This is a genomic window from Streptococcus sp. A69 (assembly GCF_058556195.1).
Genome location: NZ_JBZUJU010000007.1, coordinates 1 through 45,894, shown reverse-complemented (window position 1 = coordinate 45,894; position 45,894 = coordinate 1). Strand labels below are relative to the sequence as shown.

At 42.6% G+C, this 45,894-nt stretch carries 41 protein-coding genes, 20 tRNA genes, 3 rRNA genes and 1 pseudogene; 62 read left to right on the top strand and 3 right to left on the bottom strand.

What is annotated here, in order from left to right; genetic code table 11:
* The first annotated feature begins 66 nt into the window (after positions 1-66).
* The 18 genes from AC4ME5_RS09405 (at position 67) to AC4ME5_RS09320 (ending at position 1,647) form a co-directional block, all read left to right on the top strand.
* A tRNA-Asp gene (locus AC4ME5_RS09405) sits at positions 67-139 on the top strand.
* 24 nt (positions 140-163) lie between these two features.
* Positions 164-236: transfer RNA gene (locus AC4ME5_RS09400), tRNA-Lys, on the top strand.
* 5 nt (positions 237-241) lie between these two features.
* Positions 242-323: transfer RNA gene (locus tag AC4ME5_RS09395), tRNA-Leu, on the top strand.
* 12 nt (positions 324-335) lie between these two features.
* Positions 336-408: transfer RNA gene (locus AC4ME5_RS09390), tRNA-Thr, on the top strand.
* Between the two features lie 27 nt (positions 409-435).
* A tRNA-Gly gene (locus tag AC4ME5_RS09385) sits at positions 436-507 on the top strand.
* Between the two features lie 7 nt (positions 508-514).
* Positions 515-600: transfer RNA gene (locus AC4ME5_RS09380), tRNA-Leu, on the top strand.
* An 11-nt stretch (positions 601-611) separates the two neighbouring features.
* Positions 612-685 (top strand) — tRNA-Arg (locus AC4ME5_RS09375).
* Between the two features lie 15 nt (positions 686-700).
* Positions 701-774, top strand: a tRNA-Pro gene (locus AC4ME5_RS09370).
* Between the two features lie 5 nt (positions 775-779).
* A tRNA-Met gene (locus AC4ME5_RS09365) sits at positions 780-853 on the top strand.
* 13 nt (positions 854-866) lie between these two features.
* Positions 867-940: transfer RNA gene (locus tag AC4ME5_RS09360), tRNA-Ile, on the top strand.
* 11 nt (positions 941-951) lie between these two features.
* A tRNA-Ser gene (locus tag AC4ME5_RS09355) sits at positions 952-1,041 on the top strand.
* A 10-nt stretch (positions 1,042-1,051) separates the two neighbouring features.
* Positions 1,052-1,125 (top strand) — tRNA-Met (locus AC4ME5_RS09350).
* Positions 1,126-1,128: 3 nt separating this feature from the next.
* A tRNA-Phe gene (locus AC4ME5_RS09345) sits at positions 1,129-1,201 on the top strand.
* A gap of 17 nt (positions 1,202-1,218) precedes the next feature.
* A tRNA-Tyr gene (locus AC4ME5_RS09340) sits at positions 1,219-1,299 on the top strand.
* Between the two features lie 12 nt (positions 1,300-1,311).
* Positions 1,312-1,382: transfer RNA gene (locus tag AC4ME5_RS09335), tRNA-Trp, on the top strand.
* A gap of 14 nt (positions 1,383-1,396) precedes the next feature.
* Positions 1,397-1,469 (top strand) — tRNA-His (locus AC4ME5_RS09330).
* A 13-nt stretch (positions 1,470-1,482) separates the two neighbouring features.
* Positions 1,483-1,554: transfer RNA gene (locus AC4ME5_RS09325), tRNA-Gln, on the top strand.
* A gap of 9 nt (positions 1,555-1,563) precedes the next feature.
* Positions 1,564-1,647, top strand: a tRNA-Leu gene (locus AC4ME5_RS09320).
* Positions 1,648-1,756: 109 nt separating this feature from the next.
* Here the strand turns inward: AC4ME5_RS09320 and AC4ME5_RS09315 are convergent.
* Positions 1,757-2,153 (bottom strand): annotated as a pseudogene (locus AC4ME5_RS09315) (transposase); the annotation flags it as partial.
* A gap of 225 nt (positions 2,154-2,378) precedes the next feature.
* Between AC4ME5_RS09315 and AC4ME5_RS09310 the strand changes: the two are divergent.
* From AC4ME5_RS09310 to AC4ME5_RS09280, 7 genes are all read left to right on the top strand, one after another.
* Positions 2,379-3,656: a glutamate-cysteine ligase family protein gene (locus AC4ME5_RS09310; protein WP_491800575.1), complete on the top strand. Its 1,278-nt coding sequence runs from the start codon at positions 2,379-2,381 to the stop codon at positions 3,654-3,656.
* A gap of 74 nt (positions 3,657-3,730) precedes the next feature.
* Positions 3,731-5,215, top strand: coding sequence for a threonine synthase (gene thrC, locus AC4ME5_RS09305; RefSeq protein ID WP_491800574.1), 1,485 nt, complete (start codon positions 3,731-3,733; stop codon positions 5,213-5,215).
* 60 nt (positions 5,216-5,275) lie between these two features.
* Positions 5,276-6,556, top strand: coding sequence for an MATE family efflux transporter (locus tag AC4ME5_RS09300; RefSeq protein WP_491800573.1), 1,281 nt, complete (start codon positions 5,276-5,278; stop codon positions 6,554-6,556).
* A 3-nt stretch (positions 6,557-6,559) separates the two neighbouring features.
* Positions 6,560-7,216, top strand: a complete 657-nt coding sequence (locus tag AC4ME5_RS09295) for an HAD family hydrolase (protein WP_491800572.1) — start codon at positions 6,560-6,562, stop codon at positions 7,214-7,216.
* A gap of 129 nt (positions 7,217-7,345) precedes the next feature.
* Positions 7,346-8,554 carry a LysM peptidoglycan-binding domain-containing protein gene (locus AC4ME5_RS09290; RefSeq protein ID WP_491800571.1) on the top strand — a complete coding sequence of 403 codons (1,209 nt, stop codon included), beginning with the start codon at positions 7,346-7,348 and terminating at the stop codon, positions 8,552-8,554.
* A 196-nt stretch (positions 8,555-8,750) separates the two neighbouring features.
* Positions 8,751-9,176: a MarR family winged helix-turn-helix transcriptional regulator gene (locus tag AC4ME5_RS09285; RefSeq protein ID WP_491800570.1), complete on the top strand. Its 426-nt coding sequence runs from the start codon at positions 8,751-8,753 to the stop codon at positions 9,174-9,176.
* Between the two features lie 10 nt (positions 9,177-9,186).
* Positions 9,187-9,549, top strand: a complete 363-nt coding sequence (locus AC4ME5_RS09280; protein WP_491800569.1) for a DUF1304 domain-containing protein — start codon at positions 9,187-9,189, stop codon at positions 9,547-9,549.
* Between the two features lie 40 nt (positions 9,550-9,589).
* On the opposite strand, the gene AC4ME5_RS09275 is transcribed toward AC4ME5_RS09280, so the two are convergent.
* Positions 9,590-10,447 carry a DUF975 family protein gene (locus AC4ME5_RS09275; RefSeq protein WP_491800568.1) on the bottom strand — a complete coding sequence of 286 codons (858 nt, stop codon included), beginning with the start codon at positions 10,445-10,447 and terminating at the stop codon, positions 9,590-9,592.
* 116 nt (positions 10,448-10,563) lie between these two features.
* On the opposite strand from AC4ME5_RS09275, the gene tgt reads away from it, so the two are divergent.
* The 27 genes from tgt (at position 10,564) to gap (ending at position 35,829) form a co-directional block, all read left to right on the top strand.
* Entirely contained in the window at positions 10,564-11,706 is a 1,143-nt protein-coding gene (gene tgt / locus AC4ME5_RS09270; RefSeq protein WP_001285244.1) for a tRNA guanosine(34) transglycosylase Tgt, read from the top strand.
* Positions 11,707-11,837: 131 nt separating this feature from the next.
* Positions 11,838-13,655: an acyltransferase family protein gene (locus tag AC4ME5_RS09265; protein WP_491800567.1), complete on the top strand. Its 1,818-nt coding sequence runs from the start codon at positions 11,838-11,840 to the stop codon at positions 13,653-13,655.
* A gap of 140 nt (positions 13,656-13,795) precedes the next feature.
* Positions 13,796-14,947 carry an N-acetylglucosamine-6-phosphate deacetylase gene (gene nagA, locus AC4ME5_RS09260; protein WP_001134445.1) on the top strand — a complete coding sequence of 384 codons (1,152 nt, stop codon included), beginning with the start codon at positions 13,796-13,798 and terminating at the stop codon, positions 14,945-14,947.
* A 154-nt stretch (positions 14,948-15,101) separates the two neighbouring features.
* Positions 15,102-15,467 (top strand): DUF1033 family protein, encoded by a 366-nt coding sequence (locus AC4ME5_RS09255; protein ID WP_000286397.1) that lies wholly within the window; start codon positions 15,102-15,104, stop codon positions 15,465-15,467.
* A 62-nt stretch (positions 15,468-15,529) separates the two neighbouring features.
* Positions 15,530-16,471 (top strand): competence type IV pilus ATPase ComGA, encoded by a 942-nt coding sequence (gene comGA / locus AC4ME5_RS09250; protein ID WP_491800566.1) that lies wholly within the window; start codon positions 15,530-15,532, stop codon positions 16,469-16,471.
* Positions 16,419-17,435 carry a competence type IV pilus assembly protein ComGB gene (comGB, locus tag AC4ME5_RS09245; protein ID WP_491800576.1) on the top strand — a complete coding sequence of 339 codons (1,017 nt, stop codon included), beginning with the start codon at positions 16,419-16,421 and terminating at the stop codon, positions 17,433-17,435. Before comGA ends, comGB begins: the two co-directional genes overlap by 53 nt.
* Position 17,436: 1 nt before the next feature.
* The gene (gene comGC, locus AC4ME5_RS09240) at positions 17,437-17,760 is read left to right on the top strand and encodes a competence type IV pilus major pilin ComGC (RefSeq protein ID WP_009730778.1); all 324 of its coding nucleotides are present in this window, start codon (positions 17,437-17,439) and stop codon (positions 17,758-17,760) included.
* A complete protein-coding gene (comGD, locus tag AC4ME5_RS09235; protein ID WP_250315697.1) occupies positions 17,723-18,157 on the top strand; it encodes a competence type IV pilus minor pilin ComGD in 435 nt (144 codons plus the stop codon). Before comGC ends, comGD begins: the two co-directional genes overlap by 38 nt.
* On the top strand, positions 18,120-18,422 hold the full coding sequence (comGE, locus tag AC4ME5_RS09230) for a competence type IV pilus minor pilin ComGE (RefSeq protein WP_167266658.1): 303 nt from the start codon (positions 18,120-18,122) through the stop codon (positions 18,420-18,422). Before comGD ends, comGE begins: the two co-directional genes overlap by 38 nt.
* Positions 18,385-18,846 carry a competence type IV pilus minor pilin ComGF gene (comGF, locus tag AC4ME5_RS09225; RefSeq protein WP_084912015.1) on the top strand — a complete coding sequence of 154 codons (462 nt, stop codon included), beginning with the start codon at positions 18,385-18,387 and terminating at the stop codon, positions 18,844-18,846. The genes comGE and comGF overlap by 38 nt, the downstream gene beginning before the upstream one ends.
* The gene (gene comGG, locus AC4ME5_RS09220) at positions 18,824-19,237 is read left to right on the top strand and encodes a competence type IV pilus minor pilin ComGG (RefSeq protein WP_491800565.1); all 414 of its coding nucleotides are present in this window, start codon (positions 18,824-18,826) and stop codon (positions 19,235-19,237) included. Before comGF ends, comGG begins: the two co-directional genes overlap by 23 nt.
* A 32-nt stretch (positions 19,238-19,269) precedes the next feature.
* Positions 19,270-19,857: a class I SAM-dependent methyltransferase gene (locus AC4ME5_RS09215; RefSeq protein WP_491800564.1), complete on the top strand. Its 588-nt coding sequence runs from the start codon at positions 19,270-19,272 to the stop codon at positions 19,855-19,857.
* 60 nt (positions 19,858-19,917) lie between these two features.
* Positions 19,918-20,871 carry a class I SAM-dependent methyltransferase gene (locus AC4ME5_RS09210; RefSeq protein ID WP_491800563.1) on the top strand — a complete coding sequence of 318 codons (954 nt, stop codon included), beginning with the start codon at positions 19,918-19,920 and terminating at the stop codon, positions 20,869-20,871.
* A 50-nt stretch (positions 20,872-20,921) separates the two neighbouring features.
* Positions 20,922-22,112 carry an acetate kinase gene (locus tag AC4ME5_RS09205; protein WP_491800562.1) on the top strand — a complete coding sequence of 397 codons (1,191 nt, stop codon included), beginning with the start codon at positions 20,922-20,924 and terminating at the stop codon, positions 22,110-22,112.
* A 149-nt stretch (positions 22,113-22,261) separates the two neighbouring features.
* Positions 22,262-22,633 (top strand): ribonuclease P protein component, encoded by a 372-nt coding sequence (gene rnpA / locus AC4ME5_RS09200; RefSeq protein WP_000748120.1) that lies wholly within the window; start codon positions 22,262-22,264, stop codon positions 22,631-22,633.
* Positions 22,608-23,435 carry a membrane protein insertase YidC gene (locus AC4ME5_RS09195; protein ID WP_491800561.1) on the top strand — a complete coding sequence of 276 codons (828 nt, stop codon included), beginning with the start codon at positions 22,608-22,610 and terminating at the stop codon, positions 23,433-23,435. Before rnpA ends, AC4ME5_RS09195 begins: the two co-directional genes overlap by 26 nt.
* A 14-nt stretch (positions 23,436-23,449) precedes the next feature.
* Complete coding sequence (gene jag, locus AC4ME5_RS09190; protein ID WP_125841202.1) at positions 23,450-24,436, top strand: RNA-binding cell elongation regulator Jag/EloR; 987 nt, start codon at positions 23,450-23,452, stop codon at positions 24,434-24,436.
* 50 nt (positions 24,437-24,486) lie between these two features.
* A complete protein-coding gene (locus AC4ME5_RS09185; protein ID WP_491800560.1) occupies positions 24,487-25,110 on the top strand; it encodes an HI_0552 family protein in 624 nt (207 codons plus the stop codon).
* A gap of 118 nt (positions 25,111-25,228) precedes the next feature.
* Entirely contained in the window at positions 25,229-27,205 is a 1,977-nt protein-coding gene (tkt, locus tag AC4ME5_RS09180) for a transketolase (RefSeq protein ID WP_491800559.1), read from the top strand.
* A gap of 117 nt (positions 27,206-27,322) precedes the next feature.
* Complete coding sequence (gene yajC, locus AC4ME5_RS09175; protein ID WP_001069055.1) at positions 27,323-27,643, top strand: preprotein translocase subunit YajC; 321 nt, start codon at positions 27,323-27,325, stop codon at positions 27,641-27,643.
* A 47-nt stretch (positions 27,644-27,690) separates the two neighbouring features.
* A complete protein-coding gene (locus AC4ME5_RS09170) occupies positions 27,691-28,134 on the top strand; it encodes a low molecular weight protein-tyrosine-phosphatase (protein ID WP_268704884.1) in 444 nt (147 codons plus the stop codon).
* The gene (locus AC4ME5_RS09165; RefSeq protein WP_000413196.1) at positions 28,121-28,534 is read left to right on the top strand and encodes an MORN repeat-containing protein; all 414 of its coding nucleotides are present in this window, start codon (positions 28,121-28,123) and stop codon (positions 28,532-28,534) included. The genes AC4ME5_RS09170 and AC4ME5_RS09165 overlap by 14 nt, the downstream gene beginning before the upstream one ends.
* Before the next feature lie 296 nt (positions 28,535-28,830).
* Positions 28,831-31,482: a bifunctional acetaldehyde-CoA/alcohol dehydrogenase gene (gene adhE, locus AC4ME5_RS09160; RefSeq protein ID WP_491800558.1), complete on the top strand. Its 2,652-nt coding sequence runs from the start codon at positions 28,831-28,833 to the stop codon at positions 31,480-31,482.
* 132 nt (positions 31,483-31,614) lie between these two features.
* Complete coding sequence (locus AC4ME5_RS09155; RefSeq protein WP_491800557.1) at positions 31,615-32,526, top strand: helix-turn-helix domain-containing protein; 912 nt, start codon at positions 31,615-31,617, stop codon at positions 32,524-32,526.
* Positions 32,527-32,702: 176 nt separating this feature from the next.
* On the top strand, positions 32,703-33,386 hold the full coding sequence (locus tag AC4ME5_RS09150; RefSeq protein ID WP_009067988.1) for an ABC transporter ATP-binding protein: 684 nt from the start codon (positions 32,703-32,705) through the stop codon (positions 33,384-33,386).
* The gene (locus AC4ME5_RS09145; RefSeq protein WP_162279311.1) at positions 33,355-34,656 is read left to right on the top strand and encodes an ABC transporter permease; all 1,302 of its coding nucleotides are present in this window, start codon (positions 33,355-33,357) and stop codon (positions 34,654-34,656) included. The genes AC4ME5_RS09150 and AC4ME5_RS09145 overlap by 32 nt, the downstream gene beginning before the upstream one ends.
* Before the next feature lie 165 nt (positions 34,657-34,821).
* Complete coding sequence (gene gap, locus AC4ME5_RS09140; protein ID WP_000260675.1) at positions 34,822-35,829, top strand: type I glyceraldehyde-3-phosphate dehydrogenase; 1,008 nt, start codon at positions 34,822-34,824, stop codon at positions 35,827-35,829.
* 70 nt (positions 35,830-35,899) lie between these two features.
* Here gap and AC4ME5_RS09135 read toward each other — a convergent pair whose 3' ends face one another.
* Entirely contained in the window at positions 35,900-36,775 is an 876-nt protein-coding gene (locus AC4ME5_RS09135; protein WP_491800556.1) for an RluA family pseudouridine synthase, read from the bottom strand.
* An 86-nt stretch (positions 36,776-36,861) separates the two neighbouring features.
* Here AC4ME5_RS09135 and pbp2a point away from each other — a divergent pair, with 86 nt between their 5' ends.
* From pbp2a to rrf, 10 genes are all read left to right on the top strand, one after another.
* Entirely contained in the window at positions 36,862-39,057 is a 2,196-nt protein-coding gene (pbp2a, locus tag AC4ME5_RS09130) for a penicillin-binding protein PBP2A (protein WP_000762593.1), read from the top strand.
* Between the two features lie 52 nt (positions 39,058-39,109).
* Positions 39,110-39,262, top strand: coding sequence for a 50S ribosomal protein L33 (rpmG, locus tag AC4ME5_RS09125; RefSeq protein ID WP_001809375.1), 153 nt, complete (start codon positions 39,110-39,112; stop codon positions 39,260-39,262).
* A 9-nt stretch (positions 39,263-39,271) separates the two neighbouring features.
* Positions 39,272-39,448 (top strand): preprotein translocase subunit SecE, encoded by a 177-nt coding sequence (gene secE / locus AC4ME5_RS09120; protein ID WP_000505776.1) that lies wholly within the window; start codon positions 39,272-39,274, stop codon positions 39,446-39,448.
* Positions 39,449-39,503: 55 nt separating this feature from the next.
* Complete coding sequence (gene nusG / locus AC4ME5_RS09115; protein WP_000376730.1) at positions 39,504-40,040, top strand: transcription termination/antitermination protein NusG; 537 nt, start codon at positions 39,504-39,506, stop codon at positions 40,038-40,040.
* A gap of 120 nt (positions 40,041-40,160) precedes the next feature.
* Positions 40,161-40,634, top strand: coding sequence for a hypothetical protein (locus AC4ME5_RS09110; RefSeq protein ID WP_001049388.1), 474 nt, complete (start codon positions 40,161-40,163; stop codon positions 40,632-40,634).
* A gap of 64 nt (positions 40,635-40,698) precedes the next feature.
* Positions 40,699-40,770: transfer RNA gene (locus tag AC4ME5_RS09105), tRNA-Glu, on the top strand.
* Between the two features lie 232 nt (positions 40,771-41,002).
* Positions 41,003-42,551: ribosomal RNA gene (locus AC4ME5_RS09100) — 16S ribosomal RNA — on the top strand.
* Positions 42,552-42,602: 51 nt separating this feature from the next.
* Positions 42,603-42,675 (top strand) — tRNA-Ala (locus AC4ME5_RS09095).
* A 122-nt stretch (positions 42,676-42,797) separates the two neighbouring features.
* Positions 42,798-45,701 (top strand): 23S ribosomal RNA (locus tag AC4ME5_RS09090).
* Positions 45,702-45,777: 76 nt separating this feature from the next.
* Positions 45,778-45,893, top strand: a 5S ribosomal RNA gene (rrf, locus tag AC4ME5_RS09085).
* The 16S, 23S and 5S rRNA genes sit together here with 2 tRNA genes alongside, the layout of an rRNA operon.
* Position 45,894 lies beyond the last annotated feature (1 nt).

Sequence of the window (45,894 nt, the reverse complement as noted above, 5' to 3'; positions counted from 1 at the left end):
TCAGCTGGGAGAGCATCTGCCTTACAAGCAGAGGGTCAGCGGTTCGATCCCGTTAACTCCCATATAGGTCCCGTAGTGTAGCGGTTATCACGTCGCCCTGTCACGGCGAAGATCGCGGGTTCGATTCCCGTCGGGACCGTTTAAGGTAACGGAAGTTATTTTAGACTCGTTAGCTCAGTTGGTAGAGCAATTGACTTTTAATCAATGGGTCACTGGTTCGAGCCCAGTACGGGTCATATTTGCGGGTTTGGCGGAATTGGCAGACGCACCAGATTTAGGATCTGGCGCTTAACGGCGTGGGGGTTCAAGTCCCTTAACCCGCATAATAGAAAGTAGCCGGCTTAGCTCAGTTGGTAGAGCATCTGATTTGTAATCAGAGGGTCGCGTGTTCAAGTCATGTAGCCGGCATTTTTTTATATAGAATAAGAGGTCGATGCGAACGTAGTTCAGTGGTAGAACACCACCTTGCCAAGGTGGGGGTCGCGGGTTCGAATCCCGTCGTTCGCTTAGAGAGGCCGGGGTGGCGGAACTGGCAGACGCACAGGACTTAAAATCCTGCGATTGGTAACGATCGTACCGGTTCGATTCCGGTCCTCGGCATATAATGATGAGCACCCTTAGCTCAACTGGATAGAGTACCTGACTACGAATCAGGCGGTTAGAGGTTCGACTCCTCTAGGGTGCATTTTTTTATTTAACGCGGGAAGTAGCTCAGCTTGGTAGAGTACTTGGTTTGGGACCAAGGTGTCGCAGGTTCGAATCCTGTCTTCCCGATTCATGGCGGTGTAGCTCAGCTGGCTAGAGCGTCCGGTTCATACCCGGGAGGTCGGGGGTTCGATCCCCTTCGCCGCTATATTGATCTTGTTGGACCTTTAGCTCAGCTGGTTAGAGCTCTCGGCTCATAACCGAGTGGTCGTAGGTTCAAGTCCTACAAGGTCCATTGTAAATAATGGAGGATTACCCAAGTCCGGCTGAAGGGAACGGTCTTGAAAACCGTCAGGCGTGTAAAAGCGTGCGTGGGTTCGAATCCCACATCCTCCTTTTATATTAACGCGGGATGGAGCAGCTCGGTAGCTCGTCGGGCTCATAACCCGAAGGTCGTAGGTTCAAATCCTGCTCCCGCAATTTGGCTCGGTAGCTCAGTTGGTAGAGCAATGGATTGAAGCTCCATGTGTCGGCGGTTCGATTCCGTCTCGCGCCATATTTTATTTATAACTTGGAAGGGTAGCGAAGAGGCTAAACGCGGCGGACTGTAAATCCGCTCCTTCGGGTTCGGGGGTTCGAATCCCTCCCCTTCCATTGCTTTTAGTTACGGGCATAGTTTAAAGGTAGAACTAAGGTCTCCAAAACCTTCAGTGTGGGTTCAATTCCTACTGCCCGTGTTAATAAAATTATGGCGGGTGTGGTGAAGTGGTTAACACACCAGATTGTGGCTCTGGCATGCGTGGGTTCGATCCCCATCACTCGCCTATTTTATATTATTGGGGTATAGCCAAGCGGTAAGGCAAGGGACTTTGACTCCCTCATGCGTTGGTTCGAATCCAGCTACCCCAGTTACTATTTGCCGGCGTGGCGGAATTGGCAGACGCGCTGGACTCAAAATCCAGTGTCCGCAAGGACGTGCCGGTTCGACCCCGGCCGCCGGTATAGTATTAAAGACAAGGTTTCTAGGCCTTGTCTTTTCTTTTATCTGATTATCTGTATTTGCTTGAGTTACTAAAAATTACGGCTCTTTGTCAACTGTAGTGGGTTGAAGTCAGCTAAGTCGAGAAAGGACGAATTTCGTCCTTTCTTTTTTGATGTTGAGAGCGATGAAAATCCGTTTTTGAACTTTTCAAAGTTCTAAAACTAATGGCATTTCGCTTGATAAGTTTGATGAGATTATTAGTCGCTTCTAATTTTGCATTAGAATAGGGTAACTGAAGAGCGTTGACGATTTTCTCTTTGTCCTTGAGGAAGGTTTTAAAGACAGTCTGAAAAAGAGGATGAACCTGCTTTAGATTCTCCTCAATGTGCCTGAGCCTAGAAATTCGAAAGCGAAGCTGTTTAGCTAAGTCATAGTAAGGACTAAACATATCCATCGTAATGATTTTCACCTGACAGCGAACGTTTCTATCGTAGCGAAGAAAGTAATTTCGGATGATAGTTTGTGTGGTTACTTACAGTTTACACCAATGAAACGCTATGAGTTTTTTGTTGCACTATATTTTACAATTTATCACACAAAAATAGGCTCCATAATATCTATAGGGGATTTACCCACTACAAATATTATAGAGCCTTATTTTTGAGTGCCATTCTAATCTTTTTTGCTTAGATTTTTGGTATAATATTACTTATTCACAATTTATTTTGATTATGAAAGAGTTTGGTGATTAATGTCTCGGTCTGTTGAATTACTAAAGAAACGTTACTTAAAGAATATAAAAGAGAACCCAAATTTATTTATTGGGATTGAGTTAGAATATCCTATTGTAAATTTAGAGGGTAAAGCTACAGATGGTGAAGTTGGTAAGGATCTCTTTCGGTATTTACCATCAGTACTGGGCTTTACTATCGAAAAAGTGGATGATTTTGGGAATCCAATTCAGTTACTTGATCCAGTCAGCCAAGATACGATCTTGTTTGAGGTTGCTTATACGACGATTGAGTTTGCATTCGGAAAGGCCGAATCTATCCAAGAGGTGGAAGAACGCTTTAACTTCTATATGGCTACGATTCAGAATAAGTTGGGTGAAGCTAATCATGCTATTGTTGGCTGCGGCATTCATCCTAACTGGGATAAAAATGAGAATTGTCCAGTGGCTTATCCCCGCTATCAGATGTTGATGGATTATCTGAATTTGAGTAGAAATGTAACTAAATTAGATTTACATCATTTCCCTGAGTATGGTGCCTTTATCTGTGGAAGTCAGGTTCAACTAGACGTTTCAAGTTCCAACTACCTGCGTGTTATCAATGCTTTTACGCAAATTGAAGCTGCTAAAGCTTATTTGTTTGCAAATTCTGAGTTTTCAGGAGCAGATTGGGATACCAAAATTTCGAGAGATATTTTTTGGGAAGAATCCATGCATGGTATCTATCCAGAGAATGTAGGTGTCAATACTAGACTATTTAAAGATGAGGATGATTTTTTTGACTATCTAAATCATTCTGCGATTTTTACTGCGGAGCGTGATGGGCAGACCTATTATTTTTATCCGATTCAGGCTAGGGACTATTTGGCTACACCTGAAATCCAAGCATTTACCCTTAATGGGGATGAGGTGTTAATTCATCCTCAGGAGGAAGATTTCCAAACTCATCGTAGTTACCAGTACCAAGACTTAACGACTCGAGGAACAGTTGAGTTTCGCAGTGTGTGTACGCAACCTCTTGATAGGACTTTTGCTTCTGCCGCCTTTCACTTGGGCTTGTTGGTTCATTTAGACAAGCTTGAAACTTACTTGCGAACTGCTCCTTTTTTTACCACAGCTGGTCGTGATTATAAGCTTTTAAGACGACAGTTTTCGAAGAAACAACTCACAGATGAAGAAGAAGCTGCGGTTCTCGAGTTTTCTAAAGACTTACTCACCCTAGCTGAGGAAGGACTGGAGATGAGAAATAAACAAGAAATGACCTACTTACAGCCTTTGAAAGAAGACTTGGGGCTATAATTTCTCTTATAAAGGGAGAATTTTCTGAAAAATCATGATATAATGGAATGGACTATAGATAAAGGATAGAGATTATGACATTAGTTTATCAATCAACGCGTGATGCCAATAATACAGTAACTGCCAGCCAAGCTATTTTGCAAGGTTTGGCGACGGATGGTGGTCTGTTTACACCACTTACTTATCCAAAGGTGGATTTGGACTTTGACACATTAAAAGATGCTTCTTACCAAGAAGTGGCTAAATTAGTTTTATCAGCATTTTTAGATGACTTTACGGCTGAGGAGTTGGACTACTGTATCAACAATGCCTACGATAGCAAGTTTGATACTCCAGCTATTGCGCCATTGGTGAAACTGGATGGGCAATACAACTTGGAATTGTTCCATGGTTCAACCATTGCCTTTAAGGATATGGCCTTGTCTATCTTGCCATACTTTATGACGACAGCCGCTAAAAAGCATGGTTTGGAGAACAAGATTGTCATTTTGACAGCGACATCTGGTGATACTGGGAAAGCTGCTATGGCGGGGTTTGCCGATGTGCCTGGAACTGAGATTATCGTCTTTTATCCAAAGGATGGTGTCAGCAAGGTACAAGAGTTGCAAATGACTACTCAGACTGGCGACAATACTCATGTTATTGCTATTGATGGTAACTTTGATGATGCGCAAACAAATGTGAAGCATATATTTAACGATGTAGCTCTTCGTGAAAAGTTGGCTGCAAATAAACTGCAATTTTCATCAGCTAACTCTATGAATATCGGTCGTTTGGTACCACAGATTGTTTATTATGTTTATGCCTACGCTCAGTTGGTCAAGTCTGGTGAGATTGTGACTGGTGAAAAGATCAACTTCACAGTACCAACAGGAAACTTTGGAAATATCTTGGCTGCCTTTTATGCTAAACAAATCGGCCTGCCAGTTGGCAAATTAATCTGTGCTTCAAATGACAATAATGTTTTAACTGACTTCTTTAAAACACGTGTTTACGATAAGAAACGTGAGTTTAAAGTAACAACTAGTCCATCTATGGATATCTTAGTATCTTCAAACTTGGAGCGTTTGATTTTCCATCTTTTGGGGAATGATGCGGTTAAGACTGCTGAACTCATGAATGCCTTGAGTACACAAGGACAATGTGAGTTGACAGACTTTGATGCAGCGATTCTGGATCTCTTTGTAGCTGAATATGCGACTGAGGAAGAAACTGCGACAGAAATTAAACGTGTTTATGATACAGATGCTTATATCGAGGATCCACATACGGCGGTTGCCTCAGCAGTTTATAGAAAATACCAAGCGGCTACTGGCGATGCGACTAAGACAGTGATTGCTTCAACAGCTAGTCCTTACAAGTTCCCAGTGGTTGCAGTAGAAGCTGTAACAGGGAAAGTAGGCTTAACTGACTTTGAAGCCTTGGCTCAATTACATGACATTTCAGGAGTGGCAGTGCCACCAGCGGTTGATGGCCTTGAAACAGCTCCAGTTCGTCATAAAACAACAGTGGCAGCTGCTGATATGCAAGCAGCGGTTGAGGCTTATCTAGGACTTTAAGACAGAGGGCGTAAACTCGGTTGGGAAACCAACTGAGTTTCTTTTCATCAGGAGGAGAGATTGTTTAAGAAAAATAAAGACATTCTTAATATTGCATTGCCAGCTATGGGTGAAAACTTTTTGCAGATGCTCATGGGAATGGTGGACAGTTACTTGGTCGCTCACTTGGGCTTAATCGCCATTTCAGGTGTTTCAGTTGCTGGCAATATTATCACCATTTACCAGGCGATTTTTATCGCTCTAGGAGCTGCTATCTCCAGTGTTATTTCAAAAAGTTTGGGGCAGAAAGATCAGTCCAAGTTGGCTTATCACGTGACAGAGGCTCTCAAGATAACCCTATTGCTGAGTGGACTTTTAGGCACTTTATCCATCTTTGCTGGGCAAGAGATGATAGGACTTTTGGGAACTGAGCAGGCTGTGGCCGAAAGTGGAGGTCTCTATCTTTCTTTAGTGGGTGGTTCGATTGTTCTTTTGGGCTTGATGACCAGTTTGGGTGCCTTGATTCGTGCAACGCATAATCCGCGTCTCCCCCTCTATGTTAGTCTTTTATCCAATGCCTTGAATATTCTCTTTTCCAGTCTAGCTATTTTTGTTCTTGATATGGGGATAGCGGGTGTTGCTTGGGGGACTATCTTGTCTCGCTTAGTCGGTCTTGTGATTTTGTGGTCGCAATTAAAACTGCCTTATACGAAACCGACTTTTGGACTGGATAAAGACTTACTGATCTTGGCTTTGCCAGCAGCTGGAGAGCGCCTCATGATGAGGGCTGGAGATGTAGTGATCATTGCCTTGGTCGTTTCTTTTGGGACGGAGGCAGTGGCGGGAAATGCAGTTGGAGAAGTCTTGACCCAGTTTAATTATATGCCTGCCTTTGGCGTCGCTACGGCAACGGTCATGCTGGTGGCTCGAGCAGTTGGAGAGGATAATTGGGAAAGAGTAGATAATTTGAGCAAACAAACCTTTTGGCTTTCTCTGCTCCTCATGTTGCCCTTGACACTTAGTATCTATGCCTTAGGGATACCACTGACTCATCTCTATACGACTGATCCTGTAGCGGTTGAAGCTAGCGTTTTGGTGGCACTGTTCTCACTACTAGGGACTCCCATGGCGACAGGGACAGTTATTTATACGGCAGTTTGGCAGGGCTTGGGAAATGCTCGCCTCCCCTTTTATGCAACAAGTATTGGGATGTGGTGTATCCGCATTGGCACAGCCTATCTTATGGGGCTTGTTCTTGGTTGGGGTTTGCCTGGTATTTGGGCAGGGACTCTCTTGGATAATGGTTTTCGCTGGTTATTTCTACGTTACCGTTACCAACGTTATATGATGTTAAAAGGATAGAAAATGCAAAAAACAGCTTTTATTTGGGATTTAGACGGGACTTTATTGGACTCTTATGAAGCGATTTTATCAGGGATTGAGGAGACCTTTGCTCAGTTTTCTATTCCTTATGATAAGGAGAAAGTGAGAGAGTTTATCCTCAGGTATTCTGTGCAGGATTTGCTGGAGCAGGTGGCAGAAGAGAGAAACCTGGATGCGGAAGTGCTCAATCAGGTGCGTGCCCAGAGTCTGGCTGAGAAGAATCCTCAGGTAGTTTTGATGCCAGGTGCGCGTGAAGTGCTAGCTTGGGCAGACCAAGCAGGGATTCAGCAGTTTGTCTATACTCATAAGGGGGACAATGCTTTTACCATTCTCAGAGACTTGGGGTTGGAATCCTATTTCAAAGAGATTTTAACCAGTCAGAGTGGCTTTGCGCGCAAGCCCAGTCCACAAGCGGCGACCTATCTGCTAGACAAGTATGAGTTGGATCCTGAGAACACCTACTATATAGGAGACCGGACTTTGGATGTGGAATTTGCTCAGAATAGCGGCCTTCAAAGCATCAATTTTTTAGAGTCGTCTTATGAAGGGAATCACATGATTCAAGAGTTAGCAGATATTCCTCATATTTTTGAGGATTGGGGACGAGAAGATTGTGTCAGTTTTGTGACAGAAACCTAACAAACTATTTCAAGTAATCGAGTTTGTTACAAGGAATAGACAGTTCTGTTAAATAGGCCCGAGAGGGCTTTTTTTCTGCTTTTTTTGTGTTATGATAGACAGGTACTCATTTGAAAGGAATATGAACGAATGAAGAAAAGAATTATTTTAGCCTCAACAGTAGCCTTATCTCTTGCTCCCGCATTAGGAGCTAAAGCTCAAGAAATCTCTTGGACAGCACGTAGCGTTGAGCAAATCCAAAATGATGTGACGAAAAACGAGAACAAAAACAGCTACACAGTTCAGTATGGTGATACCCTGAGCACGATTGCAGAAGCTTTGGGAGTAGATGTGACGGTTCTTGCTAATTTGAACAAAATCACCAATATGGACTTGATTTTCCCAGATACTGTCCTAACTACAACTGTCAATGAGGCAGAAGAGGTAACGGAAGTTGAAATCCAAACTCCTCAAGCAGACGCTAGTGAAGAAGTGACGACTGCGACAGCTGATTTGACGACGAATCAAGTGACAGTCGATGAACAAACAGTTCAAGTAGAAGACCTTTCTCAACCAATTGAGGAAGCTCCAACTGCAACAGAGACTGAAAAACCAGCAGAAGTAGCGCCAAGTTCAGAAGTTTCTGAGACAGCGACAGTTGCTGAAGAGACACCATCTACAGAAACATCTGTAGCTGAAGAAACAGCTGAAACGACTCCAGCGGAAGCACCAGTAGCAGAAACAACTAGTCCAGTTGAAGAAGCTCCACAAGCAGCGACTCCAGCTACCGAAGAAACGGCAGCAACAACTCCAGCAGAAGCCCCAGTAGCAGCTGCTCCAGCAACTGAAACGCCTGCTGATTCAACAGGAACAAGTGCAGCAGAAGAAGCAGCATCAACAGCAACTTCTGACACTGCAACTTCGACTTATCAAGCAGAGCAAAGCCAAACTCCTTCAAGAACGTATTCAGCTCCAGCAGCTCCTGATTATGCAGGACTTGCTGTAGCTAAGTCTGAGAATGCTGGTCTACAACCACAAACGGCAGCCTTTAAAGAAGAAATCGCCAACTTGTTTGGCATCACATCCTTTAGTGGTTACCGTCCTGGAGACAGTGGCGACCATGGAAAAGGTTTGGCCATCGACTTTATGGTTCCAGTGAGTTCAGCACTCGGAGATCAAATTGCAGAATATGCGGTCCAAAATATGGCTAGCCGTGGTATCAACTATATCATCTGGAAACAACGTTTCTACGCTCCATACGATAGTAAATATGGACCAGCCTACACGTGGAATCCAATGCCGGATCGTGGTAGCGTAACCGAAAATCACTATGACCACGTTCACGTTTCAATGAATTAATCATTAAAATGGAAGTTGGGAACTGATTGAGTTCCCGCTTCTTTTTTGTGTGTCATTTTTTAGGATAAAAGGGATAAATATGAGGAAGTGAGTAATATTTCAAGAGAATGTAAGCATATTACTTGATTTATTTTTTGGGTTGCATTATACTTGATAAGTCAATTGTTGATAAATCAACTTTAAAGGAGAAAGATTTATGGTAGCAATTCAAGATTTACTGTATCAACTACGGTTGGCTGATCAGTCTATGACACAACTATTCGAACGACAATTGGGAATTAGTCTGACTCGTTATCAAATCTTATGTTTCTTAATCGATCAGTCTCCGTGTAATCAAATAGCAGTTCAGGATAGATTGAAGATTGATCAGGCTGCCTTGACAAGGCACTTTAAAATTTTGGAAAAGGAAGGTTTGGTTAATCGACGTCGGAATCCTGAAAACCAGAGGGAGGTTTTGGTGGAAGCGACAGACTTTGCGAGAGAACAACTAATAACCAACTCTCCCCAACACCATATAAACGTAAAGAGTCAGATGGAGAGTGTACTTACAAAAGGAGAGCGAGAAGAGTTCAGTCGCTTGTTGGAAAAGTTGATATCTGGCTTAGAAGAGATAGAAATTTAAGGAGAAGAATATGTCTATTTTTACAATTATTTTAGCAACTATCGTTGCCTTGGAGCATTTTTACATTTTTTATTTGGAAAGTGTGGCTACGCAATCAGATACTACTAGTCGAGTGTTTAATGTGGATAAGGAAGAACTGGCTCGTCCTTCAGTGAGTTCATTGTTTAAAAATCAGGGGATTTATAATGCTTTAATAGGTGTCTTTCTCTTGTACGGGATTTATTTCTCGCAAAGTTTGGAAATTGTGACCATCTTTGTTTTATTTGTGCTTGGTGTAGCGACCTACGGTTCTCTAACTGCAGACAAGAAGATTATTCTGAAGCAAGGTGGACCCGCTATTTTGACTTTGCTGAGTATTTTGCTTTTGAAATAAGAAACCCAGCGTCTTTCAGGACGCTGGGTTTTGTAGGTTCTTATCCATTTCGACGTTTACGGGCTAGGAGGGCTCGGTAAAAGAAGATGTGATTGTTCTGGATATAGGGTAAGATTGAAAAACTAGCAATACCAAAGGTAATCCAATTGAGGAAGTACCAAGGAAGTAGTTGTAAGTCGAGGACAAAGCGCTGGAATTTGTAACCTTTCATCAAGAAACGGCTGGTTTTCAGGATTTGACTGGGTTTAGCCTGCCCTAAATCTAGAGTATCGCAGAGGAGGAATTCTACCTGCGAGTAGGCGTAATGTTGCGGGATATAGAGGCTATTGCCCACAATCATCAAGATGAGGCTCGCGAAAAAGTAGAGTCCAAAGGTCAGAAGGAATTGCTCCGTTTCAACGGATGAGAGGTCTAGTTTTGGAAACTCAGGATGTAGGGCAACAAATCTACGAGCCAAGAGATTGCTATAAAAGAGGAAATAAACGCCTACTAAGTTTGGAATGCTCCATAAAAAGAGGTAGAAACGTTTGAGGAGCAGAGTTAGGAAGGTTTGCGAGAAGCGCTCTTCAGCAAAGAGGGCCAGGCTTGATTTTACTGAAAGTTCCGTATCAGGATCCTTGAGGAGTCGGAGTGTCGTAAAGGCAGCACCTGCTAGAAAAATTGCGCTCATAAAAGAAACCACTAGTGGGAAGAGATAGGCTTGGAGCACTTGCGCCAGCATGCTGAAAAAGGATTGCTCTAAAACACTTTCTTGGAGACGAGCCAAGGGGTTGAGAAGGCCTGATAAGATAACCAGTATGCTAGGTAAGAGATAGACGAGAAAGAGGCGGGGATTTTCAGCCTGAAATTGCCTCGTCTGCAGACGAATGGTTTTTAAATCAATTTTTGGGTATTTCATTCTCTCATTATACCATAGTTCGTGACAGTTCCTGGTTTTTTTGATAAAATCATACAGTATGCCTTTGGGCACAAAGTATGAACTGGGACTGTCTTTCCCAGCTTCGGAGGTAGAAAATGTCAGATTCACCAATCAAATACCGTTTGATTAAGAAAGAAAAACACACGGGAGCTCGTCTGGGAGAAATCATCACCCCTCACGGCACCTTCCCGACACCTATGTTTATGCCGGTTGGGACCCAAGCTACTGTAAAAACCCAGTCGCCAGAGGAGTTGAAGGAGATGGGATCAGGGATTATCCTCTCTAATACTTATCATCTCTGGCTTCGTCCTGGAGATGAACTCATCGCACGTGCAGGTGGTCTCCACAAATTTATGAACTGGGACCAGCCAATCTTGACGGATAGTGGTGGTTTCCAGGTTTATTCCCTAGCAGATAGCCGAAATATCACCGAAGAAGGCGTAACCTTTAAAAACCATCTCAATGGTTCCAAGATGTTCCTATCGCCAGAAAAAGCTATCTCCATTCAGAATAATCTAGGCTCAGATATCATGATGTCCTTTGACGAATGTCCTCAGTTTTATCAACCTTACGACTACGTTAAGAAATCAATCGAGCGTACCAGCCGTTGGGCCGAACGTGGTTTGAAGGCTCACCGTCGTCCACATGACCAAGGTTTGTTTGGAATTGTACAGGGGGCAGGATTTGAAGATCTTCGCCGTCAGTCAGCTCACGACCTTGTCAGCATGAACTTCCCTGGCTACTCTATCGGTGGTTTAGCGGTAGGAGAAACCCACGAAGAGATGAATGCAGTCTTGGACTTCACAACCCAACTTCTCCCAGAAAACAAACCTCGCTATTTGATGGGAGTGGGAGCGCCAGATAGCTTGATTGATGGGGTCATTCGTGGTGTGGATATGTTTGACTGTGTCTTGCCGACTCGTATCGCTCGTAACGGAACTTGTATGACCAGTCAAGGTCGTTTGGTTGTCAAAAATGCCCAGTTTGCTGAGGATTTTACGCCATTGGATCCTGAGTGTGATTGCTATACATGTAAGAATTACACACGTGCCTACCTTCGTCACCTGCTTAAGGCCGACGAAACCTTCGGTATCCGCTTGACTAGCTACCACAATCTCTACTTTTTACTCAACCTGATGAAGCAGGTTCGCCAAGCCATCATGGATGACAATCTCTTGGAATTCCGTGAGTATTTTGTGGAAAAATATGGCTACAACAAGTCAGGACGCAATTTCTAAAATGTAAAAATAGAATACTGAAATCCTAAGTTTTCTCTTAGGATTTTTCTTCTTTTTTTGATAAAATAAGGTGTATTATGGAATGAAAATTAGATGTTTTTACGATCTAATTGAGTGGGGAATAAACTCGTATGCGTATTAAATGGTTTTCCTTGATTAGGATTACAGGTTTACTTTTGGTGCTCTTGTACCACTTCTTTCAAACGATCTTTCCTGGAGGCTTCTTTGGGGTAGATGTCTTTTTCACTTTTTCAGGATTTTTGATCACTGCCCTCCTTTTAGAAGAATTTGGAAGAAAACGCCAGATTGATTTACTGGGCTTTTTTAAGAGGCGGTTTTACCGCATCGTACCACCTGTGGTTCTGATGGTTTTGGTAACCATGCCCTTTACCCTCTTAGTTCGCCAAGACTATGTTGCTGGAATTGGCGGTCAGATTGCGGGAGTTTTTGGTTTTATGACCAACTTCTATGAGATGTTAACAGGGGGAAGTTACGAATCCCAGTTCATTCCGCATCTCTTTGTTCACAACTGGAGTCTAGCTGTTGAGGTTCACTACTATATTCTTTGGGGCTTAGCGGTTTGGTTCTTATCGAAACGTTCAAAATCTAGTAGTCAATTGAGAGGGATGGTATTTCTCCTTTCTGCGGGAGCTTTCATCATTAGCTTTTTCTCCATGTTTATTGGTAGTCTAATGGCTGGTTCTCATTCGTCTGTCTACTTTTCAAGTTTAACCCATGTCTATCCCTTCTTTTTAGGAAGTATTTTGGCGACGGTTGTGGGTGTTCGTCAGACGAGCGATTTAGTTAAGCAGTTTGATCGGACGTGGGATCTTCGTCAGAATCTACTGGTGTTTGCTGCAGGTCTCTTGGTATTAGTACTCTTGACCTTCTTTGTCAAGTTTACCTACCTGTTCGCTTATCTATTTGGTTTCTTACTGGCAAGTTTAGCGGCCGTGACCATGATTTTTGCTGCGCGTGTTTTGCATGAGAAAACGCCTGAGATACGAGAACCTCATATAATCACATTTTTAGCGGATACCAGCTACGCGGTTTATCTTTTCCACTGGCCTTTTTATATTATCTTTTCTCAGCTGATGAGTAATCTGCCTGCTGTTATTCTGACAATCATCTTTTCTTATTTCTTTGCTATCTTATCCTTCTATATTATTGAGCCATTGATTGCTGGTAAGACCAACGCTTTAGTTAGAAAAATCACTAAACTGCGTCATATCAAACCTATTAGTGCTAGTGTTGTGGGCGCCCTTTCCTTACTTACTTTGATTATCATAGCTGCAGCTCCTCAGGTTGGAGCTTTTGAGACAGACTTGATGATCAATGGTTTCAAGCAAGCTCAGACCAATATAGGACAAACAAAGACTCTTGCTGAACAAGCTGAAGTCAGTCGCCTAGGAATTTCTGAGGGAACGAGTCTGATTGGGGATTCAGTGACTTTACGTGCCAATACAGCCTTAAAAGAGGTGCTTCCTGATGCAAATATCAATGCCCAGGTTAGTCGAACGACCAAGCAAGCCAATGACATCATGCTCAATAATAGCCAGAACAAGGCGCTTTTAAAAACAGTTGTCATTGCAACGGGGGTCAACAATCCTGAAGGCTATAAGAATGATTTGGACAGCATCGTGAACAATCTACCGAAAGGACACCATCTGATACTGGTGACACCTTATGAGGGAGACAAGAGCAAGGACACTTATGCATCAGTGGAGCAGTATGCGGCTTATGCGAGAGAATTAGCTGAAAAGAATCCATATGTGAGCATCGCTGACTGGAATAAGGTCGCTAAGGAACACCCTGAAATCTGGGCTGGAACTGACCAAGTCCACTTTGGAAATGATAGCAACATGATTGAAGAAGGTGCTAAACTTTACGCAGAGACGATTGCAGCTGCTGTTAAGGCCGCTCAAGAACTACCTGTGAAATCAAAATAAAATCAAAGAGTTGGAGATATCCAGCTCTTTTAAAATATCTCTAGAAAATAGGTCTATACCATTTACAAATGAAAAAGAAAGGTTTATAATGTAATTGACATAATAAATTCTAGAATCAATCTATCAAGGAGGTTATCATTATGCCTAATTATATTAAAGCGGATCAGTTTTTCTACCCACACGGAGTTCGTCGTGGCGGTTACTTAGAACTTGTGGATGGCAAGTTTGGAAAACATGTAGAACAGATTCCTGAAGGAGCTGAGGTGATTGACTATACCGGTTATAGCATTGCACCAGGACTTGTGGATACCCACATTCATGGATTTGGCGGTGTGGATGTCATGGATAATAACATTGAAGGAACCCTTCATACTATGAGTGAAGGTCTACTTAGCACAGGAGTCACCAGTTTCTTGCCAACGACGTTGACTTCCTCTTACGAGCAGTTGCTTGCGGTAACTGAAAATATCGGTGCTCGTTACCAGGAAGCAAGTGGAGCCAAGATTCGTGGGATCTATTTTGAAGGGCCTTATTTCACAGAGAAATACAAGGGAGCCCAAAACCCTGCCTACATGAAAGACCCTCGTATGGATGAGTTTCGTGCTTGGCAAAAAGCTGCCAATGGCTTGCTCAATAAAATCGCCCTTGCGCCAGAACGCGAAGGTGTAGAAGACTTTGTTCGTACAGTTACGGGTGAAGGAGTGACTGTTGCTCTTGGACACTCAAATGCGACTTTTGATGAAGCTAAAAAAGCAGTCGATGCTGGAGCAAGCGTTTGGGTACATGCCTACAATGGGATGCGTGGGTTGACTCACCGTGAGCTCGGTATGGTGGGAGCCATGTATGAATTGCCACATACTTACGCAGAATTGATTTGTGACGGTCACCACGTAGATCCAAAGGCCTGTGATATTTTGCTCAAACAAAAAGGAACTGAAAATATTGCCCTTATCACAGACTGTATGACAGCTGGTGGCTTGGAAGACGGTGACTACATGTTGGGAGAATTCCCGGTAGTTGTTGCCAATGGAACTGCACGCCTCAAATCTACAGGCAATTTGGCAGGTTCTATCCTCAAACTCAAAGATGGTTTGAAGAATGTTGTCGAATGGGGCATTGCGAATCCGCATGAAGCAGTCATGATGGCCAGCTTCAACCCAGCAAAATCTGTTCACATTGATGATGTCTGTGGACAAATCCGTGAAGGCTACGATGCTGACTTTATCGTGCTAGATAAAGATTTGGAATTGGTAGCTACCTATCTAGATGGTGTGAAACGTTACCAAGCCTAAGAAGATAAAAAATAGGGGTCAATAAGGGACTCCTATTTTTATTATCAGATGAAAATAATAGGATTAAAGAAATTTCTAATGTGGGAAACAAGCAAAATCCTTTTCTTGTATTAAAAAATTAGATATAATATACGGTACAAAGGAAGTAGTAAGAATGTATCGTGTTATAGAAATGTATGGGGACTTTGAACCGTGGTGGTTCATAGAAGGTTGGGAAGAAGATGTCATCATGAGTCAATCTTTTGACAAGTATTATGATGCTCTAAAATATTATAAATCATGCTGGTTTGAGCTGGAAAAGAAGAATCCTCTTTATAAGAGTCGGAGTGATTTGATGACTATTTTTTGGGATCCTGCTGATAAACGCTGGTGTGATGAGTGTAATGAGTATTTGCAGCAGTATCATTCTTTGGCACTTTTACAGGATGAGCAAGTCATCCCCGATGAAAAGCTACGTCCAGGTTATGAAAAACAAACAGGTCAAGAAAAACACCGTTCTTGCCGTATGAAATGGAGATAAAAAAGTAACTTTTTAAGTTGCTTTTTTTATTTTTTTGCGAATAGTTAGATAAGGAGGGCGGTATGGTACAAGAAATTGCACAGAAAATTATTGCTACTGCGAAAGAAAAGAAGGCTCAGGATATCTATTTTATCCCCAAGGAAAAGTCCTATGAACTTCACATGCGGGTTGGAGACGAGCGGTGTCTAGTTGACTCCTATGAGTTTGATGTTTTAGCTGCTGTGATTAGTCATTTTAAGTTTGTGGCGGGTATGAACGTAGGAGAGAAGAGGCGCAGTCAGCTGGGCTCTTGCGATTATCAGTATGGGGAGAAGAAGTCTTCTCTGCGTTTGTCTACCGTGGGAGATTATCGGGGACATGAGAGTTTGGTTATTCGTTTGTTGCACGATGAGGAGCAGGAGCTACATTTCTGGTTTCAGGATATGAACGAACTGGGTGGGCAGTACAGGCAACGGGGCCTCTATCTCTTTGCAGGTCCGGTCGGCAGTGGCAAGACGACTCTGATGCACGAATTAGCCAAGTCCCTGTTTAAGGGGCAGCAAGTTATGTCTATCGAAGACCCAGTAGAAATCAAGCAGGAAGACATGCTCCAGTTGCAGTTGAATGAGGCGATTGGCTTGACCTATGAAAATCTCATCAAACTGTCTCTCCGGCATCGTCCTGACCTCCTGATTATCGGTGAAATTCGTGATAGCGAGACGGCGCGTGCAGTAGTTAGAGCCAGTTTGACAGGGGCGACAGTCTTTTCAACCATTCATGCCAAGAGTATCCGAGGTGTTTATGAACGCCTTCTGGAGTTGGGTGTGACGGAGGAGGAACTAGCAGTTGTCTTGCAAGGAGTCTGCTACCAGAGATTAATCGGGGGAGGAGGAATCGTTGACTTTGCAAACAAAGACTATCAAGAACACCGGCCAACTAGCTGGAATGAGCAGATTGATCAGCTTCTTAAAGATGGACATATCACAAGTATTCAGGCTGAAACGGAAAAAATTAGCTACAGCTAAGCAGAAGAAAATCATCACCTTGTTTAACAACCTCTTCTCCAGTGGCTTTCATTTGGTGGAAATTATTTCTTTCTTGGGCAGAAGTGCCCTGCTGGAAAAGGATTATGTAGCCCAGATGCACCAAGGCTTGTCTCAGGGGAAATCCTTCTCAGAAATGATGGAAAGTTTGGGCTTTTCAAGTGCCATTGTGACCCAATTATCTCTAGCTGAAGTTCATGGAAATCTCCATCTGAGTTTGGGAAAGATAGAAGAATATCTGGACAATCTGGCCCAGGTCAAGAAAAAATTAATCGAAGTGGCGACCTATCCCCTGATTTTGCTGGGATTTCTCCTGCTAATCATGCTGGGGTTGAGGAACTATTTGCTGCCTCAACTGGACAGTAGCAATATCGCCACCCAAATCATTGGCAATCTGCCACAAATTTTTCTGGGACTAGTGTTGGCTTGCTCTCTGTCTCTACTTTTAGCCCTCACTTTCTACAAAAGAAGTTCCAAGATGCGGGTCTTCTCTATGTTAGCACGGATTCCCTTTCTTGGAATCTTTGTCCAGATCTATCTGACAGCTTATTATGCGCGTGAATGGGGCAATATGATTTCACAGGGGATGGAGCTGACGCAGATTTTTCAGATCATGCAGGAACAGGGGTCTCAGCTCTTTAAAGAAATCGGTCAAGATTTGGCTCAAGCCCTGCAAAATGGCCGTGAATTTTCTCAAACCATAGCGACCTATCCTTTCTTTAAAAAGGAGTTGAGTCTCATCATCGAGTATGGGGAAGTCAAGTCCAAGCTGGGGAGCGAGTTGGAAATCTATGCCGAAAAAACTTGGGAATCCTTTTTTACCCGAGTCAACCGCACCATGAATTTGGTGCAGCCACTGGTCTTTATCTTTGTGGCCCTGATTATCGTTTTACTTTATGCGGCAATGCTTTTGCCCATGTATCAAAATATGGAGGTAAATTTTTAAAATGAAAAAACTCATGATAAAACTAAAAAAAGCTAAGGTTAAAGCTTTCACTTTGGTAGAAATGTTAGTCGTCTTGCTCATCATCAGCGTTCTTCTCTTGCTCTTTGTACCCAATTTGACCAAGCAAAAGGATGCCGTAGATGATAAAGGAAAAGCTGCTGTTGTCAAGGTTGTGGAAAGCCAGGCAGAACTTTATCGTTTGGATAAAAATGATGATGCCAGTCTCAGCAAATTACAAGCGGACGGTCGTATCACAGCAGAGCAAGCCAAAGCTTATAAAGACTACCATGCAAAACAAAAAACAAGTCAAACTGTTGCAGATTAAGGCCTTTACTATGCTGGAAAGTCTCCTTGTTTTGGGACTTGTGAGTATCCTTGCCTTGGGCTTGTCCGGCTCAGTTCAGTCCAGTTTTGCAGCGGTGGAGGAGCAAATTTTCTTTATGGAGTTTGAAGAACTCTATCGGGAAACGCAAAAACGCAGTCTAGCCAGTCAGCAAAAGACCAGCTTGAATTTAGATGGACAGACGATCAGCAATGGCAGTCAAAAGTTGACAATTCCAAAAGGAATTCAGGGACCATCAGGACAAAGCATTATATTTGATCGAGCTGGGGGCAATTCCTCTCTGGCTAAGGTTGAATTTCAGACTAGCAAAGGAGCGATTCGCTATCAATTATATCTAGGAAATGGAAAAATTAAACGCATTAAGGAAACAAAAAATTAAGGCAGTGATTTTACTGGAAGCGTTGGTCGCTCTAGCTATCTTTGCCAGCATTGCGACCCTTCTTTTGGGACAAATCCAACAAAATCGACGGTTAGAGGCAGAAATCTTGCAAAAGGAAGAAGTCTTGCGTGTGGCGAAGATGGCTCTGCAAACAGGGCAAAATCAGGTAAACATAAATGGAGTTGAGATTCAGGTATTTGCTAGTGAAAAAGGATTGGAGGTCTACCATGGTTCAGAGAAATTGCTCGATCTTAAAGAGCAGTAAGGTAAGAGCCTTCACTCTTTTAGAATCGCTGATTGCCCTTATCGTCATTAGCGGAGGTTTGCTCCTTTTTCAAGCTATGAGTCAGCTCCTCATTTCAGAAGTTCGTTACCAGAAGCAAAGCGAGCAAAAGGAGTGGCTCTTGTTTGTGGACCAGCTGGAGGCAGAGTTAGAGCGTTCGCAGTTTGAAAAGGTGGAAGGCAATCGCCTCTACATGAAACAGGATGGTAAGGATATCTCTATAGGGAAGTCTAAATCGGATGATTTTCGAAAGACGGATACCAGCGGAAGGGGCTACCAACCTATGGTTTATGGACTCAAATCAGCTCAAATTACAGAGGAAAATCAATTGGTTCGCTTTCGTTTCCAATTTCAAAAGGGCTTAGAAAGAGAGTTCATCTATCGTGTGGAAAAAACAAAAAGTTAAGGCAGGCGTTCTTTTATATGCAGTCACCATGGCAGCCATTTTTAGCCTTTTGTTACAGTTTTATTTGAATCGGCAAGTAGCTCATCACAAAGACTTTGCCCTAAACAAAGAAAAGTTGATCGCTTTTGCCATGGCCAAGCGAAGTAAGGATAAGGCTGAGCAAGAAAGTGGAGAACGAGTCTTTAACCTGGGAAAAGTTACTTATCAAAATACGAAAACAGGTTTTGAAATAAGTGTTCATATGAATAAGGGCAACTATGAATTTCTCTTTCCTCCGATGAAAACCCAAGAAAAGAAAACAGCTAAAAAGGAAGAGGTAGTGACTGATTCAAACCCAGAACAAAATCAACAAAAAACAGAAGATAAGGCAGAAAAGAAAGCCAATTCCTAGGCAATTCAACTTCTTTGTGTTACACTAAAAGCATGAAACACGATTTTAATCACAAAGCAGAAACCTTTGATTCGCCCAAAAATATCTTTCTTGCAAACTTGGTTTGTCAAGCAATTGAAAAACAGATTGCTCTTCTATCAGACAAGGAAATACTGGACTTTGGTGGTGGGACGGGTCTGTTAGCCTTGCCTCTAGCTAAGCAAGCCCAATCGGTTACCCTTGTAGACATCTCGGAGAAAATGCTGGAGCAATCCCGTTTGAAAGCAGAGCAACAAGACATCAAGAATATCCAGTTTTTGGAACAGGATTTACTGGTGAATCCTTTGGAGCAACAATTTGACCTGATTGTTGTCAGTCGAGTTCTTCATCATATGCCTGATCTAGATGCAACTCTTGCCATGTTTCACCATCACCTTAGGGAGAAGGGACAAGTCCTCATCGCTGATTTTGTCAAGACAGATACCAACCACCACGGCTTTGAGCTGACTGAACTGGAAAATAAGCTCGCCCAGTTTGGTTTTTCGAGCATTGATAGTCAGATTCTTTACAGTGCTGAAGACCTGTTTCAAGGAAATTACTCAGAACTCTTTTTTACAGTAGCCCCAAAATCACTCGCCTAGTCAGGGAGTGATTTTTCTATAAAGATGGAAAAAAGAAGGGAAATTTGATAAGATAGGAATATGGATTTTGAAAAAATTGAACAAGCTTATACCTATTTACTAGAGAATGTCCAAGTCATCCAAAGTGATTTGGCGACCAACTTTTATGACGCCCTGGTGGAGCAAAACAGCATTTATCTGGATGGTGAAACTGAGCTAAATCAGGTCAAGGAGAACAATCAGTCCCTTAAGCGTTTAGCGCTTCGCAAAGAAGAATGGCTCAAGACTTACCAGTTTCTCTTGATGAAGGCTGGGCAGACAGAGCCCCTACAGGCCAATCACCAGTTTACACCAGATGCCATTGCTTTACTTTTGGTGTTTATTGTGGAAGAATTGCTTAAAGAGGAGGAAATTACTATTCTCGAAATGGGTTCTGGGATGGGAATTCTAGGCGCTACTTTCTTGACCTCGCTTGATAAAACGGTGGACTATTTGGGAACAGAAGTGGATGATTTGCTGATTGATTTGGCAGCTAGTATGGCAGATGTGATCGGTTTGCAGGCTGGTTTTGTTCAAGGAGACGCCGTTCGTCCGCAAATGCTTAAAGAAAGCGACGTGGTCATCAGTGACTTGCCTGTTGGCTATTACCCAGACGATGCCATCGCTTCGCGCTATCAAGTGTCTTCTAGTCAAGAGCATACCTATGCCCATCATTTGCTGATGGAACAAGGCCTCAAGTACCTTAAGTCAGATGGCTATGCTATTTTTCTAGCTCCGAGTGATTTATTGACCAGTCCTCAAAGTGACTTATTAAAAGGGTGGCTCAAAGACGAAGTGAGTCTGGCTGCTATCATCGCTCTGCCGGAGGATATTTTCTCAACTGCAAGCCAAGCTAAAAGTATTTTTGTCTTACAGAAGAAAAGAGACAAGGAAATAGAACCCTTTGTTTACCCTCTTACTAGCTTGCAAGATCCGTCAGTTTTGTTGACCTTTAAAGAAAATTTTCAAAATTGGAGCAAAGGTACTGAAATATAAAAGAGATTTTGTTATAATAGATGAAAACGCTTAAAAAGAGGTATCATCTTATGACAAAAACAATTGCAATCAATGCAGGAAGCTCAAGCTTGAAATGGCAACTTTATCAAATGCCTGAAGAGAAAGTTTTGGCTAAAGGCTTGATTGAACGTATTGGATTGAAAGATTCAATTTCAACAGTAAAATTTGACGGTCGTTCGGAGCAACAAATTCTTGATATTGAAGACCATACACAAGCCGTTAAAATTTTATTGGATGACTTGATTCGTTTTGACATCATCAAAGGGTACGACGAGATTACAGGTGTCGGACACCGCGTCGTTGCAGGTGGTGAATATTTCAAGGAATCAACAGTTGTTGAGGGAGATGTGATAGAAAAAGTTGAGGAGTTGGGACTCTTGGCTCCTCTTCACAATCCAGCCAACGCAGCTGGAATTCGTGCATTTAAGGAATTGCTTCCAGATATTACCAGTGTTGTTGTATTCGATACTTCATTCCACACAACCATGCCAGAAAAGGCTTATCGCTACCCTCTACCAACTAAATACTACACAGAAAACAAGGTTCGTAAATATGGTGCCCACGGGACAAGCCACCAGTTTGTCGCAGGAGAAGCAGCGAAACTTTTGGGCCGTCCTCTAGAAGATTTGAAATTGATTACCTGCCATATTGGTAACGGGGCTTCTATCACAGCTATTAAGGGTGGGAAGTCTGTAGATACTTCTATGGGATTCACACCACTTGGCGGTGTGATGATGGGAACTCGTACAGGAGATATTGACCCTGCTATCATCCCTTATCTCATGCAATATACAGAGGACTTTAACACGCCTGAAGATATTAGTCGCGTTCTCAATCGTGAATCAGGGCTCATGGGAGTTTCTAGTCAGTCAAGCGATATGCGTGATGTGATTGCTGCTATGGAAGCGGGAGACCATGATGCGACTTTGGCTTATGAAATGTATATTGATCGTATCCAAAAACATATTGGCCAATATCTTGCAGTCCTAAATGGAGCAGATGCAATTATCTTCACAGCAGGTATCGGTGAAAATGCAGCAAATTTCCGTGAGGATGTCATTTCAGGTATCTCTTGGTTTGGTTGTGATGTGGATCCAGAAAAGAACGTCTTTGGTGTAACGGGAGACATCTCAACGGACGAAGCGAAAATCCGTGTCTTGGTTATTCCAACAGATGAAGAATTGGTGATTGCACGCGATGTTGAGCGCTTGAAAAAATAAGTAAATACACGTAAAATTTGATTGTGAAAAGAAGTTGGGAAAGAGATTTTCCAGCTTTTTTTATGTAGGAAATGTCTAAAACCTTGCTGTTATTGGCTTTTTTAAAAAATATGGTATAATAGTAGTAATTTAATAGATGGAGTTGAGTTTTGAAGAAAAGCTTTCGTGTAAAAAGAGAGAAAGATTTTAAGGCGATTTTCAAGGACGGAACGAGTTTTGCCAATCGAAAATTTGTTGTCTACCAATTGGAAAATCAGCAAAACCATTTTCGAGTAGGGCTGTCCGTCAGCAAAAAGCTGGGGAATGCAGTTACCAGAAATCAAATTAAGAGACGAATCCGACACATTCTACAAAGTGTAAAAGGGAGTTTGGTAGAGCATGTCGATTTTGTCGTGATTGCCCGAAAAGGGGTGGAAACCTTGGAATATGCAGAGATGGAGAAAAATCTACTCCACGTATTAAAGTTATCAAAGATTTATCAGGAAGGAAATGGGAGTGAAAAAGAAACTACAGTTGACTAGTTTGTTGGGCTTGTCCTTGTTTATCATGACGGCCTGTGCAACAAATAGTACAGCTAGCGATATAACAGCAGATTCGACAGATTTTTGGAGTAAATTCGTCTATTTTTTTGCTGAAATTATCCGCTTTTTGTCCTTTGACATTAGTATCGGAGTGGGGATTATCCTCTTCACAATCTTGATTCGGACGATTCTATTACCGGTCTTTCAGACACAGATGGTTGCCTCTAGAAAAATGCAAGAGGCTCAACCGCGCATCAAGGCTTTGCGAGAGCAATATCCGGGTCGTGATATGGAAAGTAGAACCAAGCTAGACCAGGAAATGCGTAAGGTCTATAGAGAGTTAGGAATTAAGCATTCATCCTCGCTCTGGCCGATTTTAATACAAATGCCGGTTCTCTTGGCGCTCTTTCAAGCCTTGAGTCGAGTAGACTTTTTGAAAACAGGTCACTTTTTATGGATTAATTTGGGGGGAGTAGATACAAGTTTTGTCCTTCCGATTTTGGCAGCAGTCTTTACCTTCTCGAGTAGCTGGTTATCGAATAAAGCTTTGTCCGAAAAAAGTGGGGCTACGACAGGGATGATGTATGGTATGCCGGTACTGATCTTTATCTTTGCCATCTCTGCACCTAGTGGAGTTGCCTTGTACTGGGCTGTATCTAATGCTTATCAAGTTCTGCAAACCTATTTCTTGAACAATCCTTTTAAGATTATTGCTGAAAGAGAAGCAGTGGCGCAAGCAGAAAAAAATTTAGAAGGTAAGAAGAGAAAAGCCTTGAAAAAAGCACAGAAAAAGAAAAAATAAGGAGGAATCTTGTAATGGTATTATTTACAGGTTCAACGGTTGAAGAAGCAATCCAAAAAGGATTGAAAGAATTAGACATTCCAAGAATGAAGGCCCACATCAAGGTCGTTTCGAAAGAGAAAAAAGGGTTCTTAGGCTTGTTTGGTAAGAAGCCGGCTCAAGTTGATATCGAAGCGATTAGTGAAACGACAGTGATCAAAGCCAATCAGCAGGCCATTAAAGGGGTTCCAAAAGAAGTCAATGAAAAAAATGAACCCGTGAAAACAGTAAGTGAAGCAACTGTTGATTTGGGGCATGTAGTTGAAGCGATTAAGAAGATTGAAGAAGAAGGTCAAGGTGTTTCTGAAGAGGTCAAGGCTGAAATCCTGAAAAATGAAAAACATGCCAGCACGATTTTGGAAGAAACAGGTCATATTTCAATTTTAAATGATTTGGAACCAGAGGATACTGCCGAGGAAGTGGAATCTGCTCCAGAAAAAGAAACTGAAACGCAGGAAGCAACAAGCCAATCTTTGGAAGATTTAGGCTTGAAAGTAGAACCAAGTTATGACATCGAACAAGTGGCAACTGAAGTAGCTAACTACGTTCAAACCATTGTGGATGATATGGATGTTGAAGGGACGATTTCAAGTGACTACAATCGCCGCACCATCAATCTTCAAATTGACACGAATGAACCAGGCCGTATTATCGGCTATCACGGAAAAGTCTTGAAAGCTCTTCAACTATTGGCGCAAAATTACCTTTATAATCGCTATTCAAGAACTTTCTACATTACGATTAACGTCAATGATTATGTTGAACACCGTGCAGAAGTCTTGCAAACCTACGCTCAAAAATTAGCGAATCGCGTATTGGAGGAAGGTCGTAGCCAGCAAACAGATCCAATGTCGAATAGCGAACGCAAGATTATCCATCGCATTATTTCACGCATGAATGGAGTGACCAGTTATTCTGAGGGTGATGAGCCAAATCGCTATGTTGTCGTAGATACAGAATAAACAAAATCAGGCTTGACCTGATTTTTTGCTAGGAAAGGAAAGATTCAGATATGCTGAAAGCAGTTAGAGAATACCTATCATTTGCAGGAGTTCAGTACCGTAATCCTGATAAAGCTGGCGATGAAAGAGAAAAGATGTTGGATTTGCGCCACAAAGGCCAGGAGGCTCGGAAGTCTTTTACAGAACTTGCCAATACCTTTCAAGCAAGTCATCCAGAATGGCAACTTCAACAGACTAGTCAGTGGATGAATCAAGCGCAGCGCTTGCGACCGCATTTCTGGGCCTATCTACAGAGAGAGGGGCAGGTAACAGAACCCATGTTGGCGCTGCGTTTGTATGGGAAACCCTCAGATTTTGGGATTTCCTTAGAAGTCAGCTTCATCGAGCGCAAGAAAGATGAACAGACTTTAGACAAGCAAGCCAAGGTTTTAGAACTTCCAGTGGTAGAAGGAATTTATTATCTAGTCTACTCAAATGGGGAAAGTCATAAGGTGGAGGCTACTGAGGAGAACCGTCGCACTTTACGCGAGAAGGTGAAAAGTCAGGAAGCCCGAAAAGTCTTAGTCAAGTCAGATGTTTCCCTCATTGAAAATCAGTCAGTAGAAGCGATATTGGAGGAGCTAGAAGATGCTTATACGCGTTTGCTCCCTTACTATGAGGTGACGAGGGAATAGACAAATCAAATGTGTTAGATGAACGCAAATTGTTTTATTGCTATTCTATACATTTTTTCATATAATAGTAAAATAGGATGTGTGATTCATTAATCACCTCAAAGAGAAAGGAAATTCTATGTCAAATCTATCTGTTAATGCAATTCGTTTTCTAGGTATTGACGCCATCAACAAAGCAAACTCAGGTCACCCAGGGGTGGTTATGGGGGCTGCTCCAATGGCCTATAGCCTCTTTACAAAACAACTTCGTATCAATCCAGCCCAACCAAACTGGATCAACCGCGACCGTTTTATCCTCTCAGCAGGCCATGGCTCTATGTTGCTTTATGCCCTTCTTCACCTTTCTGGTTTTGAAGATGTTAGCATGGATGAAGTCAAGAACTTCCGCCAATGGGGTTCCAAAACGCCAGGTCACCCAGAATTTGGCCATACAGCAGGGGTTGACGCTACAACCGGTCCTCTAGGACAAGGGATTTCTACTGCCACTGGTTTTGCCCAAGCAGAACGTTTCCTTGCGGCGAAGTATAACCGTGAAGGCTTCAATATCTTTGACCACTATACTTACGTTATCTGCGGAGACGGAGACTTGATGGAAGGTGTCTCAAGTGAGGCGGCTTCATACGCAGGCTTGCAAAAACTTGACAAGTTGGTGGTTCTTTATGATTCAAATGACATCAACTTGGATGGTGAGACAAAGGATTCCTTTACAGAAAGTGTTCGTGACCGTTACAATGCCTACGGTTGGCATACAGCCTTGGTTGAAGATGGAACAGACTTGGAAGCAATCCATGTTGCTATCGAAACAGCCAAAGCTTCAGGCAAACCATCTTTGATTGAAGTGAAGACTGTGATTGGATATGGCTCTCCAAACAAACAAGGAACCAATGCTGTACACGGTGCTCCTCTTGGTGCAGACGAAACTGCAGCAACTCGTCAAGCCCTCGGTTGGGACTATGAACCATTTGAAATCCCAGCTGAAGTTTATGCTGATTTCAAGGAAAATGTTGCAGACCGTGGCGCATCAGCTTATCAAGCTTGGACTAAATTAGTTGCTGATTATAAAGAGGCTCATCCAGAACTGGCTGCAGAAGTAGAAGCTATTATCGACGGCCGTGATCCAGTTGAGGTGACTCCAGCAGACTTCCCAGCCTTAGAAAATGGCTTCTCTCAAGCAACTCGTAATTCCAGTCAAGATGCTTTGAACGTTGTCGCTGCCAAGTTGCCAACTTTCCTAGGTGGATCAGCTGACCTCGCTCACTCAAACATGACTTACATCAAAACGGATGGACTTCAAGACGATGCTAATCGCTTGAACCGTAACATTCAGTTTGGTGTTCGTGAATTTGCAATGGGAACGATCTTGAACGGGATGGCCCTTCATGGTGGACTTCGTGTATACGGTGGTACTTTCTTCGTCTTTTCTGACTATGTGAAAGCAGCTGTTCGCTTGTCAGCCTTGCAAGGACTTCCTGTGACTTATGTCTTTACTCACGATTCAATCGCAGTTGGTGAAGATGGTCCAACTCACGAACCAGTTGAACACTTAGCAGGTCTCCGTGCTATGCCAAATCTGAATGTTTTCCGCCCAGCAGATGCGCGTGAAACTCAAGCGGCTTGGTACCTTGCAGTGACAAGCGAGAAAACACCAACTGCCCTTGTCTTGACACGCCAAAACTTGACTGTCGAAGAAGGAACAGACTTCGACAAGGTTGCGAAAGGTGCCTATGTTGTCTATGAAAATGCAGCAGACTTTGATACAATCTTGATTGCGACAGGTTCAGAGGTCAATCTAGCTGTCGCAGCTGCCAAAGAATTGGCTAGTCAAGGCGAAAAAGTCCGCGTAGTCAGCATGCCATCTACAGATGTCTTTGATAAACAAGATGCAGCATACAAGGAAGAAATCCTTCCAAATGCAGTTCGCCGTCGTGTTGCAGTCGAAATGGGTGCAACTCAAAACTGGTACAAATATGTTGGTCTTGATGGTGCAGTTCTCGGTATTGATACTTTCGGAGCATCTGCCCCAGCACCAAAAATATTAGCAGAGTACGGATTTACGGTAGAGAATCTAGTCAAAGTCGTTCAAAACTTGAAATAATCACAAAAATCAGAGTGAAAACTCTGATTTTTTATAATCATAAAAACAAGGTACAACCTTGTAAAAGTAGCTGAAATTTGATATAGTAGTCCTATGTAAAATACAAAGGAGAAAATAATGAATCCAAATATTACTTTTTTAATCATGCTTGTAGGTATGATGGCCTTGATGTTCTTTATGCAACGTTCTCAAAAGAAACAAGCGCAAAAGCGTATGGAAAGCTTAAATAAACTTCAAAAAGGCTATGAAGTTATTACAATTGGCGGCCTTTACGGAACAGTGGATGAAGTAGACACTGAGAAGAGAACAATCGTACTTGATGTAGATGGCGTTTATTTGACTTTTGAATTGGCTGCTATCAAGACCGTTTTGCCACTCAAAGAAGCTGTGACACCAGAAGGAACAGTTGTTGACGAAGGCGGAGCAATCGAAGAATAAAACGGGACCTGTCACTCCCGTTTTTCTATGAAGTAAGAGGAAAAGGGATGAGAAAAATAGTATTTGTGTGCTTAGGAAACATCTGCCGTAGCCCCATGGCAGAGTTTGTAATGAAATCCATGACGAGCGATTACCAGGTTGAGAGTCGTGCGACTTCATCTTGGGAACATGGTAATCCGATTCATAAGGGAACGCAGGGGATTTTCCGGCAGTATCAGATTCCTTATGACAAAGACAAAACATCACTCCAGATTCGTAGAGAAGATTTTGAATCGTTTGATTACATTATCGGTATGGATGCTTCAAACGTTTCAGATCTGCGTCAAATGTGTCCTCAGGAATTGCAACATAAGATCTACCCTTTTGCATCTGAAAGTGTTCCAGATCCTTGGTATACAGGAGATTTTGAGGAAACCTATGCTCGCATCACAAGTGGATGTCGAAGCTGGCTAGATCGATTAGAAAATGAGAGTGACAATGGAAAAGCTTAAACAAATCTATGAAAAGTATAGAGTTTACCTAACTCGCCCTAGGCTAGAGTTCATTGCAGTAGTCGTAATTGCACTCTGTGCCCTTTCAGTATTTCTACTAAATACACCTAAAAAGGGTGCCCTGACACTTGATGGCGGTGCCCTTGTTTATGATGGTACCCTGGTACGAGGAAAAATGAATGGCCAAGGCACTCTGACCTTTGAAAATGGAGACCAATATACAGGTGATTTCAATAATGGAGCCTTTAATGGAAAAGGGACTTTCCAATCAAAAGATGGCTGGAAATACGAAGGTGATTTTGTAAATGGTCAGGCTGAAGGTCAAGGGAAGTTGACTACAGAGCAAGAGGTTGTTTATGAAGGGACCTTTAAACAAGGCGTTTTTCAGCAAAAACAGTAGTCTCCAAGTTAGGAGACTATTTTTAAAACCAAAATAGAAAACGCTTTCTTGCCTTGAATTCGATAAATAGCTATCAACTAGAGAAAACTTTGTGAAATAAAAAAATATTTTTCATAATTTCACAATCGTCCAGTCAAAACTCTATTGTACGGGTTAATTGAGAAAAAGTTCACAAACTTAGAAAAATTCTTTGTGAAATACTTATGAAACTGTTTACAAAGCATAAAAAAAGAGTTATAATAAACTTGTGAAAAAATTAACAAAGGATAATATCCTTAAAGGCTATGGAGGATAATATGGCTGATAAAAAAACAGTAACACCAGAGGAAAAACAACTTGCTGCTGAAAAGCATGTCGACGGTCTCGTGAAAAAAGCCTTGGTTGCGCTTGATGAAATGCGCAAGTTGAATCAAGAGCAAGTTGACTACATCGTAGCAAAAGCGTCTGTTGCAGCACTTGACGCGCATGGTATCCTTGCACAACACGCAGTTGAAGAAACTGGTCGTGGTGTATTTGAAGATAAGGCGACAAAAAATCTATTTGCCTGTGAACACGTAGTGAACAATATGCGTGGAGTTAAAACAGCTGGAGTTATCGAAGATGATCCAATTACAGGTTTGACGAAGATTGCGGAGCCAGTCGGAGTTATTTGTGGTATCACTCCAACAACAAACCCAACTTCAACAGCAATTTTCAAATCATTGATTGCCTTGAAGACACGTAACCCAATCGTTTTCGCCTTCCACCCATCAGCTCAAGAATCTTCTGCTCATGCTGCACAAATCGTTCGTGATGCAGCCATAGCAGCCGGTGCACCTGAAAACTGTGTTCAATGGGTTACAGAGCCATCTATGGAAGCAACTGGAGCACTTATGAACCATGAAGGTGTTGCGACTATCCTCGCAACTGGTGGGAATGCTATGGTTAAAGCTGCATACTCATGTGGAAAACCAGCTCTTGGGGTAGGTGCCGGAAACGTTCCTGCCTATGTAGAAAAATCTGCTGACCTTCGCCAAGCTGCTCATGACATCGTTATGTCTAAATCATTTGATAATGGGATGGTCTGTGCATCAGAACAAGCGGTTATCATTGATAAGGAAGTATATGACGAATTTGTAGAAGAATTCAAATCATACCATACTTACTTTGTCAACAAGAAAGAAAAAGCGCTTTTGGAAGAATTCTGTTTTGGTGCAAAAGCTAACAGCAAGAACTGCGCCGGTGCTAAACTAAACGCAAACATCGTTGGTAAACCAGCAGCATGGATTGCTGAACAAGCAGGATTTAGCGTTCCAGAGGGGACAAACATCTTGGCTGCTGAATGTGCAGAAGTTGGAATTAAAGAACCATTGACTCGTGAAAAATTATCACCTGTTATTGCAGTTTTGAAAGCTGAAGATACTGAAGATGGACTTAAAAAAGCTCGTCAAATGGTTGAATTTAATGGTCTAGGACACTCAGCTGCTATCCATACAAAAGACGAAGCTCTTGCAAAACGTTTCGGTACGGAAATAAAGGCAATGCGTATTATCTGGAACTCTCCATCTACCTTTGGTGGTATCGGTGATGTATACAACGCCTTCATTCCATCATTAACACTTGGATGTGGTTCATATGGACACAACTCAGTCGGTGATAACGTAAGTGCGATCAACCTTCTAAACATCAAGAAAGTAGGAAAACGTAGAAATAATATGCAATGGTTTAAAGTTCCTTCAAAAATCTACTTCGAACGTAACTCAATCCAATACCTTCAAACTTGCGAAGGTATCGAACGTGTCATGATTGTTACCGATAAATCAATTGAAAAACTCGGTTTTGTACAACGTGTGATTGACCAATTGAATCTTCGTAAAAACAAAGTCACGATTCAAGTCTTCTCAGATGTTGAACCAGATCCAGATATCACAACAGTTCGTCGTGGTGTTGAAGTAATGCGTTCGTTTGAACCAGACACTATCATTGCCCTTGGTGGTGGTTCACCAATGGATGCAGCCAAAGGTATGTGGATGTTCTATGAACAGCCAGACGTTGACTTCGGTGACCTCGTTCAAAAATTCATGGATATCCGCAAACGTGCCTTCAAATTCCCATCACTTGGTAAGAAAGCACAATATATCGGTATTCCAACAACATCTGGTACAGGTTCAGAAGTAACACCGTTTGCAGTTATCTCTGACAAGGCAAACAACCGGAAATACCCAATCACTGACTACGCTTTGACACCAACCATTGCAATTGTTGACCCTGCTTTGGTAGAATCTGTTCCAGCATTTATTGCTGCTGACACAGGTATGGATGTCTTGACACACGCAACTGAAGCTTATACTTCTAACTTTGCCAATGACTATACAGATGGTATTGCTCTTCAAACCATCAAGTTAGTCTTCAAATACTTGGAAAAATCTGTAAAAACAGCTGACCCAGAAGCCCGTGAAAAGATGCATAATGCCTCTACAATGGCTGGTATGGCCTTTGCAAATGCCTTCCTTGGAATGAGTCACTCAATGGCGCATAAGATTGGTGCTGTTCACCACACCATTCACGGACGTACAAATGCTATTTTACTTCCTTATGTTATCCGTTATAATGGAACTCGTCCATCTAAAACTACAACATGGCCTAAGTACAATTACTGGAAAGCTGATGAAAAATTCCAAGATATCGCTCGTATGCTAGGTCTTCCTTGCTCAACACCAGAAGAAGCGGTTGAAGCTTATGCCAAAGCAGTTTACGATCTTGGTGAAGCAGTTGGAATCACAATGAACTTCAAAGGCTTTGGTATCGATGAAAAAACTTGGAAAGACAGCTTGCATGAGATTGCCTTACTTGCTTACGAAGATCAATGTTCACCTGCAAACCCACGCTTGCCGATGGTAGCTGACATGGAAGAAATCATGGCAGATGCTTACTATGGTTATGCAGAACGTCCAGGACGTCGTAAATAATCGTTTATCAGCCTAGAGGCAGGAGTTATCCTGTCTCTTTTTTGTACATTTTCTTGAAAAATGTTATAATAAGTGTATATATTTGTTTGACTATCAAAGTTTTTGTATTGAGCCGAGGGAGAAATGTAAGAGATGAATGATTTAGGGGAAAAGATAAGACTCCTTAGAGAGGAGAAAGGTCTTAGTCGTCCAGTTTTTTGTGGAGATGAGTCAGAGTTATCCGTTCGTCAGTTGGTACGCATTGAAAAAGGAGAATTTCGTCCTACTATAAAAACACTAGAATACATTGCAGATAAGCTAGACATCCCATCCTATGCCTTGATGCCAGACTATAAGGAATTACCGAAGCGTTATCAAGAATTAAAGTACTTTCTTCTTCATCATCCTGACTATGGAGACAAAGAGTTGCAAGAGCAGAAGGAAGAATATTTTGATGAGATTTTTGAATGTTTTTATGATGATTTGCCACGTGATGAGAAAGTGGTAGTGGATTGTCTTCAAGCTATAGATGAGGTGAGGGCGACTAGTAATTCCTTATACGGAAGTAGTGTGATTGAGGGTGGTCTTCAAGACTTACTATCCAGAGATGTATACAGGGCTGAGGAATTGTTGAAATTGAGACTGTATTTCAACTGTCAGTTAATGGATGGTTTAAATGTGGGTGAGATAAAAAAATCTGAGCATGAAACCATTCTTTGTTTTCATGACAAACTAATTTCTCAGGTTGATAAGATAGAGTTCGATTGTTTGGACTTGCTTAGAGATTCCTTGTTAGCTTCTTTAGCTTGTATAGAAATTATGGGGCTGTTTCATTATTTTAAGAGAGCAGTTGAGACCTTAAATAAAATAGGACAGAAAACACGAGGTTTTCAAAAACAACCAATTGTCTTGATGGTGGAGTGGAAATATTATATTCAGATGGATTATGAAACAGCCAAACAAAAGTATGAAGAAGCAAAAATGATGGCAAGGATGTTTGGTAATGAGCAGTTACTAATTAGTTTAGACAATGAATGGGCTGAGGACCTAAAAAGATATTGTTAAATTGTTTATAGGAGTGACATTTCTGTCATTGGAGGAATGTCGCTTTTTTGTTACAATAAATTCGAAAAAAGAAGGAATTTTTTTTGAATCTGATTCTGTTAGATTAATTTATATTAGCATTGTTTATTGTAGTTTGTAACGGTTCACGATATCACAAGTGATTAAAGGAGATTGTAATGTCCATTTTATCCATTAAAAATATTTCAAAATTTTACGTTTTGGATGGGAATAATAAAGAGCAGGCTCTAAGGAATATTAACCTACAGATTGCTGAAGGGAAAATCACTGCGATTTATGGTCCGTCAGGATGTGGAAAAACCAGTCTATTAAATATTATCAGCGGTTTAGATAGGGAGTACGAGGGAATTTTAGACTTTAAAGGAGAGTCTCTCAAGGAATTGTCAGAGGTTGAATTGACGCAATTTCGCAAAGACAACATTGGGTTTGTCTTTCAAAACTTCAATCTCATCCCCCATCAATCTGTTTTGGATAATGTTAAGTTGCCTCTCTATGTCAAAGATTTATCGGATAAAGAAATGACAAGAATAGCCCAAGAACAACTTCATAATTTAGGGATGGAGCCTTTTATGGCTAAGAATGTTAAACAGCTCTCTGGTGGACAAAAACAACGTGTAGCCATTGCGCGTGCTCTGGTAAACCAACCAGATATGATTGTAGCTGATGAACCAACTGGATCGCTCGATTCTCAATCTCAAGAGATGGTTTTAGAAGTGTTCAAAAATTTGGCCCAAGCTGGGAAAACAGTACTGATTGTTACTCATAACCCAGAGGTTACTGAATATGCAGATGTGATTATCAAAATGAAGGATGGTGAAGTCGTTGAAGAAGTCAAAAAATAAAGGATTGTCCTTTAAAAACAAATTCAAACTTTCTTTAAGTAACTTTTTGGAAAGAAAGTGGCGTAACTTGCTGATTGCAGTAGCGACCTCGATTGGTTTTGTAGGTGTATTGGTTTCGTTTGGGCTAGGAAATGCCTTGATTTCGATGATTGATGAAAATACCAACGGGGGGAAGCTCCCTTCCCAAGTTCAGATTGCGCTGAATTCTAGTGTTGCTGGCAGAGGTTTTTTGAACCAAGATGATAAGAACTATATCGTGGATACGATTGGGAAAGAAAATATTAAATATCTAGAAAGTCCTTTTGGCATGACCATGTCAAAGATTAGCATAGACGGACACGAAGTAGAATTTAGCCAATCTATGCCTTCTTATGCTCAAGTCGTGAGTTTGTATGAAGATACAAGTATTTCTGTTAGTAGCAATGAAAAAGAAAAAGTGTTAGCAGGCACTCTTTATACGGATGTTAACGAGCAGGGATTGACGATTCCGATGAGTTTGCTCAAAAATTGGAATGAACAAACAGGGGAAAATCTGACAGCTAGTGATGTTATTGGCAAGCCAGTTTCAGCAAGCATTGTAGAAAATGCTGCTGAAGGTAGCAAGTTGGCAGGTTTTCAAACTCATATTGTGCGTGTCATCAATGACGAAGATGATGCAGAGGATAGCAATAGTTTCATGGCTTCCAACCAGATGGAAACTATTTTAAAAGAAGCTGAATTTACAAAGGCTGTATCCTATTTTATTCTGGAACTTAAAGATCCTTCTCGTACGAAAACAGTAATAGAAGAATTGCAGAAAAATAAGAAGTATACAGTTCTTTCTCAACAGGCCGTTCTTGATATTGTGATTACCTTTATTCGTGTCATTCAGGGATTACTGATTGTGCTTTCTTCACAAGCGATTGTGGTGGCAGCAGTTATGATAGGGATCATTATTTACATCAATATCATGCAACGTTCTAAGGAAATTGGTGTCATGAAGGCGGTTGGCTATCAAAATAGAGATGTGAAAGGAATCTTTATCTACGAAGCTCTTTGGATTGTAGGGATCGCCTTGCTAATAGCCTTTATCATTGCACAAGGACTAGGAAGCCTAGCGAATATTATTGTCCACCATTTCTATCCGTCTATCTCTAAAGTTTTTGAATTAAATCTTCTCTCCGTTTCAGGAACTCTTATTTTTGCTTTGTTTCTTGGCTATATTTCAGCCTACTTCCCAGCACGTAAGATTAGTAAAATGGATCCAGTGGAATCCTTACGCTATGAGTAGGGAAAGAAGTTTATCAAAAAGAAACTGACAGAGAAAATCGACGCCCATACTTGCAATTAAACTCAAATAGTTATATAATAGGTGTGTTGAAAGGTGATTTGTAGTGATTCAAGTTACTCTTTTCACAATAAAATTTTCATGATTTTCATAAGGAGGAAATCACTAATGGTAGTTAAAGTTGGTATTAACGGTTTCGGACGTATCGGTCGTCTTGCTTTCCGCCGTATCCAAAACGTAGAAGGTGTTGAAGTTACTCGCATCAACGACCTTACAGATCCAGTGATGCTTGCACACTTGTTGAAATACGATACAACTCAAGGTCGTTTCGACGGTACTGTAGAAGTTAAAGAAGGCGGATTTGAAGTTAACGGTAAATTCGTTAAAGTTTCTGCTGAACGTGATCCAGAACAAATCGACTGGGCTAACGACGGTGTAGAAATCGTTCTTGAAGCAACTGGTTTCTTTGCTACTAAAGCAGCGGCTGAAAAACACCTTAAAGGTGGTGCTAAGAAAGTTGTTATCACTGCTCCTGGTGGAAGCGATGTTAAAACAATCGTATTCAACACTAACCACGATACACTTGATGGTACTGAAACAGTTATCTCAGGTGCTTCATGTACTACAAACTGTTTGGCTCCAATGGCTAAAGCTCTTCATGACAACTTCGGTATCGTTGAAGGTTTGATGACTACTATCCACGCTTACACTGGTGACCAAATGATTCTTGACGGACCACACCGTAAAGGTGACCTTCGCCGTGCTCGTGCTGCTGCAGTTAACATCGTTCCTAACTCAACTGGTGCTGCTAAAGCAATCGGTTTGGTTATTCCTGAATTGAACGGTAAATTGGATGGAGCTGCTCAACGTGTTCCTGTTCCAGCTGGTTCAGTAACTGAATTGGTAGCAGTTCTTGACAAGAACGTTACTGTTGATGAAGTAAATGCAGCTATGAAAGCAGCTTCTAACGAATCATATGGATACACTGAAGATCCAATCGTATCTTCTGATATCCTAGGTATGTCATTCGGTTCATTGTTTGACGCAACTCAAACTAAAGTTCTTGACGTTGACGGTAAACAATTGGTTAAAGTTGTTTCATGGTATGACAACGAAATGTCTTACACTTCACAACTTGTTCGTACTCTTGAATACTTTGCAAAAATCGCTAAATAATTCTTGAGTCGATAAAAAAGCAAGGCTTTCTGGCCTTGCTTTTTTGTATATATAAGAATAAATGATAGTGTCATCCATTTTGTTTTAATTCTATTTCGAAAGTATCCGAGAGGGCAGTGAAACTCAATTTTTCTAAGGTGAGTGGATGAGTAAAGGAGAGTCGAAAGGCGTGGAGCATGAGCCGGCTCGTTTTTGATCTAGAGTTATAGAGAGGATCGCCCAGGATAGGATGCTTGTGATGAGAGAGGTGAACACGGATTTGATGCGTTCGACCGGTCTTTAGTTTGCAACGAACTAGAGAAGTCTTATTTGGAAATTGCTTTAATCGACTGATATGTGTTTCAGCATATTGTCCATTTTTTGCATCAACTATTCTTTTTCTACGATCGTGTCGATCACGACCAATTTTATCTCGAAAGACAAGTTCTTTACTCTCTACTCGTCCTTCTACGAGTGCCCAGTACTCGCGAGCGATTTCTTTTTTCTCCAACAAGCGATTGAGGATGGGCAGGATAAAAGGGTTCTTAGCAAAAAGCATCAGCCCACTGGTTTCCATATCTAGACGATGAACGACATAGCAAGTCTGCCCGACGTAGGCAGAGACATGATTGAGAAGGGCGATTTCGTTTGGTTGATTTCCATGCGTTTTCATACCCTCAGGTTTGTTGACGACAATAAGATGTTGGTCTTGATAAATTTCTTGAACGAGGTCTGGATTTCCCCAAAGGATTTCCTTTTTGGGATAATCTTCCTCATCAAAAGTCAATTGGCAAATATCCCCTGCTTTGACTATCTCGTTCCAGTGAACTTCTTCGTGGTTAATTAAGATGTTCTTCTTGGTTCTCAAAAAATGACGGATTTTTCTAGGAATGAGTAGTTGTTCCTCTAGAAATTGTTTGACCGTCATTTGAGGCAGGGATTCGGGTAATGTAAATGTGAATTGCATACAGATATTGTAACAAAAAAAGCCCTATTTGGATAGGGAGTAGCTAAATTCTTGAGTTCCCATGGTGAAGATGATAAAATAAACGCATGAAATTAGATAAATTATTTGAGAAGTTTCTTTCTCTCTTTAAAAAAGAAACGAATGAATCGGCGGAGTCTGATTCGACTAGCATGCGTCGTTCTCGGAGCGATAGAAAAAAATTGTCCCAAGTTGGCCCAATTCGGAAATTTTGGCGTCGCTATCATCTGACAAAGATTGTCATCATTTTAGGGTTAAGTGCAGGTTTGCTAGTGGGAACCTACCTATTTGCGATAGCCAAGTCTACCAATGTCAATGATTTGCAAAATGCCTTAAAAACACGAACTCTGATTTTTGACCGCGAAGAAAAAGAGGCAGGAGCCCTGTCCGGTCAAAAGGGAACCTATATTGAACTAACAGATATCAGTAAAGATTTGCAGAATGCTGTCGTCGCGACAGAGGATCGTTCCTTCTATAAAAATGATGGGATAAACTACGGTCGTTTCTTTCTAGCCATCCTTACAGCAGGTCGTTATGGAGGGGGGTCCACCATCACCCAACAGTTGGCAAAAAATGCCTATCTTTCTCAGGATCAGACCGTTGAACGGAAGGCCAAGGAGTTTTTCCTTGCCTTAGAGTTGACCAAGAAATACAGTAAGGAGCAAATCCTTACTATGTACCTCAATAACGCCTACTTCGGAAATGGGGTATGGGGGGTTGAAGATGCAAGTAAGAAATATTTCGGTGTATCGGCTTCACAACTAACGCTTGATCAGGCGGCAACTCTAGCAGGGATGCTCAAGGGGCCGGAATTGTATAATCCATTAAATTCTGTTGAAACTTCAACCAACCGTAGGGATACTGTTTTGCAAAATATGGTTGCAGCGGGTTATATTGATAAAAATCAAGAGACCGAAGCAGCTGGAGCAGATATGGCTTCTCAACTGCAAGATAAGTATGAAGGGAAGATTTCGGATTATCGTTACCCGTCTTATTTTGATGCAGTTGTCAACGAAGCAGTTTCCAAGTACAATCTCACAGAAGAGGAAATTGTCAACAACGGCTATCGAATCTATACAGAACTTGACCAAAACTACCAAGCCAACATGCAGGTTGTTTACGAAAATACCTCACTATTTCCAAAGGCAGAAGACGGAACACATGCTGAATCAGGTAGTGTTGCTTTAGAGCCTAAAACAGGTGGGGTGCGTAGTGTTGTTGGTAGCGTAGCTGGCGATGACAAACCAGGCTTCCGCAATTTCAACTATGCCACTCAGTCTAAGCGTAGCCCAGGCTCAACTATCAAACCTTTAGTGGTTTATACGCCTGCAGTAGAAGCAGGATGGGCCTTAAACAAGCAACTGGATAATCATACGATGCAGTACGATAGTTATCAAGTGGACAACTATGCAGGGATTAAGACTTCGCCTGAAGTACCTATGTATCAGGCTTTGGCTGAATCACTCAATTTACCGGCAGTTGCGACTGTAAATGCATTAGGTATTGACAAAGCTTTTGACGCTGGGGAGAGATTTGGCCTGAATATGGAAAATGTTGATCGAGTTCTTGGAGTCGCTCTCGGTGGAGGTGTAGAGACGAATCCCCTCCAGATGGCACAAGCCTATGCAACCTTTGCTAATGAAGGTCTGATGCCTGAAGCGCATTTTATCACTCGTATTGAAAATGCCAGTGGTCAGGTCATCAAGAGTCATAAAAATTCTCAAAAACGAGTGATTGATAAGTCGGTAGCCGATAAAATGACCAGTATGATGCTAGGAACATTTACCAATGGTACAGGAATTAGTTCGTCGCCAACAGATTATGTTATGGCTGGAAAGACAGGTACTACTGAGGCCGCTTTTAATTCAGTATATACTAGTGACCAGTGGGTGATTGGTTATACTCCAGATGTGGTAATTACCCACTGGCTCGGTTTCCCAACGACGGATGAGAACCATTATCTAGCAGGTTCGACCTCAAATGGAGCAGCCCACGTCTTTAGAAGTATGGCTAATACCATTTTGCCTTACACTCCAGGTAGCACTTTTACAGTTGAGAATGCTTATAAACAAAATGGGATTGAACCAGAAAATACGAAAAAGCAAGTTGTTGAAAATGAGACAAACCAGTCTGAGGACCCGATAGGAGATATTCGTAGTCGCGCACAAAATCTTGTAGATGAAGCAGGACGTGCGATTTCAGAAGCTAAAATAAAAGAAAAAGCCCAGACAATATGGGACTCAATCCTTAATCTATTTCGTTAAGAGGCTTGTCAAAGCCTAGGTTTCTTGTTATAATAGATAAGATGGAGGCGTTATGGCACTAAAAAAAGCAAGCCTAGCTTGTGCAGTTTGTGGTTCAAGGAATTACTCAATCAAAATTAGTGGGAACCCCAAGCCAACACGACTAGAAGTAAATAAATTTTGTAAACATTGTGGAAAATATACGACACATAGAGAAACGAGATAGGAGAGAACGATGGGTTTTATTAAGGATATTTTTAAACTTCTTAAAGAAACAACGTGGCCAACTCGCAAGGAAAGCTGGAGAGATTTTCGCTCTATTATGGAATACACAGCCTTCTTTGTGGTCATCATTTACATTTTTGACCAGTTGATTGTTTCAGGTTTGATTCGATTTATTAACATTTTTTAGAAGAAAGGCGGAGAAGTTCTGCTAACTTCCTTCTATATGTATGAAAGGAAATATCATGGATAGTTTTGACAAGGGATGGTTTGTTCTACAAACTTATTCTGGCTATGAAAATAAGGTAAAAGAAAATCTATTGCAACGTGCACAAACGTATAACATGTTGGATAATATTCTACGCGTTGAGATCCCAACACAAACCGTGCAAGTTGAGAAAAATGGAAAGAAAAAGGAAGTTGAAGAGAATCGCTTTCCAGGTTATGTCCTTGTAGAAATGGTCATGACCGATGAAGCATGGTTCGTCGTTCGAAACACACCGAACGTAACAGGATTCGTCGGATCCCACGGTAACAGATCAAAACCAACTCCGCTATTGGAACAAGAAATCCGTGATATTCTGGTTTCAATGGGACAAACTGTTCAAGAGTTTGATATTGACGTTGAAGTTGGTCAGACTGTCCGCATCATTGATGGCGCTTTTGCAGACTGCACAGGTAAAATTACTGAAATTGATAACAATAAAGTGAAGATGATTATCTCTATGTTTGGTAATGATACGATTGCAGAAGTAAACCTAAACCAAATTGCAGAATTATAACTCTAGAGAGGCCTTGCCTCTCTTTTTATGTGCCGTTGAGAGAGGAAGAAGTATGGAATAGAGGAAATAGACCCATGGGTTCGTGCATTTTGCTAAACTAAATGCAGAAAGGAGAGGTCTATGAATCTGAAAGAACTATACGAAGAAACGAAGGGAATCGTCCATAAGTGCCGCAAAGATTATCATTTGCATCTGTGGGAGAAAGAGGACTGGGACCAGGAGGGCATGATGTGCCTCTATGAGCTGGTCAGTCACCATCCAGAGTTATTAGAGGGCGAGCGCCATCGACTATATGTCTGTTTTAAAACAAAATTTAGAAATCGTATTCTAGATTACATCCGTAAACAGGAAAGTCACAAGCGCCGTTTTGACAAAGAACCCTATGAAGAGGTGAGTGAGATTAGCCATCGTCTAGGAGAAAAAGGACTCAGACTGGACGATTATTATCTCTTTCACGAACTTCTAAAAAACTACAAATCAAAGCAGAGTCTGGAAAAACAAGAGTTAATAGACCGTCTCATGGGAGGAGAAGTCTTTAGAGGACGTAAAGCTCTCCTGAGAGAACTTTCCCTTATCTTTTCAGAATTTCGATAAAGAGGAAAAAAGATCTTGACAAAGGTAAAAAAGTAGGTATAATAGAAAGAGTTGAAAAGCTCAAGGTCCGTTGGTCAAGGGGTTAAGACACCGCCTTTTCACGGCGGTAACACGGGTTCGAATCCCGTACGGACTATGGTGTATTGCGGTTAAAAAAACTTGGAAAAAAGTTTCAAAAAAGTGTTGACATAGGTTAGCAGCTGTGATATACTAATATAGTTGTCGCTTGAGAGAGATTGAGTGACAAAGACCTTTGAAAACTGAACAAGACGAACCAATGTGCAGGGCACTACAACTAATGTTGTAGTACTGAACAATGAAAAAAACAATAAATCTGTCAGTGACAGAAATGAGTGAGAACTCAAACTTTTAATGAGAGTTTGATCCTGGCTCAGGACGAACGCTGGCGGCGTGCCTAATACATGCAAGTAGAACGCTGAAGCTTGGTGCTTGCACCGAGCGGATGAGTTGCGAACGGGTGAGTAACGCGTAGGTAACCTGCCTGGTAGCGGGGGATAACTATTGGAAACGATAGCTAATACCGCATAAAATGGATTATCGCATGATAATCGATTGAAAGGTGCAAATGCATCACTACCAGATGGACCTGCGTTGTATTAGCTAGTTGGTGGGGTAACGGCTCACCAAGGCGACGATACATAGCCGACCTGAGAGGGTGATCGGCCACACTGGGACTGAGACACGGCCCAGACTCCTACGGGAGGCAGCAGTAGGGAATCTTCGGCAATGGACGGAAGTCTGACCGAGCAACGCCGCGTGAGTGAAGAAGGTTTTCGGATCGTAAAGCTCTGTTGTAAGAGAAGAACGAGTGTGAGAGTGGAAAGTTCACACTGTGACGGTATCTTACCAGAAAGGGACGGCTAACTACGTGCCAGCAGCCGCGGTAATACGTAGGTCCCGAGCGTTGTCCGGATTTATTGGGCGTAAAGCGAGCGCAGGCGGTTAGATAAGTCTGAAGTTAAAGGCTGTGGCTTAACCATAGTACGCTTTGGAAACTGTTTAACTTGAGTGCAAGAGGGGAGAGTGGAATTCCATGTGTAGCGGTGAAATGCGTAGATATATGGAGGAACACCGGTGGCGAAAGCGGCTCTCTGGCTTGTAACTGACGCTGAGGCTCGAAAGCGTGGGGAGCAAACAGGATTAGATACCCTGGTAGTCCACGCCGTAAACGATGAGTGCTAGGTGTTAGACCCTTTCCGGGGTTTAGTGCCGCAGCTAACGCATTAAGCACTCCGCCTGGGGAGTACGACCGCAAGGTTGAAACTCAAAGGAATTGACGGGGGCCCGCACAAGCGGTGGAGCATGTGGTTTAATTCGAAGCAACGCGAAGAACCTTACCAGGTCTTGACATCCCTCTGATCGCTCTAGAGATAGAGTTTTCCTTCGGGACAGAGGTGACAGGTGGTGCATGGTTGTCGTCAGCTCGTGTCGTGAGATGTTGGGTTAAGTCCCGCAACGAGCGCAACCCCTATTGTTAGTTGCCATCATTTAGTTGGGCACTCTAGCGAGACTGCCGGTAATAAACCGGAGGAAGGTGGGGATGACGTCAAATCATCATGCCCCTTATGACCTGGGCTACACACGTGCTACAATGGCTGGTACAACGAGTCGCAAGCCGGTGACGGCAAGCTAATCTCTTAAAGCCAGTCTCAGTTCGGATTGTAGGCTGCAACTCGCCTACATGAAGTCGGAATCGCTAGTAATCGCGGATCAGCACGCCGCGGTGAATACGTTCCCGGGCCTTGTACACACCGCCCGTCACACCACGAGAGTTTGTAACACCCGAAGTCGGTGAGGTAACCTTTTAGGAGCCAGCCGCCTAAGGTGGGATAGATGATTGGGGTGAAGTCGTAACAAGGTAGCCGTATCGGAAGGTGCGGCTGGATCACCTCCTTTCTAAGGATAAGGAACTGCGCATTGGTCTTGTTTAGTCTTGAGAGGTCTTGTGGGGCCTTAGCTCAGCTGGGAGAGCGCCTGCTTTGCACGCAGGAGGTCAGCGGTTCGATCCCGCTAGGCTCCATTGGTGAGAGATCACCAAGTAATGCACATTGAAAATTGAATATCTATATCAAATAGTAACAAGAAAATAAACCGAAACGCTGTAGTATTAAAAGAGTTTATGACTGAAAGGTCAGAAAATAAGGTTAAGTTAATAAGGGCGCACGGTGGATGCCTTGGCACTAGGAGCCGAAGAAGGACGTGACAAACGACGATATGCCTTGGGTAGCTGTAAGTAAGCGATGATCCAGGGATTTCCGAATGGGGGAACCCAACAGGTACTACCTGTTACCCACATCTGTTAAGGATATGAGGAGGAAGACGCAGTGAACTGAAACATCTAAGTAGCTGCAGGAAGAGAAAGCAAAAGCGATTGCCTTAGTAGCGGCGAGCGAAACGGCAGAAGGGCAAACCGAAGAGTTTACTCTTCGGGGTTGTAGGACTGCAATGTGGACTCAAAGATTATAGAAGAATGATTTGGGAAGATCAGCCAAAGAGAGTAAGAGCCTCGTATTTAAAATAGTCTTTGTACCTAGCAGTATCCTGAGTACGGCGGGACACGCGAAATCCCGTCGGAATCTGGGAGGACCATCTCCCAACCCTAAATACTCCCTAGTGACCGATAGTGAACCAGTACCGTGAGGGAAAGGTGAAAAGCACCCCGGGAGGGGAGTGAAATAGAACCTGAAACCGTGTGCCTACAACAAGTTCGAGCCCGTTAATGGGTGAGAGCGTGCCTTTTGTAGAATGAACCGGCGAGTTACGATATGATGCGAGGTTAAGTTGAAGAGACGGAGCCGTAGGGAAACCGAGTCTGAATAGGGCGCATTAGTATCATGTCGTAGACCCGAAACCATGTGACCTACCCATGAGCAGGTTGAAGGTGCGGTAAGACGCACTGGAGGACCGAACCAGGGCACGTTGAAAAGTGCTTGGATGACTTGTGGGTAGCGGAGAAATTCCAAACGAACTTGGAGATAGCTGGTTCTCTCCGAAATAGCTTTAGGGCTAGCGTCGACATTAGAGATTCTTGGAGGTAGAGCACTGTTTGGGTGAGGGGTCCATCCCGGATTACCAATCTCAGATAAACTCCGAATGCCAAAGAATTATGGTCGGCAGTCAGACTGCGAGTGCTAAGATCCGTAGTCGAAAGGGAAACAGCCCAGACCACCAGCTAAGGTCCCAAAATAATTGTTAAGTGGAAAAGGATGTGGGGTTGCACAGACAACTAGGATGTTAGCTTAGAAGCAGCTATTCATTCAAAGAGTGCGTAATAGCTCACTAGTCGAGTGACCCTGCGCCGAAAATGTACCGGGGCTAAAACAATTTACCGAAGCTGTGGATACCTTTATAGGTATGGTAGGAGAGCGTTCTATGTGTGGAGAAGGTGTACCGTGAGGAGCGCTGGAACGCATAGAAGTGAGAATGCCGGTATGAGTAGCGAAAGACAGGTGAGAATCCTGTCCACCGTAAGACTAAGGTTTCCAGGGGAAGGCTCGTCCGCCCTGGGTTAGTCGGGACCTAAGGAGAGACCGAAAGGTGTATCCGATGGACAACAGGTTGATATTCCTGTACTAGAGTATGTAGTGATGGAGGGACGCAGTAGGCTAACTAAAGCAGACGAATGGAAGAGTCTGTCTAAGCAGTGAGGTGTGATATGAGTCAAATGCTTATATCTGTAACATTGAGCTGTGATGGGGAGCGAAGTTTAGTAGCGAAGTTAGTGACGTCACACTGCCAAGAAAAGCTTCTAGCGTTTAAACATACTCTACCCGTACCGCAAACCGACACAGGTAGTCGAGGCGAGTAGCCTCAGGTGAGCGAGAGAACTCTCGTTAAGGAACTCGGCAAAATGACCCCGTAACTTCGGGAGAAGGGGTGCTGACTTTACGTCAGCCGCAGTGAATAGGCCCAAGCAACTGTTTATCAAAAACACAGCTCTCTGCTAAATCGTAAGATGATGTATAGGGGGTGACGCCTGCCCGGTGCTGGAAGGTTAAGAGGAGTGCTTAGAGGTAACTCGAAGGTATGAATTGAAGCCCCAGTAAACGGCGGCCGTAACTATAACGGTCCTAAGGTAGCGAAATTCCTTGTCGGGTAAGTTCCGACCCGCACGAAAGGCGTAATGATTTGGGCACTGTCTCAACGAGAGACTCGGTGAAATTTTAGTACCTGTGAAGATGCAGGTTACCCGCGACAGGACGGAAAGACCCCATGGAGCTTTACTGCAGTTTGATATTGAGTGTCTGTACCACATGTACAGGATAGGTAGGAGTCTAAGAGATCGGGACGCCAGTTTCGAAGGAGACGTTGTTGGGATACTACCCTTGTGTTATGGCCACTCTAACCCGGATAGGTTATCCCTATCGGAGACAGTGTCTGACGGGCAGTTTGACTGGGGCGGTCGCCTCCTAAAAGGTAACGGAGGCGCCCAAAGGTTCCCTCAGAATGGTTGGAAATCATTCGCAGAGTGTAAAGGTATAAGGGAGCTTGACTGCGAGAGCAACAACTCGAGCAGGGACGAAAGTCGGGCTTAGTGATCCGGTGGTTCCGTATGGAAGGGCCATCGCTCAACGGATAAAAGCTACCCTGGGGATAACAGGCTTATCTCCCCCAAGAGTTCACATCGACGGGGAGGTTTGGCACCTCGATGTCGGCTCGTCGCATCCTGGGGCTGTAGTCGGTCCCAAGGGTTGGGCTGTTCGCCCATTAAAGCGGCACGCGAGCTGGGTTCAGAACGTCGTGAGACAGTTCGGTCCCTATCCGTCGCGGGCGTAGGAAATTTGAGAGGATCTGCTCCTAGTACGAGAGGACCAGAGTGGACTTACCGCTGGTGTACCAGTTGTCTTGCCAAAGGCATCGCTGGGTAGCTATGTAGGGAAGGGATAAACGCTGAAAGCATCTAAGTGTGAAACCCACCTCAAGATGAGATTTCCCATGATTATATATCAGTAAGAGCCCTGAGAGAAGATCAGGTAGATAGGTTAGAAGTGGAAGTGTGGCGACACATGTAGCGGACTAATACTAATAGCTCGAGGACTTATCCAAAGTAACTGAGGATACGAAGCGTGAGGTTTTCTAATTATTTGATAGATATTCAATTTTGAGTAGGTATTACTCAGAGTTAAGTGACGATAGCCTAGGAGATACACCTGTACCCATGCCGAACACAGCAGTTAAGCCCTAGAACGCCGGAAGTAGTTGGGGGTTGCCCCCTGTGAGATATGGAAGTCGCTTAGCT

Excerpts from the sequence above, each read along its gene's own strand:
- AC4ME5_RS09310 (WP_491800575.1), top strand. The coding sequence starts at position 2,379 with ATGTCTCGGTCTGTTGAATTACTAAAGAAACGTTACTTAAAGAATATA.
- tgt (WP_001285244.1), top strand. The coding sequence starts at position 10,564 with ATGTCAGATTCACCAATCAAATACCGTTTGATTAAGAAAGAAAAACAC.
- AC4ME5_RS09205 (WP_491800562.1), top strand. The coding sequence starts at position 20,922 with ATGACAAAAACAATTGCAATCAATGCAGGAAGCTCAAGCTTGAAATGG.
- nusG (WP_000376730.1), top strand. The coding sequence starts at position 39,504 with ATGGATAGTTTTGACAAGGGATGGTTTGTTCTACAAACTTATTCTGGC.
- comGA (WP_491800566.1), top strand. The coding sequence starts at position 15,530 with ATGGTACAAGAAATTGCACAGAAAATTATTGCTACTGCGAAAGAAAAG.
- AC4ME5_RS09165 (WP_000413196.1), top strand. The coding sequence starts at position 28,121 with ATGGAAAAGCTTAAACAAATCTATGAAAAGTATAGAGTTTACCTAACT.
- AC4ME5_RS09170 (WP_268704884.1), top strand. The coding sequence starts at position 27,691 with ATGAGAAAAATAGTATTTGTGTGCTTAGGAAACATCTGCCGTAGCCCC.
- gap (WP_000260675.1), top strand. The coding sequence starts at position 34,822 with ATGGTAGTTAAAGTTGGTATTAACGGTTTCGGACGTATCGGTCGTCTT.
- comGE (WP_167266658.1), top strand. The coding sequence starts at position 18,120 with ATGGAAAAATTAAACGCATTAAGGAAACAAAAAATTAAGGCAGTGATT.
- AC4ME5_RS09155 (WP_491800557.1), top strand. The coding sequence starts at position 31,615 with ATGAATGATTTAGGGGAAAAGATAAGACTCCTTAGAGAGGAGAAAGGT.
- yajC (WP_001069055.1), top strand. The coding sequence starts at position 27,323 with ATGAATCCAAATATTACTTTTTTAATCATGCTTGTAGGTATGATGGCC.
- comGD (WP_250315697.1), top strand. The coding sequence starts at position 17,723 with ATGCAAAACAAAAAACAAGTCAAACTGTTGCAGATTAAGGCCTTTACT.
- AC4ME5_RS09185 (WP_491800560.1), top strand. The coding sequence starts at position 24,487 with ATGCTGAAAGCAGTTAGAGAATACCTATCATTTGCAGGAGTTCAGTAC.
- AC4ME5_RS09285 (WP_491800570.1), top strand. The coding sequence starts at position 8,751 with ATGGTAGCAATTCAAGATTTACTGTATCAACTACGGTTGGCTGATCAG.
- thrC (WP_491800574.1), top strand. The coding sequence starts at position 3,731 with ATGACATTAGTTTATCAATCAACGCGTGATGCCAATAATACAGTAACT.
- AC4ME5_RS09265 (WP_491800567.1), top strand. The coding sequence starts at position 11,838 with ATGCGTATTAAATGGTTTTCCTTGATTAGGATTACAGGTTTACTTTTG.
- AC4ME5_RS09145 (WP_162279311.1), top strand. The coding sequence starts at position 33,355 with ATGGTGAAGTCGTTGAAGAAGTCAAAAAATAAAGGATTGTCCTTTAAA.
- AC4ME5_RS09280 (WP_491800569.1), top strand. The coding sequence starts at position 9,187 with ATGTCTATTTTTACAATTATTTTAGCAACTATCGTTGCCTTGGAGCAT.
- AC4ME5_RS09210 (WP_491800563.1), top strand. The coding sequence starts at position 19,918 with ATGGATTTTGAAAAAATTGAACAAGCTTATACCTATTTACTAGAGAAT.
- AC4ME5_RS09110 (WP_001049388.1), top strand. The coding sequence starts at position 40,161 with ATGAATCTGAAAGAACTATACGAAGAAACGAAGGGAATCGTCCATAAG.
- rpmG (WP_001809375.1), top strand. The coding sequence starts at position 39,110 with ATGGCACTAAAAAAAGCAAGCCTAGCTTGTGCAGTTTGTGGTTCAAGG.
- AC4ME5_RS09290 (WP_491800571.1), top strand. The coding sequence starts at position 7,346 with ATGAAGAAAAGAATTATTTTAGCCTCAACAGTAGCCTTATCTCTTGCT.
- adhE (WP_491800558.1), top strand. The coding sequence starts at position 28,831 with ATGGCTGATAAAAAAACAGTAACACCAGAGGAAAAACAACTTGCTGCT.
- secE (WP_000505776.1), top strand. The coding sequence starts at position 39,272 with ATGGGTTTTATTAAGGATATTTTTAAACTTCTTAAAGAAACAACGTGG.
- AC4ME5_RS09150 (WP_009067988.1), top strand. The coding sequence starts at position 32,703 with ATGTCCATTTTATCCATTAAAAATATTTCAAAATTTTACGTTTTGGAT.
- tkt (WP_491800559.1), top strand. The coding sequence starts at position 25,229 with ATGTCAAATCTATCTGTTAATGCAATTCGTTTTCTAGGTATTGACGCC.
- AC4ME5_RS09215 (WP_491800564.1), top strand. The coding sequence starts at position 19,270 with ATGAAACACGATTTTAATCACAAAGCAGAAACCTTTGATTCGCCCAAA.
- AC4ME5_RS09295 (WP_491800572.1), top strand. The coding sequence starts at position 6,560 with ATGCAAAAAACAGCTTTTATTTGGGATTTAGACGGGACTTTATTGGAC.
- comGC (WP_009730778.1), top strand. The coding sequence starts at position 17,437 with ATGAAAAAACTCATGATAAAACTAAAAAAAGCTAAGGTTAAAGCTTTC.
- jag (WP_125841202.1), top strand. The coding sequence starts at position 23,450 with ATGGTATTATTTACAGGTTCAACGGTTGAAGAAGCAATCCAAAAAGGA.
- AC4ME5_RS09255 (WP_000286397.1), top strand. The coding sequence starts at position 15,102 with ATGTATCGTGTTATAGAAATGTATGGGGACTTTGAACCGTGGTGGTTC.
- AC4ME5_RS09135 (WP_491800556.1), bottom strand. The coding sequence starts at position 36,775 with ATGCAATTCACATTTACATTACCCGAATCCCTGCCTCAAATGACGGTC.
- nagA (WP_001134445.1), top strand. The coding sequence starts at position 13,796 with ATGCCTAATTATATTAAAGCGGATCAGTTTTTCTACCCACACGGAGTT.
- comGB (WP_491800576.1), top strand. The coding sequence starts at position 16,419 with ATGGACATATCACAAGTATTCAGGCTGAAACGGAAAAAATTAGCTACA.
- AC4ME5_RS09275 (WP_491800568.1), bottom strand. The coding sequence starts at position 10,447 with ATGAAATACCCAAAAATTGATTTAAAAACCATTCGTCTGCAGACGAGG.
- comGF (WP_084912015.1), top strand. The coding sequence starts at position 18,385 with ATGGTTCAGAGAAATTGCTCGATCTTAAAGAGCAGTAAGGTAAGAGCC.
- pbp2a (WP_000762593.1), top strand. The coding sequence starts at position 36,862 with ATGAAATTAGATAAATTATTTGAGAAGTTTCTTTCTCTCTTTAAAAAA.